The organism is Lysinibacillus sp. RC46 (assembly GCF_041262385.1).
Taxonomy (GTDB): Bacteria; Bacillota; Bacilli; order Bacillales_A; family Planococcaceae; genus Lysinibacillus.
In genome coordinates this window covers 57,672-115,342 of sequence record NZ_JBGCCF010000004.1, presented here as the reverse complement: position 1 = coordinate 115,342, position 57,671 = coordinate 57,672, and the positions used below count along the sequence as shown (strand labels likewise).

48 protein-coding genes and 4 pseudogenes (1 of these 52 only partly in view) are annotated in these 57,671 nt (G+C 35.2%); 17 read left to right on the top strand and 35 right to left on the bottom strand.

Annotated elements, in window-relative coordinates:
* Positions 1-105, top strand: partial view of a hypothetical protein gene (locus ABH966_RS05390; protein ID WP_370076461.1) — the 3' end only. The gene continues 771 nt to the left of window position 1, outside the view; only the last 105 of its 876 coding nucleotides appear in the window; its start codon lies off the left edge, out of view; its stop codon occupies positions 103-105.
* 552 nt (positions 106-657) lie between these two features.
* The gene (locus ABH966_RS05385) at positions 658-1,602 is read left to right on the top strand and encodes an alpha/beta hydrolase fold domain-containing protein (RefSeq protein ID WP_370076459.1); all 945 of its coding nucleotides are present in this window, start codon (positions 658-660) and stop codon (positions 1,600-1,602) included.
* A 125-nt stretch (positions 1,603-1,727) separates the two neighbouring features.
* On the opposite strand, the gene ABH966_RS05380 is transcribed toward ABH966_RS05385, so the two are convergent.
* The gene (locus ABH966_RS05380; RefSeq protein ID WP_370076457.1) at positions 1,728-2,207 is read right to left on the bottom strand and encodes a MarR family winged helix-turn-helix transcriptional regulator; all 480 of its coding nucleotides are present in this window, start codon (positions 2,205-2,207) and stop codon (positions 1,728-1,730) included.
* A 223-nt stretch (positions 2,208-2,430) separates the two neighbouring features.
* Here ABH966_RS05380 and ABH966_RS05375 point away from each other — a divergent pair, with 223 nt between their 5' ends.
* From ABH966_RS05375 to ABH966_RS05360, 4 genes and pseudogenes are all read left to right on the top strand, one after another.
* Positions 2,431-3,654, top strand: coding sequence for a MalY/PatB family protein (locus ABH966_RS05375; protein ID WP_370076455.1), 1,224 nt, complete (start codon positions 2,431-2,433; stop codon positions 3,652-3,654).
* A 74-nt stretch (positions 3,655-3,728) separates the two neighbouring features.
* On the top strand, positions 3,729-4,919 hold the full coding sequence (locus ABH966_RS05370; protein ID WP_370076673.1) for an amidohydrolase: 1,191 nt from the start codon (positions 3,729-3,731) through the stop codon (positions 4,917-4,919).
* Positions 4,920-4,934: 15 nt separating this feature from the next.
* The gene (locus ABH966_RS05365; protein ID WP_370076453.1) at positions 4,935-5,141 is read left to right on the top strand and encodes a DUF3311 domain-containing protein; all 207 of its coding nucleotides are present in this window, start codon (positions 4,935-4,937) and stop codon (positions 5,139-5,141) included.
* A 4-nt stretch (positions 5,142-5,145) separates the two neighbouring features.
* Positions 5,146-6,589, top strand: a pseudogene (locus ABH966_RS05360) (sodium:solute symporter family protein).
* 996 nt (positions 6,590-7,585) lie between these two features.
* Here the strand turns inward: ABH966_RS05360 and ABH966_RS05355 are convergent.
* The 7 genes from ABH966_RS05355 to ABH966_RS05325 all read right to left on the bottom strand — a co-directional run bounded on the left by ABH966_RS05355 (position 7,586) and on the right by ABH966_RS05325 (position 15,935).
* On the bottom strand, positions 7,586-9,148 hold the full coding sequence (locus ABH966_RS05355; protein ID WP_370076451.1) for a glycoside hydrolase family 10-like protein: 1,563 nt from the start codon (positions 9,146-9,148) through the stop codon (positions 7,586-7,588).
* A gap of 883 nt (positions 9,149-10,031) precedes the next feature.
* The gene (locus tag ABH966_RS05350) at positions 10,032-10,808 is read right to left on the bottom strand and encodes a GNAT family N-acetyltransferase (RefSeq protein ID WP_370076449.1); all 777 of its coding nucleotides are present in this window, start codon (positions 10,806-10,808) and stop codon (positions 10,032-10,034) included.
* A 265-nt stretch (positions 10,809-11,073) separates the two neighbouring features.
* On the bottom strand, positions 11,074-11,508 hold the full coding sequence (locus tag ABH966_RS05345; RefSeq protein ID WP_370076447.1) for a YxiJ family protein: 435 nt from the start codon (positions 11,506-11,508) through the stop codon (positions 11,074-11,076).
* 776 nt (positions 11,509-12,284) lie between these two features.
* Positions 12,285-12,629, bottom strand: coding sequence for a hypothetical protein (locus ABH966_RS05340; protein ID WP_370076445.1), 345 nt, complete (start codon positions 12,627-12,629; stop codon positions 12,285-12,287).
* 642 nt (positions 12,630-13,271) lie between these two features.
* On the bottom strand, positions 13,272-13,427 hold the full coding sequence (locus ABH966_RS05335; RefSeq protein WP_169786300.1) for a hypothetical protein: 156 nt from the start codon (positions 13,425-13,427) through the stop codon (positions 13,272-13,274).
* A 561-nt stretch (positions 13,428-13,988) separates the two neighbouring features.
* Positions 13,989-14,858 (bottom strand): PhzF family phenazine biosynthesis protein, encoded by an 870-nt coding sequence (locus ABH966_RS05330; RefSeq protein ID WP_370076443.1) that lies wholly within the window; start codon positions 14,856-14,858, stop codon positions 13,989-13,991.
* Positions 14,859-14,888: 30 nt separating this feature from the next.
* Positions 14,889-15,935, bottom strand: a complete 1,047-nt coding sequence (locus tag ABH966_RS05325) for an ornithine cyclodeaminase family protein (RefSeq protein WP_370076441.1) — start codon at positions 15,933-15,935, stop codon at positions 14,889-14,891.
* A 140-nt stretch (positions 15,936-16,075) separates the two neighbouring features.
* Between ABH966_RS05325 and ABH966_RS05320 the strand changes: the two genes are divergently transcribed.
* The gene (locus ABH966_RS05320; protein ID WP_370076439.1) at positions 16,076-17,527 is read left to right on the top strand and encodes an aminotransferase-like domain-containing protein; all 1,452 of its coding nucleotides are present in this window, start codon (positions 16,076-16,078) and stop codon (positions 17,525-17,527) included.
* Positions 17,528-17,854: 327 nt separating this feature from the next.
* On the opposite strand, the gene ABH966_RS05315 is transcribed toward ABH966_RS05320, so the two are convergent.
* From ABH966_RS05315 to ABH966_RS05295, 5 genes and pseudogenes are all read right to left on the bottom strand, one after another.
* Complete coding sequence (locus ABH966_RS05315) at positions 17,855-18,055, bottom strand: hypothetical protein (RefSeq protein WP_370076437.1); 201 nt, start codon at positions 18,053-18,055, stop codon at positions 17,855-17,857.
* 13 nt (positions 18,056-18,068) lie between these two features.
* A pseudogene (locus tag ABH966_RS05310) lies at positions 18,069-18,396 on the bottom strand (flavoprotein); the annotation flags it as partial.
* Between the two features lie 313 nt (positions 18,397-18,709).
* Positions 18,710-19,579: an NAD(P)/FAD-dependent oxidoreductase gene (locus ABH966_RS05305; protein WP_370076435.1), complete on the bottom strand. Its 870-nt coding sequence runs from the start codon at positions 19,577-19,579 to the stop codon at positions 18,710-18,712.
* Between the two features lie 872 nt (positions 19,580-20,451).
* The gene (locus tag ABH966_RS05300; protein WP_370076433.1) at positions 20,452-21,081 is read right to left on the bottom strand and encodes a DUF998 domain-containing protein; all 630 of its coding nucleotides are present in this window, start codon (positions 21,079-21,081) and stop codon (positions 20,452-20,454) included.
* A 146-nt stretch (positions 21,082-21,227) separates the two neighbouring features.
* Complete coding sequence (locus ABH966_RS05295) at positions 21,228-21,566, bottom strand: hypothetical protein (RefSeq protein WP_370076683.1); 339 nt, start codon at positions 21,564-21,566, stop codon at positions 21,228-21,230.
* On the opposite strand from ABH966_RS05295, the gene ABH966_RS05290 reads away from it, so the two are divergent.
* Both ABH966_RS05290 and ABH966_RS05285 read left to right on the top strand, forming a co-directional pair.
* Positions 21,527-21,661: a tyrosine-type recombinase/integrase gene (locus ABH966_RS05290; RefSeq protein WP_370076671.1), complete on the top strand. Its 135-nt coding sequence runs from the start codon at positions 21,527-21,529 to the stop codon at positions 21,659-21,661. The genes ABH966_RS05295 and ABH966_RS05290 overlap by 40 nt on opposite strands.
* 651 nt (positions 21,662-22,312) lie before the next feature.
* Positions 22,313-23,218, top strand: coding sequence for a DUF4261 domain-containing protein (locus ABH966_RS05285; RefSeq protein WP_370076431.1), 906 nt, complete (start codon positions 22,313-22,315; stop codon positions 23,216-23,218).
* A gap of 663 nt (positions 23,219-23,881) precedes the next feature.
* Here ABH966_RS05285 and ABH966_RS05280 read toward each other — a convergent pair.
* A complete protein-coding gene (locus ABH966_RS05280) occupies positions 23,882-24,937 on the bottom strand; it encodes an ankyrin repeat domain-containing protein (protein WP_370076429.1) in 1,056 nt (351 codons plus the stop codon).
* A 138-nt stretch (positions 24,938-25,075) separates the two neighbouring features.
* Between ABH966_RS05280 and ABH966_RS05275 the strand changes: the two genes are divergently transcribed.
* Complete coding sequence (locus ABH966_RS05275) at positions 25,076-25,228, top strand: hypothetical protein (RefSeq protein WP_370076427.1); 153 nt, start codon at positions 25,076-25,078, stop codon at positions 25,226-25,228.
* A 1,289-nt stretch (positions 25,229-26,517) separates the two neighbouring features.
* Here ABH966_RS05275 and ABH966_RS05270 read toward each other — a convergent pair.
* Positions 26,518-28,674, bottom strand: coding sequence for an ATP-dependent helicase (locus ABH966_RS05270; RefSeq protein ID WP_370076425.1), 2,157 nt, complete (start codon positions 28,672-28,674; stop codon positions 26,518-26,520).
* A gap of 237 nt (positions 28,675-28,911) precedes the next feature.
* Here ABH966_RS05270 and ABH966_RS05265 point away from each other — a divergent pair.
* Both ABH966_RS05265 and ABH966_RS05260 read left to right on the top strand, forming a co-directional pair.
* Positions 28,912-29,288: pseudogene (locus tag ABH966_RS05265) on the top strand (tyrosine-type recombinase/integrase).
* Positions 29,289-29,448: 160 nt separating this feature from the next.
* A pseudogene (locus ABH966_RS05260) lies at positions 29,449-29,682 on the top strand (IS4 family transposase); the annotation flags it as partial.
* Between the two features lie 22 nt (positions 29,683-29,704).
* Here ABH966_RS05260 and ABH966_RS05255 read toward each other — a convergent pair.
* The 13 genes from ABH966_RS05255 to ABH966_RS05195 all read right to left on the bottom strand — a co-directional run bounded on the left by ABH966_RS05255 (position 29,705) and on the right by ABH966_RS05195 (position 44,555).
* Complete coding sequence (locus tag ABH966_RS05255; protein ID WP_370076421.1) at positions 29,705-30,556, bottom strand: GNAT family N-acetyltransferase; 852 nt, start codon at positions 30,554-30,556, stop codon at positions 29,705-29,707.
* Between the two features lie 27 nt (positions 30,557-30,583).
* Entirely contained in the window at positions 30,584-31,720 is a 1,137-nt protein-coding gene (locus ABH966_RS05250; protein WP_370076419.1) for an amidohydrolase, read from the bottom strand.
* 57 nt (positions 31,721-31,777) lie between these two features.
* On the bottom strand, positions 31,778-32,896 hold the full coding sequence (locus tag ABH966_RS05245; RefSeq protein ID WP_370076417.1) for a mandelate racemase/muconate lactonizing enzyme family protein: 1,119 nt from the start codon (positions 32,894-32,896) through the stop codon (positions 31,778-31,780).
* Between the two features lie 385 nt (positions 32,897-33,281).
* Positions 33,282-34,706, bottom strand: coding sequence for an amino acid permease (locus tag ABH966_RS05240; protein WP_370076415.1), 1,425 nt, complete (start codon positions 34,704-34,706; stop codon positions 33,282-33,284).
* A gap of 87 nt (positions 34,707-34,793) precedes the next feature.
* Positions 34,794-35,969 (bottom strand): Glu/Leu/Phe/Val family dehydrogenase, encoded by a 1,176-nt coding sequence (locus ABH966_RS05235; RefSeq protein ID WP_370076413.1) that lies wholly within the window; start codon positions 35,967-35,969, stop codon positions 34,794-34,796.
* Between the two features lie 421 nt (positions 35,970-36,390).
* The gene (locus ABH966_RS05230; RefSeq protein WP_370076669.1) at positions 36,391-36,561 is read right to left on the bottom strand and encodes an aldehyde dehydrogenase family protein; all 171 of its coding nucleotides are present in this window, start codon (positions 36,559-36,561) and stop codon (positions 36,391-36,393) included.
* 134 nt (positions 36,562-36,695) lie between these two features.
* Complete coding sequence (locus ABH966_RS05225; RefSeq protein WP_370076411.1) at positions 36,696-38,402, bottom strand: thiamine pyrophosphate-binding protein; 1,707 nt, start codon at positions 38,400-38,402, stop codon at positions 36,696-36,698.
* A 77-nt stretch (positions 38,403-38,479) separates the two neighbouring features.
* Complete coding sequence (locus ABH966_RS05220; protein WP_370076409.1) at positions 38,480-39,961, bottom strand: sodium:solute symporter family protein; 1,482 nt, start codon at positions 39,959-39,961, stop codon at positions 38,480-38,482.
* Positions 39,958-40,161 (bottom strand): DUF3311 domain-containing protein, encoded by a 204-nt coding sequence (locus ABH966_RS05215; protein WP_323645934.1) that lies wholly within the window; start codon positions 40,159-40,161, stop codon positions 39,958-39,960. Before ABH966_RS05215 ends, ABH966_RS05220 begins: the two co-directional genes overlap by 4 nt.
* 146 nt (positions 40,162-40,307) lie before the next feature.
* A complete protein-coding gene (locus tag ABH966_RS05210; protein WP_370076406.1) occupies positions 40,308-41,780 on the bottom strand; it encodes an aldehyde dehydrogenase family protein in 1,473 nt (490 codons plus the stop codon).
* Positions 41,781-42,075: 295 nt separating this feature from the next.
* The gene (locus ABH966_RS05205; RefSeq protein WP_370076404.1) at positions 42,076-43,119 is read right to left on the bottom strand and encodes an aromatic ring-hydroxylating oxygenase subunit alpha; all 1,044 of its coding nucleotides are present in this window, start codon (positions 43,117-43,119) and stop codon (positions 42,076-42,078) included.
* Between the two features lie 150 nt (positions 43,120-43,269).
* Positions 43,270-43,512 carry a ferredoxin gene (locus ABH966_RS05200; protein WP_370076402.1) on the bottom strand — a complete coding sequence of 81 codons (243 nt, stop codon included), beginning with the start codon at positions 43,510-43,512 and terminating at the stop codon, positions 43,270-43,272.
* A 23-nt stretch (positions 43,513-43,535) separates the two neighbouring features.
* Positions 43,536-44,555: an NAD(P)/FAD-dependent oxidoreductase gene (locus tag ABH966_RS05195; RefSeq protein WP_370076400.1), complete on the bottom strand. Its 1,020-nt coding sequence runs from the start codon at positions 44,553-44,555 to the stop codon at positions 43,536-43,538.
* Positions 44,556-44,862: 307 nt separating this feature from the next.
* On the opposite strand from ABH966_RS05195, the gene ABH966_RS05190 reads away from it, so the two are divergent.
* Complete coding sequence (locus ABH966_RS05190; protein WP_370076398.1) at positions 44,863-46,215, top strand: sigma-54 interaction domain-containing protein; 1,353 nt, start codon at positions 44,863-44,865, stop codon at positions 46,213-46,215.
* Between the two features lie 661 nt (positions 46,216-46,876).
* Here the strand turns inward: ABH966_RS05190 and ABH966_RS05185 are convergent.
* The gene (locus tag ABH966_RS05185) at positions 46,877-47,440 is read right to left on the bottom strand and encodes a helix-turn-helix domain-containing protein (protein WP_370076396.1); all 564 of its coding nucleotides are present in this window, start codon (positions 47,438-47,440) and stop codon (positions 46,877-46,879) included.
* Positions 47,441-47,607: 167 nt separating this feature from the next.
* On the opposite strand from ABH966_RS05185, the gene ABH966_RS05180 reads away from it, so the two are divergent.
* Genes ABH966_RS05180 through ABH966_RS05170 form a run of 3 tightly spaced genes read left to right on the top strand, consistent with a single transcriptional unit; the run spans position 47,608 to position 51,359 of the window.
* Positions 47,608-47,745 (top strand): hypothetical protein, encoded by a 138-nt coding sequence (locus ABH966_RS05180; RefSeq protein ID WP_370076394.1) that lies wholly within the window; start codon positions 47,608-47,610, stop codon positions 47,743-47,745.
* A gap of 3 nt (positions 47,746-47,748) precedes the next feature.
* On the top strand, positions 47,749-49,347 hold the full coding sequence (locus ABH966_RS05175) for a sodium:solute symporter family protein (RefSeq protein WP_370076392.1): 1,599 nt from the start codon (positions 47,749-47,751) through the stop codon (positions 49,345-49,347).
* Positions 49,348-49,364: 17 nt separating this feature from the next.
* Positions 49,365-51,359: an oxidoreductase gene (locus ABH966_RS05170; RefSeq protein WP_370076390.1), complete on the top strand. Its 1,995-nt coding sequence runs from the start codon at positions 49,365-49,367 to the stop codon at positions 51,357-51,359.
* A gap of 98 nt (positions 51,360-51,457) precedes the next feature.
* Here ABH966_RS05170 and ABH966_RS05165 read toward each other — a convergent pair whose 3' ends face one another.
* A complete protein-coding gene (locus tag ABH966_RS05165; RefSeq protein ID WP_370076388.1) occupies positions 51,458-51,571 on the bottom strand; it encodes a glutamine amidotransferase-related protein in 114 nt (37 codons plus the stop codon).
* 655 nt (positions 51,572-52,226) lie between these two features.
* Between ABH966_RS05165 and ABH966_RS05160 the strand changes: the two genes are divergently transcribed.
* A complete protein-coding gene (locus ABH966_RS05160; protein ID WP_068984284.1) occupies positions 52,227-52,502 on the top strand; it encodes a YqhV family protein in 276 nt (91 codons plus the stop codon).
* A 934-nt stretch (positions 52,503-53,436) separates the two neighbouring features.
* Here the strand turns inward: ABH966_RS05160 and ABH966_RS05155 are convergent.
* The 5 genes from ABH966_RS05155 to ABH966_RS05135 all read right to left on the bottom strand — a co-directional run bounded on the left by ABH966_RS05155 (position 53,437) and on the right by ABH966_RS05135 (position 57,669).
* Positions 53,437-53,781, bottom strand: coding sequence for a hypothetical protein (locus ABH966_RS05155; RefSeq protein ID WP_370076385.1), 345 nt, complete (start codon positions 53,779-53,781; stop codon positions 53,437-53,439).
* A 214-nt stretch (positions 53,782-53,995) separates the two neighbouring features.
* A complete protein-coding gene (locus ABH966_RS05150; RefSeq protein ID WP_370076383.1) occupies positions 53,996-54,739 on the bottom strand; it encodes a GNAT family N-acetyltransferase in 744 nt (247 codons plus the stop codon).
* A 337-nt stretch (positions 54,740-55,076) separates the two neighbouring features.
* Positions 55,077-55,430 carry a GyrI-like domain-containing protein gene (locus ABH966_RS05145; protein ID WP_370076381.1) on the bottom strand — a complete coding sequence of 118 codons (354 nt, stop codon included), beginning with the start codon at positions 55,428-55,430 and terminating at the stop codon, positions 55,077-55,079.
* Between the two features lie 611 nt (positions 55,431-56,041).
* Positions 56,042-56,659: a DUF2306 domain-containing protein gene (locus tag ABH966_RS05140; protein WP_370076379.1), complete on the bottom strand. Its 618-nt coding sequence runs from the start codon at positions 56,657-56,659 to the stop codon at positions 56,042-56,044.
* Positions 56,660-57,012: 353 nt separating this feature from the next.
* Positions 57,013-57,669 (bottom strand): DJ-1/PfpI family protein, encoded by a 657-nt coding sequence (locus tag ABH966_RS05135; protein ID WP_370076377.1) that lies wholly within the window; start codon positions 57,667-57,669, stop codon positions 57,013-57,015.
* Between the last annotated feature and the right edge of the window lie 2 nt (positions 57,670-57,671).

The window sequence follows — 57,671 nt, the reverse complement described above, 5'->3', positions numbered from 1 at the left end:
TCTGTAAGGGACTCTAACCTAACAGGGTTACAAGTGACAAACGTAAATATAAAGAAACATATTTCGCAAGAAGAAAGCGAAAAACAATGCCGAACGTTTGATTAAATATAGTTCTTACGAAAAGGGGTGTTTCTTTCTGCGAAGGGAGCACGTTTTTTTATTTGAGTTAACAAAGTGATAATAAGTTTGTGAAAAATTGTACTTAAACGAACGGGGTGCTTTAGTTAATTATTCGATTTATGAAAAATCAAACAAAAAACAGAGTTGATTCTACACATTTTGTAGATTAACTCTGTTTTTATGTTATATCATCAATATTTTTTTAGAAAACAGCCTAAAAGAAATATGGCTATCAGGTGTCGAATGGAAAAATTCAGGGAATACATTTGTTATAATTATTGAAATGGAGGCCCATGCTCACTTTTTTTATGAGATGGAAAAGGGGATTTAAAATATTTTATTTTGAACTTGAAGCCTAGTTCAACCGTTTTACTGTAACCGATGTAGTATAGATATTAAACGCCTCCGTTCAGTTAAGACATTCTATCCAACTTGTTAAAGACTATTGATAAAGAGATACATGGCTATTTCGAATCATACCGTGTTATGAAACAACAAGATGAACAATAAAAATGTTTAAAGGAGAGAAAATAAAAAATGAGTGTAGAAATTTATAACGGAGAACGTTCTGAAGAAAGTGTTCAATTTGAAAAATTGTTAACTTCCGAAAGTAATAAAAACAGTTTTTCTTGTATTGAAAACACCAAACAGTTTGTTAATCAAATGGGAACTGAAAATAGAAAACCTTATGTTATTGGGGATGATGTTCAATTTTTAAGTGATGTTAAGGAGCGGGCATTCGAGGACATGCAAGTTTTCACACTAAATGACCAAGAGTCCCTACAGCAAAAAGTTATTTTATATATACATGGTGGTGCTTGGACAAATCAACCTTTAAATCTCCACTGGTTGTTCATGGATAAAATGGCGCAATCTTTAAATGCAAAAATCATTGCTCCTATTTATCCTAAAGTACCTCATTTTAACCATAAAGATACTTACACAAAAATCCTAAACCTTTATAAAGAAATTCTTGAAACGGTCGAAAGTTGCGAGCAATTAACCATCATGGGAGATTCGGCAGGCGGAAATATATCACTTGGTCTGGCTCATCTTTTAAAAATGAACCATTTACCTCAACCGAAAGATATTATTTTATTGTCTGCATGTGTTGATATGAGTTTTGAAAATCCTCATATACCTGAATATGAAGAAAAGGACCCGATGTTAGCTAGTGAAGGAATGGAAGTCATTACAAAGATTTGGGCAGCTGATAAAGATTTAAAAGACTCATTAATTAGTCCAATTTACGGTGATTTTAAAGGACTTGGGAAGATTACTCATTTTATTGGAACACACGAATGTTTATATCCAGATGCAATAAGACTGGATGAAAAACTAACAGAACAAGAAATTGAAATCAATACCTTTGTTTATCCTAAAATGAATCATGTGTTTGTTGTTATGCCAATCCCTGAAGCTCTAGATGCTCAACAGAAAATTATTGAAATAATTTGTTCGTTGAAGGAAATGGAGAGTTAACTGTACATGAAGCGGCCATCAGGGGGAAGAGATTCTAAAAATTGCTATGACCATAAAGGCGTGTCACAAAGTTCGTGACACGCCTTTTTTCCATATTATCCAATAGTGTAGGGTAGTAAAGATAATTAATACGCCTTTGATTTTTTGTCATTAAGCACGCTTTGAGTCCTTTGATTGATTAAGTTTAGGACTGTAATATACTTTTGAAAATCTTCAGCTGTAAATTGCTCGAGGTTCTTCAAATGACTCCGATATTCCTCTAAATCTAGATTTTTATGATATTCATAAACTATTTTGCCTTTTGGTGTTAATTCAATATGGAATTCTCGATAATTGTCCAGATTTCTATATTTAATTACTAGACCCTTTTTAATTAGTTTATCAACCATTTGAGAAACAGCACTTTTTGTGCAATTTTTAATTTCTGCAATTTCAGAAGTAGTGGTTTTTATTTGATCTCCAATTAAGTTGAGTGTATGAACTTCTATCATATACAATTCATCTTCTGTCCCATATTTTCTTGGAATATTTTCGTAGGAACTAATCAGTCTAGATGTCTCGTAAATCGTTTCCATTAGCTCATAAAAAATCTTCTCTTTATCCACAAAGCATCTCCTCCCCATAATTGGTAGCCAATTTAATTTAATTTTAACATATAGAAAATCTATATTTAACTTTCGTTTTGAATCTAATTAATTTTGTAAATATTCTGAAATTTAGGTTGACGATTTTACAGTTAAGGTGTTAAACTGAGAAAAATTTAATCTAAACGTGTCGAAAATTGCGATAAAGTAGAAAGTTGAATGCGACAAGAGGTGGGGAGAAGCATTGAAATATAATTTTGATGAAGTAGTTAATCGCAGAAATACTTATTCCTTAAAGTGGGATGGTAAAGATTTAATTAAAACAATTGGTTATACAGAAAGGTATGACTATGAGACCATTCCGCTATTTACTGCAGATATGGATTTACCCGTACCGCAACCATTGATAGATGCACTACATAAAACAGTTGATCATCGTATTTTTGGATATTCTGTTTTTCCAGATGAGTACTTTGAATCAATTCAGCATTGGTTTAAAAAGAGACATGACTGGACCATCAAAAGAGAAGAGATTGTATATAGCCCTGGAACTGTACACGCCTTGGATATAGCTATAAAAGCATTAACTAAACATGGTGAAGGTATCATTATTCAACGTCCTGTTTATCCGCCGTTCACAGCTGCGATAGAAGGAAATGGAAGAGTTGTTCGAAATAATGCATTGAAATGTGATGCTGAAGGGTATTACACAATTGATTTTGAGGATTTTGAAGCAAAAGCAAAAGAAGAAAATACTACAATGTTCATTCTCTGCAGTCCACACAATCCGACTGGTAGAGTTTTAACTTATGAGGAATTAAAAACGCTTTCAGATATCTGTGAGAATAATAATGTAATTATTGTAGCTGATGAAATTCATGGGGATCTCATTAGAAAAAAACAAAAATTTATACCCATCGCAAAAATTGCAAACAGCTCGGATCATATCATCACATGTACAGCCATTAATAAAACCTTTAATGTTGCGGGTCTGCACTGTACAAATGTTATTATTTCAAACCCTGAGATTAGGAAAATCTTTAGCGACACAATGGGAATGCAGTTACCATCACCGTTTACAATTGCAGCCCTTATAGCTGTCTATAACGAAGGAGAAGAATGGTTAGCGCAAATAACAGAATATATTGACGACACAATCGAGTATGTGAAAAATTTCATAGGTAAAAAAATGCCTACAGTCAAAGTTAGGATCCCTGAAGGAACATATGTGCTATGGATGGACTTTAGTGGATATGGCCTTTCAGCTCAAGAGATTCATGATCGTATCTATAACAAAGCCAATGTCATACTTGAAGATGGTCACTTGTTTGGAAATGAAGGTAAAGACTTTCAAAGAATTTGTATCCCTTCACCAAGACCACTTATAAAAGAAGCACTTGAAAGAATCGCTTTAGAATTCCAAGATATCGAATCCAATAATCAATCAGAAAGGGAGTATATAAAATGAAAACGATCGAATTTAAGCTTAATGCGTTAAAAGCTGCAAAAGAAATAGAAGACTATGTAATTTGACACCCTGAGATTGGATTACAGGAAGTACGGACAATGAGAGTAGTTACAGATGAGTTAACTAAATGGGGCATTCATTACGAAATTGTCCAAGATGGTGGAATTATTGGTTATATTCAAGGGAAACAACCGGGAAAAACTTTAATTCTTAGGGCAGATTTAGATGCACTGCCGATGAAGGAAGAGGAAAATAATTTAAAAAAGAAAAAAGTAGTATTTTCAGAGTATGATCAAGCTGCTCATACTTGTGGGCATGATGGACATACAGCGATGCTTTTGGGTGTCGCGAAAATCTTGGCTCAACACCAAGACAAAATTAAAGGAAGAGTGTTATTAGCTTTTGAACAAGGCGAAGAAATGGGTGGTGGGATTTATAATCTCTGTAAACGATTACACGAAATCGGAGGAGATGGAATTTGGGGTATCCATTTAAAAAATGATCTTCCGACTGGGAAAATATCTGTTGATCCAGGTCCAAGAATGGCTGCTTCTTTTGTTTTTGATGTCTTAATAAAAGGAAAAAGTGGACATGGTTCAAGACCAGATTTGTCAGTTGCTCCATTAGACTGTTTTACCGATTTTTATAACAATTTAAGAGCAATGAGGTTAAATACTTTAGACCCTTTTAAAACAATTACCTATTCAATTGGAACGATTAATTCAGGTTCCGCAGCAAATATAATTCCAGAAAGCTTACAGTTCTCAGGAACAGCTAGATATTTAGATTTTAACCAAGGAACCCATGTAGCAAAAGAATTTAAGAGAATCCTTGAAAAAGTCTGTGACCTCCATAATTGCACCTATGAATTTATTATTGAACCTAAAGAATCGTATTTAATTGTCTACAATCAAAAAGATTGTGCACAAATTGCGATCAATGCGATGAAAAATGCAATTGGTACAGATGCATTACAGTCAATCCCTGCTTGGATGGCATCAGAATCATTTGCGTTTTATGAAAAATACTTCCCAGGTGTGTTTGCATTCGTAGGAATACAAAACCTCGAAGAAGGGATTGGGGCCGAACACCATAATGTTTACTTTGACTTAGATGAAGATGCTTTAAAACTAGGAGTGGCGGCTACTGTACAATACACAATTGATTTTCTAGATAATGAAAAACAAGTTCATTTTACTCCTGATAAAAGAGATATAAATAGTCTATTTATTGATAACGGGTTTCAGCGATTAATTAATAAATAAAAAGGAGATAGAAAAATGACAAAAAAAAGGCTCTGCTATTTGCTCTCGTTCATTGCATATTTCGGAATGCCATTAGGAGTTCCTTTTATCAAAAGTGCCGAACCATATGTCCTAGGTCTTCCATTTTTATTATTTTGGATGGTTTTATGGATCTTTTTAGGAACAGGGTTAATGATTATCGTTCATCGTATAAATCCTAATGCAAAAGAGGAGACGGAATAATATGATAATTTCAGTTGGAATCATTGCAATTTTCTTAGGTATTGCTTTATTTTTAGGCATTATGGCTAGTAGAGGTAAAGATATGAGCCTTGAACAATGGAGTGTTGGAGGCCGTGGATTTGGTTCTATCTTCATCTTCTTATTAATGGCTGGTGAAATTTATACAACTAATGCATTTTTAGGGGTAAGTGGTTGGATGTACGGGAAGGGCGCCGCAGCATTTTTTAATATCGCGATGTTAAACTATGTAATTGCTTACTGGTTGACACCTAAAATATGGGCTTATGGAAAGAAACATAGTCTACTATCACAATCTGATTTTTTTGAAAAGGCATATAATAGTAAAATTCTCGGCACACTTGTAGCTATTGTAGGGTTAGCAGCTTTAATTCCTTATTTAGTCATTCAATTAAAAGGTCTTGGCATTATCGTTTCTGAAGCTTCGTATGGAGCGATTGATCCGAAATTAACAATTTGGATTGGCACAATTGCTATGATTGCGTATGTCATGGTTTCAGGAATTCATGGCTCGGCTTGGACAGCTGTTATTAAAGATATTCTTATTCTGGGTGTTGTGTTATTCCTTGGTATCTACTTACCTATACATTATTATGGCGGGATTCAACCAATGTGGGAGGCAATTGAAGCTGTTAAACCAGGTTTTTTAACGCTTCCAGACTCAGGTTTTAGTGCCTCATGGTATATTTCAACAATCATGTTAACATCATTAGGGTTTTATATGTGGCCACATACATTTATCGCTACTTTTTCAGCGAAAAGTGGTAATGCCTTAAGAAAAAATGCGATTATGCTTCCTATCTATGCGTTATTTTTATTATTTATTCTATTTACTGGAGCAGCTGCAATTTTACAAATTCCAGAGTTAGAAGGAGGCGCTGTAGATTTAGCATTATTTAAAATCTCCACACAAACATTTAATCCAGTCATCGTAGGCTTTATTGGAGCTGCAGGGTTATTAGCAATTGTTCCAGTTTCAATGATTTTAATGTCTGCAGCTACATTATTTGCAAAAAATGTTGTAAAACCAATTCGTCCTCAAATTAGCGATCAACAAATTGCTATCATTGCTCGTTATTCAGTTCCAGTGATCGCATTAATTGCACTGTACTTTACTTTTAGCGGTGGTGGAGCAATTACGTTATTATTTTTAGTACCAGCAGTTGTAAGTAAAAAATCCATTAACTGTACAAGGTGTGTCTGTTGGGATAATTGTCGGAGTTTCAATTTTAGGTTGGCAAGCAGCTACAGGAGCTCATCTAAGTAAGCTGTTCCCAAGCTGGCCATCTTACATACAAGATATCAACATTGGTTTCCTTGCATTGACTGTTAATATTTTAGTAAGTTTAATTGTTAGTGCGTTTACAAGGAAAGTAACTGTTAAAAATGATGGAATTACAAATGAGAAAACAGTAGAAAACACTCCATAATATCATTTATATTTTCGCAATATTCAGACTTTACGAAAAACGCAAATATCAATTGATTCAAAATTTAGTAGGAGATTTACTAATTTTTCTAGTCAAATTCCTGTTAATTCGTCATCAAATGAAGTCGTTGTGAACGAAATTATTATTCTGACCAATTGTTATGAAGAATATTGTGGCTATTTTAGAATCACAACAGATTCAAGTGAAATGTCATGAAAATAACGATTTTTTCTAAAAAACATGTCAATTTAAACTTATAAATAAGGATGATTATAACAAATATTTGGATGATCATGGCCAAGTCAGATTAATAAAAGATGTACACGTTGAAATTAAGTAATTGATATTGGATGTTTAACAATTTAAATCCAAATTTAATTAAAAAGAATCCGTTTTAATCTAACGTGTAAAATGGATTCTTTTTTATTCAACTATATGGGTGATAAGATTAACAATTTTTATTCAAGAAATCATCGAAGTCTAAAATATTTTGTCATTGAAATAATATTTAGTTATTTACGTCCATTTATATCCGTTTTGTCTCACTATTATTAGTATACTTTTCACTGATACATAACTTCCTATAATTTATATTATGTAAACTAAAATTATTTGGCATGGAGGAGAGCTTGGATACGTCAACTCCCCATAATATCTGTATATGGACAAGAACTTCCGGACACCCACTGACATATCTTAATTTATTTTCAATTCGGACAAGAACTTGCAGACACTCATATAAAATTAAGTGTAGTCTTTTAATAAAAATTCATTAAAATGTTGCTTTAAAATAAAGTTTGTTCAAAAATTCTTCATAAGCCAGCATTTTACGATAAATAAAAAGAATCCATTTTGTAAAAAGATTGATCAAAATGGATTCTTATCCCTCAAATTTAAGATTGGTTTTTATAAAAAAGATCGATTATTTTCTACCAACAGGCTTTGAATCTATAGGTTTTTCTGGTTGCTCTGGCCCTTCAGGTGTTGGCTATATTGCTACTGGTAAGGATTTCCGTCTTTTAGAACAAAAGCAGTTTTACTTTCCACACCTGTAGCAGATATAGACTTTATACCATATGTGTATACTTTACTATTATTTGCAATAGTATCTACATAAACAGTATTACCTTGTGTGTTATAAACCACGTCTACTATATTTTTAACGTCTTCATATGATCCTTCTTTTGTTCCATCAAATCGGTATATTACATATTTCCTTGGTTGAGTACTATTTTCATCTGTAATAGTAAGCTTCATGCCGAAAGACTCTTTACTCAATTTAACATCAGTTGGACATAAAGGTATTGCAGAGCCTTTCCAATAAATTGTAGGTGTTAAAGCTTTATAATTGTATAGTTGCTGATTTAGATAAGAAGCATATCCAAGAGCGTTATTGTTAATACTTCTTAGAGAAAAATGCATTTGCCCTTGAGCATTTTTATTTGCTCTGTTGGCGATTACTTGGCTGATAAGTTCCGTCTTATTATTCCATGCAGTATCAGAATCATTTCCAACTTTATAATCGGCCATGCCAATATATAAATTAACAGGATGGACTTTTGCGTATGTTTGAACTTCTCTTCCCCACCAATCTAATAAAACAGAGTAATTTGCTGCTTTATGATTTCTGGACCAATAGATTTGAGGCGCAATATAATCGATACTTCCATCTTTAATCCACTGTCTTGTATCAGCATAAAGATCATCGTAGTTACTCATTCCATTCGTGTTACTACCAGTAGAATCTTGCCCTTTGTTTCGCCAAATTCCAAACGGAGATATTCCATATTGAACATGAGGTTTAATTGCCTTAATGCTTGCATAAACCTTTTTTACTAATTGATTAACATTATTTCTGCGCCAGTCTTCAATATTATTGAATGAGCCACCATACTTTTTAAAAGTTTGTTGATCTTGAAAAGTCTCTCCTTTTATTTTATAAGGATAGAAGTAATCATCCATATGTACAGCGTCGATATCATAGTTGCTTACTAATTCTTCTATGGTTGATAATAAGTAATTTTGAACTTCCGGCAAACCAGGATCTAAATAGTATTGTTTACCGTATTTCACTACCCAATTAGAATTTTTACGGGCTACATTATCGGCAGCAAGATTAGTCAAAGTTTGCGAAGGCATAGTGACCCTATATGGGTTTACCCAAGCATGAAGTTCTAATCCTCGCTTATGTGCTTCGTCCAGCATTATTTGCAATGGATCAAAACCTGGATTGGTCCCTTGTGTCTTGCCTGTTATATACGATGACCATGGAGCAAGCTTTGACGGGTACAGTGCATCATTTAATGGCTTAACTTGAAAAATAACTGTATTAAAGTTATCAGCTTTTAATTTGTCTAATGTACTTTGAACCCATTGAGTATATTGGGTTTTACTCATACCTGCCTTCATATCAATATTAGATACTGTTGCAATCCAGGCTGCCCGCATTTCATTTTGAGGTAGTGAATTAGCTGTAGCCTTTTGATTTGTAAAAACAGGGATAAGTAAAAGTAAAACAAAAAAAGTTACTAAGCACTTTCCAAAAAAATTTTTAAACATAATTAATGAAATCTCTCCTTTTAATTCTCAGCTATTAAAACCTAGCTGTTACTATAACCTAAGTAAATACCATATCAGCCTATTCTATAAAAGTAGGAACTGATTTATCCTTCTAAATTTTGTCGGCAGGACCCCCTATTGGTAATTTCAATTGTTTGCGAAGCTCGTTGGAAAATTTTATTCTGTTTCTTCGCTCACTATATAATACCACAAATCCCCAATTATTCTCCCTTCACCGGTAATCTCCATTTATTTAAATTCTTGACGCCAATTTTATGATAGCGTTGAAAAGCAATCATTTGGTCAATTGTTAAGTTTGTTTGATAAAGTGGACCATACGGTGGAAGGATTGGAAGAAATTCTTCACAAGATAAACATCTAAATGTCCAATAAAAAAATCATCTCAAAGGATAAATGAAGAGATGATTTTTATAAAACTTTATTATTTGTTTATCTTAGGATAACGACATTCAAACATATGTAAATAAAGAGTTCAAACATATTATATATATCAAATATGTTCGAACTCTTTTGTTGTTGCTTTGTAAAAAATATTGATTAAGAAGGTGCTACAAACATTGACTTAATGACAGAAGAAAAACCATCATTTTGAAAAAACATTGATCAAAATGAGAGCTTTTTTAGTACATTTGAATATTATTTTGTAAAAAAGATTGATTATTTCGGAAAGCGAATCTTCAACTAACGCACCCCGGTAGCCATCCATGTAGCGCAAAAACCAGCGCTACACCACAGAAAATGAAAGATGATTAAGTTCTTTCATGGGAGTTGAATAAGAAAAGAAACGCTTATGCCACAATCGCACCCTTTAACGGAATAACACATGAGCTTCTATTAGCTAGTTTTTTAATAAGAGGCTCTACTACTTGGTAGAAGGTGACTGGCAGCCATAAGAGTATGCAAGACATAGAAAACCACTCTTTTCTAGGATAGGCCTACTCATTGAACTGGCGTCAACAGTAAGGAAAGGATGCCCATTTTCATATGCCTTTTTTGCACGAGTAGCTAAAAGTGCTGTATAATAACCTTTTCCTCGGAACAACGGTAGTGTTGAACCTCCCCATAAGCTGGCGAAGGAGGATTTTTCTTCCAAATACATCCAAGCTGCACTTACAAGCTGACCATCTTCATAAATTCCATAAAGGTATAGGGATTCAGGATTATTCTGTTTATCTCTCCAAAGTCTTTCTCCCAGCTCAGCATGCGGTACATTCCAGATGGCATCTTCTAGAACAATAATGTCTTGAATGCCTTGTTCATCTGTTATTTCCTTTAAATTGAAGTGTCGGTCATTATTAAGCAAGGGGTGCTGTTCATCTAACTTCATGACCATTAGTGCTTCAGGGTCATCTATTGTGAATCCTTCTTGTTCAAGAATATCTTTCAAACTAGCAGGCTTGTCGTAGTTATACACCTTCCACTCAAAATCCTGCTCAAGGTTACTAAAATAGTTTAACTCGTTCTTAATAATTTCTCTTACATCGCCTTCGTTTACATTAGATGAGACAATGAACCCTTTTTCACCAAACTGTGAAATGTGACGCACGACATGTTCTGTTTCCTCTCTTATGTAACCTTTTACTTGAGCCTCTTGTCGAAGTTCTTTGTGGAATAGTGAGATTAATTCATTTTTATCCATGGGCGACCCTCCTATATTTTAAAAATTCTTTTTCTAATGAATCTTAATCCATTAATTAACATATTGATTAGTACCAATTATTTCAAAAGAAGACGTTCGACTCAATCTTTTTTTTCGTAAAGTAAAAAAGACGCTTTTCCTTGTTCCATAATCGCGCCCTTTAATTGAATAACGATTAACCTTCTATTAGCTGGTTTAGTTCAATAAAGAAAAAAGGGCTGTCTTGCAACTCATTTTATTGAATTTTGTTGTATAAATTTCAAGTTCATTTCTCAAAAGTCAGATTTATTTTTGTGTAAAGACTCTGTCGTTTTAATGGATAATGGTTATTTGACAACAGCTGTAATAATAATTTTCTTGCTTGTTCAAAGGTTTTATATTCCTGAAAGAAATGATTATAGTTTGCAATCCGGTCTTCAAGAAATTCATGTTGATTATAGTATTCAAAAAAAGACTTATAAAGCATGTCAATTTGTCCTTGTGGAATTTGATTTGTCATATCTTCTAAAACATAACTTAGCGTTCCAGATATGTTCACACAGTAATAACGAAAATCTTCATAGAAATCCACCTCATCCTCATCGGATAATTTCAAAAATTCTGATCGAAAATCTTCACATATTTTATTAATATCACTAGTAGGAAATGGCTTTCTTAATTCGGTTTTAATTTCAGCTAGTTGTTTTAAAATATCATCCATATTTTCACCTCTATAAGTGTGTCATTTATCTATTTTATCAAATTAGTTTATTAGACAAAGCACAAACCTTTCCAAAGCGTCGTTTTGGGAACCTTTCATTAAAGAATTTTATTCAATAATATGGCCCGATTGTTGAACATTTGTTAGATAACACTATTCAACTAAACTGCCGTTAGTTGAATAACAGTACTCCAATGAATCTGTTTAAAAAGCATCTGGTAAATGGTGCTCTTTATCTTTTCTTAATGCTTCAACTGATGTAATTTACTAATTTTCAAAATAATGATAGCGCTATGAGACGTATGGAGATTCAGTAACGCGTACCGTTGCCCATCTCGATTACTCTCCCAGCGCATAATAAAAGTCTTTATCCTTTGTTAAGATAAGGTATCAACCAGCTTAGTTTGTTCACACTTATGAATAATTTTCATAAATATTGGACAAATCTACATTAAACGATAATTAGCATTATTTAAACGAATAATCCCCTTTTGAACGATAAATTATGTGATACATCCGATAATTAGAAAGTTGTGACCAAGGTATTTATATTATGTAAACTAAAATTATTTGGCGTGGAGGAGGGTTTGGATACGTCAATTCCCCATAATATCTGTTGTACATTTACAAGAACTTCAGGTCTTTTGGGATAAGAACTTCGGGTCTTTTCTTGTTGTAAAAGGACCCGACAGCATAGATATTTTTTAACAAAATAAACCAGGTACTTAATAATTTTGAGCCTGGTCTATTTTTTTATTCATGTCTTATATACCAGTTTACTTCTTTTTGTTTGCATGCCTTTTCGCAAATGTAGAAGGGGAAAATGAAACTTTGTATTTCCCTTCAAGTTCCTTCCTTACTTTTTCCGTTAGCTTTAATCCTTGTTGATTATGTATTTCTTCAAGTTCAATCCCATTAGGAACTATTCCATCATTAGCCCAATCAATCCACTCACCATATTTTAATATCCATTTTGTTAATTCCGATTGCAGTTCGATGGAAATTGGAACATATGATATTTCAAAGTTACAGAGGCATTTATTACACCATATAGCATCAGCTCCGATATCTGCTTCTACTCTTAAATCATATGTTTCATCACATATACATTGTTCAATCATTGCTTTTTATCTCCTCTTATCTTTTCTCTACTATTTTTTGAGTAAAGAGATGATTTCTTTGTTTTGTTCAATTTGGATTTTAATATTTACCCAAATGATCTGAACCCATCTTAATAGTAACGCTATTAACAATATAGGTATTAACGGAAACAACAATCCAACCATATCTACCGTATCTCCAGAAAAATTCATGCAACCCCTTCTCTATAACATAATTTTACCATATATAGAATTCGGTTTAACAATTAAACAATATGGCCCTTTTCATGAAGAAAGATGCTTTCCTCATTACAAAAAGCGCCCGGTTGTTCAAGATCGTTTTCAACTAAAGCCCCTGTAATTGAAGTATAGGACGATTAAATAATGCAGGTTTAAAGCGTCAAATTTACTGATTTTTATTCAGCTAACACACTCTGAATAATTTTGAAAAGCACTATAGTAGACATGTTTCTATATTTGCATAAAAGGCTGCATAGACAATATTCAAAGGAAAATCCAAGAAATGTTGGTTTTACAGCATTTCTTGGATTTCGGTTTCTTTCCAAACTTTTATTTGGGAACGTTTATTATATTTATTTTGTATGCTTTATAAATATTGTTGCAATAAAACACAGGTTAATTTATTGACTCTAATTTTTATGTCTATTCTTTACAAAAATCTACAAATTTTTTTGCCTGTATTAAGGACATACCTGTTTGCTCTCTCAAAAACTTCACCGCTTTAATTTCACCGACTGACTTTATTTTCTCTTTTACTAAGGCAATCAGTTCCTCATTATAGATTTTAGTATAATCCATTTTTTCGCCCCCTCGTGTAATTAAAGTTTAACATTCCCAAAGCGAGATTTGGGGACTTTTTGCTCTTAACGTTGTAAATCCAAATGAACAACAATAAGTAATTATTTTTTATTTTGGCTCTGTTAAATTATTATGTTGATAATCGAATAATAAATTAAGGAAGCCCTAACGAGTTTCCTTGATTTTGATTCTCTATGGTCCAGAAATTCCATTTGCCAACAGTAACAGAAATATAAATATTGATAACGGTATCATAAATGTAATGTTTGAAAGAATACTGAACACCTTTACAGTTATATTTTTAGACTTGACCCCTAAAATTAACGACACAATAAACCCAATGTCTATCAAAACATATAAGAAAATTGGAATCCATAGATTTATATTCGGAGACCTAAATACAAAGAAAATAAATAATGCAACTAAGAACATTGGCTATAATAATAGCCAACATATTACCAAGGATATTTAATTAAGAAAAAAACAGCCATAATAGATGTAACATAACACCTAATCCGGCTATCTTTTTATTTCAATTTATTAGAAATTTATATTCTGCAATTATATTTCAACCTCTGTTTCAGACAAATTCAATGCTTTTCCGCCCACCTTTACCTCAATAATTTCTTTCCCTTGAGTGGTTAACGCTATAACTATTTCTGAAGGTTTTTTCATAGAGTAACCTTGCTCAACAGATATATTAATAACATGTTCAGGTTTGATTTTACCATATTTATATAGATAACATGAAAGGGCACCATTGGATGTACCAGTTGCAGATTCTTCTGGAATTCCATATAAAGGTGCCAAATTTCTACAGTGAGCATTTGAACCCTTTAATGATTCAAGGGTAAAAATATGATAACCAATGGTATTATATTTACTGCTGATATTTGTTACTTTTTCAAAATCTGGCTTTATAGAATTTAATATATCTAAGTTTCTAATCGGTACAAGTATATCCCTAAGGCCAGTAGATACAATTTGCACTGGTAGATCCCCCAACATTTCATCTATAGTAATATTTAAGGAATCTGCAATTTCCTCCTTGTCTATTATTTCATAATAGCTTGGAGCATTTTGATCCATCATAATTGATAGGTCTTCCATTACTTCTACATTTAAAATTCCGGCCTTTGTTTCTTGAGAATATTTTCCTGGTTTAATATATCCTTGGCTTGAAAGTGTATAGAACGCTGCTATCGTTGCATGGCCACAAAGATCAACCTCTTCATTAGGTGTAAAGAATCTAACCTTGAAGTCAGCAAAGTCTGACTTCATGACAAAAGCAGTCTCACTAAAACCGATGATACCTGCTATTTTTTTCATGTCCTCATCTGATAGATAATCAGCGCTAAGTACCACTCCGGCAGGGTTCCCTCCCTCAATGGATTTTGCAAATGAATTTAATGTATAAACTTTTAACTTCATAATATGATCCCTCCAAATTGTATATCGATTTTATATTTGCACGATTGTCCCAACATTCATTTCTTCTGCTTTTGATACAATATATTTTGCAACTGCAAGATCCTGCAATGCTATGCCAGTACTATCAAAAATCGTAATTTCTTCATCACTTGTACGTCCTTTCGCATTTCCAAGTATGTATTGTCCGATTTCAGTCAAATTGTTTTTGCCTAATATACCAGCCCTTATAGCACTTTGTGTTTCTCCGACTGTCGATGCTTGTGTAATATCATCTACATATACAGAAGCTACCTCAAAGATCTTTTCATCTATTTCCTGTTTTCCAGTCATGTCTGCCCCCACACAGCTGAAATGTATGCCTGGCTTAATCCACTCCTTAAAAATCAGTGGTTTTCGCGAAGGCGTTATCGTAATTACTGCATCGGTTTCTTCCAAAGCTTTCACTGGATTTTCTACAGCTACAAACTGAACTGACTCAATTCTTTGTTTCCAGCTCTTATTATAAGTATCGTTGATATCATTTATGATTTTATCTAGTTCCGTCTTTATTGAATACTGGAATTTTGATGCATTTTCATATTTTACGGGGTCATATATATATACCTTGTTGATTGTCTGAACTTGAGATAGAGTGGCTGCTATTTGAAAAATCGCCTGAACTCCTGTACCTACAATCATTAGTGTTTTTGAATCTTGTTTTGACAGGTGTTTCACGCCTATTGAACCTGCTGCTCCAGTACGCATTCCTGTCAAATAACTTGCGTTGATCATTGCCTTAGGAAACCCATTCTTCAAATCAAATAACATAGTCAGCCCAGTTATAGCTGGAAGCCCTTGATTTTTATTTTCACCAAACCATGAAACGAGTTTTAATCCAAACACATCTTCTTCATTAAGCATCCCTGATTTAATATCCATTTCTGCCCTACCCTCAAAAATCACCTCAGATACCATGGAGAATAGTCTCACCTGATTGTTGGCTTTAAGCGCATAGGCTTTTTCTACACATGCTACTGTATTCTTGATATCTAGAATGTTCTTAACATCATTATCACTTAGAATTCTTATTGGTACCATAGTTATCATTCTCCTTTAAAATTTTAATATCTGTTAATGTAATTGTATTTGAACAACAACAAAAAGTATCCAACCATTCTTGGTTGTTATTTAACCAACCAAATGATAGAGTAAAAATACTATGATTTTGGAGGAATTTTATGTTGGATATCAACTGGAGACCTGATAGAAATAGTCCTATTCGATTGGATATACAGATTGTTAACTTCATAAAAGATAAAATAGCAACTGGAGAATGGCCAGTTGGTTTCAAATTGCCAAGTCAGCGGACACTTTCTGAAATTTTCTGTGTAAACAGAAGTACCGTAGTATCTGCCCTTGAAGAGCTGGCAGCTGAAGGCCTTATTAGCGGTAATGCTGGTGGAGGTACAAAAGTAATAAACAATACATGGACATTAATGTCCAGTAATCATTCACATAATTGGCTTCCCTATATATCTTCGGGATTACATCAAACAAATCAAAATATAATGCAGCAGATCAATCAGGCTGAATTCCAACCTGATATCATCAGAATGGGGTCCTGCGAACCTTCCCCTGAATTAATACCTAACAAAATGATTCAGGGCGTACTAAAAAAACTGTCTAAGTCTATGGCATCGCTGGGTTATGAAGAACCAAAAGGAAATATCCATCTAAGAAGAGAGGTATGCACATACCTTAAAACAATAGGAATAGTAGCTGATCCATCTTCAGTTTTGATTACCTCTGGTGTTTTGCAGGCACTGCAGCTTATTTCCCTTGGCCTTTTGCACACGAACTCAGTAGTATATGTTGAAAAGCCATCCTACCTATACTCTCTTAGAACCTTTCAATCGTTCGGAATGCAGCCTTCGGGAATTAAGCTGGATGAAGAAGGTATAGAAATAAAAGAATTGGTTGATCGACATAGGCGGAGAAAAGGAGCAATGCTTTTTACAATACCTACTTTTCAAAATCCTACCGGGAGTGTCATGTCACTTGAAAGAAGAAAAACGCTTGTTGATGCGTGTGATAGGGAACGTTTGCCTATTATCGAGGATGATGTATATAGGGAGCTTTGGTTTGATGAACAACCTCCACAGCCAATAAAGGCATTTGATAACAATGGACTTGTATTATATATTGGTGGAATATCGAAGAATTTAAGTCCTGGTCTCAGGATTGGATGGATTGTTGGATCAGAAAAAGTCATTGAAAGATTGGCAGATATAAAAATGCAAACTGATTATGGAACCAGCTCACTCTCCCAGAATGTAACCACAGAACTATTCTCTAGTGGTCTTTATTATCAGCATAACGATATAATGAGGAAAAATGTTAAGATCCGAAGAGATGTTGCTCTTGAAGCATTAAAGAAATATTTTACCGGCATCGGTACATGGAATATCCCAAGGGGCGGATATTTCATCTGGCTTAAGTTAAATGAAGGTATATCCATGTACCAGCTTTTTACTAAAGCCTTAAGTCGGAAAATACTTGTTCACCCTGGAGATTTGTATGAGTTTCACTCTGATCAATATTTAAGAATTTCTTATTCTTATGCATCCTTAAATGAAATTGACTATGGAATTAAAACTCTTTCAGAATTGGTAGCAGAACAAATTTTTTAAGTTTCATATAGAGGTTTAAATATGGCAGATAATTATAAAAATGAGTATTGAATAACCACTGTATGAGATTCGAAAGCATCATCAACTCCTCTAGTTCCTGAAGTTTTGAATCATTAATCTATCTAATTTTCTAAAAAACCAATTGTCTTATAACTCAAATAACCTATGCGTAGAACCCGAACTTTAACACAAATATCCATAGTCCTGCGTATTTGTTCGGCCCCCTAAAGCAAATTACGGCATACTATCCCCTTTTCTTAGCCGTTAAGTGCTTAGAAAAGGGGATAGTATTGTTCATAAAAATGCTTATTGGATTCGTTAAATATGTTAGCGTTTATATTCGGGCTGTTCTAGAATAATCGGATTCGGATTGCTAAGTACCCATTGCACTGCCAACTCGCATAGTCTCGCAGGTTCCTCATCTCCATCGCCATTGTGAAGTTCTTTCGCTAAAGTGATAGACTCCTGAAGTGCAGCGGGATGTAATGGCGTACCAAAGCTAATGTAATGGTTAAAACTTTTGAGCATTTTACGAAAATCATTATCCCAGTTGATCAGGTAACTCTAATTCCACACGTTTCGGAGCTTCTTCATCATCTGATAAATATGCTGTTATTGAACACTTGTTCATAACCCGTTGCAATTATAAATGTTGGTGCACGTCCATAGCTTTTAGCTCCGACTATATAGAAGTCCTTTTCTGGTTGGCCTAATATTTCTTCTCCATGTGCTCTTACTGTGCCACAACTATGCACATTTGGATCAATTAGTGTCGCTAAAGCATGCACACATTCTGCTGCTGAATCAATTGAAAAGCGTAGTTAGCAATTAATCGTAAGATCCGGTCGATTTCCTGCATTGAACACAAGTCCCATTCTTATTGAACTATAGCACCCTGTTCGTTGAAGTAGAATAAAGAGCTTATTCAATAATTGCGCCCGATTGTTGAATAAGTCTATAAACTAAGTTGTGCCGTTAGTTCAATAACTTCAACAAAAATACTTTAATCCTTTTTAAACAACAAGAAAAAACGAATTCTAAAATCAAAATCCGTTCTTCGTAAATTCTTATACTAACTCTAAAACAATGTTTGGAGTATATGTGGCAACACATTGGCGCTGATGAGTTTAATTATATTAGCTAAGCTCCTATTTAGTTAAAGCAAAAGGTGTTATGACGTAATCAAAAGCGTTCCATCGTTAGATCAGTATTTACTGAAACCGCAGCTTTATTACCTTTAGCAGCTGAAATCATTAAAGAGGATGGTTTAGATCTTTCTGTTTCCCCTGCGATATATATGTTTTTTTGGGTTGTTCTACCAACACCATCTGTTATAACTTTTCCATTTTCATGAATTTCACAGCCAAGCTTCTCAGCAAACTGATTTGGGCGATAATAAGATGGGGCAACAAATCCACCCGATCTTATAATTGTTGCTCCTGTTTCAAACTCTATTTTTTGTAAGTAACCGTCATTACCTATTAAGTCTTTTATTTTTTTCGATATAACTTTGATATTGTGTTTTTGTAACTCTATTTTACCTTCTTTAGATAATTGAACTCCATTCGTTAAGACAACCAAATCCTGCGACCAATTATAAATTAACTTAGTCAAATGCAGTACATGCTTTTGCTCCCAGCCATCACAATATGGACAACTAAATAGACTTTTCCCATAAAACTTTCTTATACTTGATATAGTAAATATTTCTTGAATACCGGTGGCGAGTATTATTTTTTCTGAAACAAATTCCTCACTAGTAGATGTTTTGACAGTAAATCGCTCATTACCTATATCCTTTATGATTTCAGTAACTGTTGCAGTAAAATATGATACGGACGGGTAATTCTCCAACTCTTTTAACGCTATTTCTTTAAACGCTTGTGGTTTTATCCCATCTCGAGTAATAAATCCATGTGACGATTGTGTCACTCTATTCCTATTCATTCCATCGTCAAATAATGCAATGTTTCTCCTAGCCCTTCCTAAAGTTAAGCAAGCACTTAACCCAGAAGGACCTCCACCTATAATGATACAATCAAGGACATTCATTTTTTTACCTCCGTATTGATTTTGTTTTATTTTGAATTGTTATTTGCAATAGAGAACTACATTATTTCCCCCATCATGGATTTCCATTCTTTACACACTAATATTAAATATGAAAAGAACTGACGGTGTGTTTAGCGACAACAGGAGATATTGCTTTTATTTTTATTCCTAAATCTGAACATCAATAGTATAGTGAGACTACAAAATCATTCATGAATAATAAGTTGTCAAATCAAAAAGATCAAATTATCGTTATTGATAAAATGACCCTATTTTATATCGAATTATTCAGTTTAATTCCAATTAAGCAACCTCTTCACAATGTGCGGAGTGTATGTGGCAACAAATAGGTGCTAGTGAGTTATATAGGCTTAGTTCCTATTTTAGTGGAATCGAGTCTATTTTTCTTATACATATTCAACTTTAGCTTCCTCAACTGAAATACTCTATAGTTAAAGAAGGAATCAGACGCTTATTCCACAAACCTGGCCCGATTGTTGAACACATGTAAAACACCACTCTTCAACTAAACTACCCCGTTCTTTGAGAAAACAACCTATATCTTTTATTACCTAGAAGTTTAAGAATTAGGCTTTAATGTACAATTAATAATTGATACAAGCTCCTTAATGTAACATTGGAGTTGATTTAATTGTTGTAGTAAATAAGGGCATCTTTGGTAAAAAAGAGGATAGAAAGAGCGAATTTGTTTAAGCTCTTCTATCCTTTTAATTTTTATACATATAATGTGTGACATTAAATAAGAACTCACTATTTATAATAGTTTCAGCTTATAATTTGACTTTAAATAAAAGCAACAATCACGCGTGTTTGTTTAATTGTTAAAAACCTCCTACCAATACATTCATTTATCAAAGAATGTAAACGAACCAGATGCTTACGACAATAAACCAAATGTTTATTGTCAACAGGAACACTCGCTCACAAATCCCAAAGATAAATCGCAAAGGCTTGAACATAGTTACAATAACAGCCCCAAGCGAGATAGAAGAAACTATGGTTACGATGTTAAAAAATTGATTTAGATTTTTAAAGCCTTCCAGTAATTTTAAATGACTTCCTCCACGATCAATGACCATATAGGAAAAAGCGAACGCAAGAATAGCAAATAAGTAATGGAGTTTTCCTTGAACCGTAAGTTTTTCTCCTTCTAGGTCAGTTGGAAAGAATAACATGAGGATACGGGAGATGACCATTAGAATGATTAAAATCGGAATGGACGCGGATATGGAGAAGCGATCTTTTATATTCAACAACACGATAGAAAGTGACAATGCCCCTAAATTGCTGAACCAAGCGTAAATTAAAAATAAATTTTTTGTAGCACCTACACCGTAGTCACTTACAGCATGTCGAATAGGATGATAGCCTGTTTTCTTAAAGTGAAGTATGAGAAAAAAATGAAATAACTCAAAAAGAACAATACGGCCACAATCGATAGGATTTTCTCGATGGACAAATTCAGACCTCCCAAAGTTCATCGATTCAGTTCCGCAACAGTTCCTTCCCCGTTTGTTGAAGAGCATAATCGACAATTTAATTTTAAATGACTTTATTATTTTTTAAAATATGATTTAAACGACTTTATTATCATCATCCAAAAAAATTTTTCAAAGGTTCTTTCTTTTTATACAACTGGATTCATTAACATGGGAACAAGCTGATTTGGTAAATGAAACGATTCGAATTGATGGAAAAGGGAAAAAAGAACGGATATTGCCCCTTCATCCACACTAAATGCCGCTTCTGGCATCCTATAAAGCTTCTTTAAGAGCATATCAAATTTATCCAACAGAACCTGTTTTTCTAAATAAAAATCGTAAGGATTAGATCCGCGGGGTTTGCATGTCATTTTTAAAAATGTATTGAAAAAGCAGGCCTCCCACCTACCCGCTACATCACTTACGGCATACTTTTGCAACGTTGATGTTACAGCAAAATAAAGAAAACGTTGATTTACGAACATTTCAAGAACTACTGGGTCATGAAAGTATTACATCAACTCAAGTCTATACACACGTTGAATTTGAACAGAAAAAGAAAGCAATTGATTCTTTTTGAATATTTCGATTTCTTATTCTTTAAGTGGAAGCAACTAGCCGTAATTGGGTAGTTATTTTTTATTAGAAAAATCGTAACCGTTCAAATGATTTGGATAGAAGTCAATTAAAAATGGCGGTTTTCCCATTGATTGTTGTTTTTACAGTCCTTTGAATAATAAATAATGTTTATTCTACAAACACTTGTGAAAGAAGCTTTATATATAATATTCGTGTTTTATTTAATCAATAAAGTGTTTAGCCGATGGACGAGTAGCAATTTTATCATCTTAATACGAATGTTTTGGATTGTTTAATGCAAAATAGTTCGTTAATTATCTTTTGTAAGGATTAATTACGAACAATCATATCTAATAATTTTTTTGTTGCTTCAATCCCCTTCTTTTCAATTACTTTCTTTCAAGGATACTACCTTTTGTTTAATGATCTTTTTAGATAGTTGAGAATGCTTTACTTACAGCGACGCGTATTCCACAATCGCGCCCGATTGCATAATACCAATTATTTCAAAACCATATGTTAAACTCATAATTGGCAATGATAGGGAAAAAGTATGATAGGCGCTTGGTAATCTTTCGTGTATTCTTGATGAAGTTGATGAACACATCAATATATGATTAAGAAATCAATACAGAATGAAGGAGAGTGCCTTATGAATGAAATCATAGAGCAAGAGAAAGACTTCGGATTTGCTAGAGTTTATGCTATTGAACTGCTGTTTAAAGAAAAGCCAGTTGTGGACCGCGAACTACTCTACAGCAAGATAGAACAATACATGGGGAAAACAGATCGACCACAAAATGAAAAGAGTGGGTCGCTGGCAGTATGGGAGCCCTATGAGCAACATGAGAAAGGCGAAATGCTTCATTTCTTTCATTTGAATTATATGGTGAAATATGCAGAAGGAGAAATGCCTGCGCAAACAACGCTTACTGGCATGAATGTAGGTCCGATATCTGATTATGAAGCCGCTTTACAGCAAAGTTGGCATTGGAATGAAGCAGGCCAAACGTTGCAAGAGTGTAGTTACGCATTGTTACTTGTCGATATGATGGCATCTGGACTTGAGCCCCAAAAAAGATTGGAACTACATACGAATGTTCTTCGTGCAATAGTGGAAACGGTCCCTTGCGCTGCGATTTATTTTAGAGAAAGCAATAAGTTGGTCGAGCCATCCGTGTTTTTGGCTGCTATTGATGAGGGCGAAATGTTGTATGGAGCATTGAACATTCGGTTCTACAATGTTGAGGGTACTGGCAGTGAACGCCAGGAAGGTCTCATGGATTCCATTGGGCTTGCTGCACTAGGCATTCCTGATGTGCAATGCCACTTCTATGATATGGATACCAATGAGGTTGCAGACTGCTTGACTAACTTTGCTTATTATTTGTTTAATCAAGGTGATATTATTACAGATGGAGAAACGATTGGTTTTACAGAGGAGATGCGTTGGCGCTGCGAGCATCAATATGCATTGGCTGTTCCGCACCGCATAGTCATTGATCTTGATCCCGGTGAGGGCAACTATGCAGGTCACCAGGGTGGGTCTGAAGAATAGTTGCTCCTTTGGGTATATTGGTGTAGGTCCTTTTAATACAACCAAAAGTGCGGAGCCTAATTTCAATGGTTTTAATCCTTGAGTACTAGTTTTATCAAAATTTGTTTCTAATGCTTAGACTTTATTAATGGGGCGCCTTAGATAATCGTGGTTATCATACTTTATCAAGGTCTAAATCGTAAAAAAATCAGGGATGTTACATATTATACATGGCTAATATGTAACATCCCATTTTTTTTATGTTTCACAATTGCGCCCGATTATTGTATATGGCTGGCATTAAATGTATGCATTTACAACGATAAGCACAAAGAAGTTCCATAATGTAAGTTTGGACACGTTACAAAAAACACAAATGCTCGTGAAAACGTTTGTGTTTTTCATTTTTTATATTTCTAGAAGCTAAAGTTTTAGCAATCTTTTTCTCTTGCAAGGTTTAATCGACATACCTTCTTATGCACTATAAATTATAAGGAATTGAAATAACTAATACATCTCAACTATTAGTCTTTCCTTACCAACAGTGAGTAACACATAAGGCAGGTCTCCCACCTACCAGCTTCACGTTGCATCACTTACGGCATCCCCTTTTCTGAGCCTTTAAGTGCTTAGAAAAGGGGATAGTAATGTTTATAAAAATGATTATTGGATTCGTTAAATATGTTAGCGCTTATATTCGGGCTGTTCTAAAATAATCGGATTCGGATTGCTAAGTACCCATTGCACTGCCAACTCGCATAGTCTCGCAGGTTCCTCATCTCCATCGCCATTGTGAAGTTCTTTCGCTAAAGTGATAGACTCCTGAAGTACAGCGGGATGTAATGGCGTACCTAAGCTAAAGTAATGGTTCAAACTTTTGAGCATTTTACGAAAATCATTATCCCAGTTGATGCCGCCGTTATCTAAAATTTCGTATGAGACTTTACCAGTAATACGAATAACCTCTCCTTGTACAGTTTGCGCATGTCCTTGCGAAGGAATTAGTAAATTCCAAAGTTCATTATGTTGCGCCTGCCAGCCCTTTGTAGATACTGTTATTGGAGACGTACCATCATGCGTTTTTCGCTTCTCTACTGGTGGAACATCAAATAGCTCATAAAGACGGGAAAGTGCCTCATCCGTTTCGTTCAAATATTCTTTATTAAAACCTTCTCTGTGAAATTCAAAGTCTTTTCCAATTCGCTTAATAGAATTTTTCATTTCCGGCGTTACAGCTATACCCGCGCTCAGAAAGATCTCAGAAACTTCCACTAGATCAACAATATTTATATTTCTACATACTGCTAAAGCTTTGTCCAAAGGCGTCTCATTCATCATATTTACCGCGCTAATATTTGCGCCTTTAGAAACCAATGTGCGCACCGCATTTGGTTTAAAAAAAGCAGCCGCAGCAAATAAAGGTGTTTCGTTTTGATAATCCAAGGCTTCTATATCTGCACCTAACTCAAGAAGCAATTCAATATTCCCCCGCCAACTTATTGCCTGATTATGTAAAGCCGAACTTTTGTAATTGTCTCTCGCATTTATATTTGCCCCCTGTTCCACGAGCCAGCGAACCAATTCATCCGGTACATTGAAAAAACTTAAGGCTGTTGTTTTACTATAACCACCATATGCATCTAGCTCGCACTTTGTAAATACCTCTTGTAATGCCGCAATATCACCTGCTTCAATTAGTTCATTAAAATTTTTCGGTAACGTTTTTCTCTTCCTCGCCATATGTATTTTCGCTCCTTACATTAGATTTTTGAATATAGTTCATTACGTCATTTACCATATATATCGATCTATATTTTACCATGTTATAATTTCTTTGCTAAGAGAGTTTACAGTTAATTATGAAAAGAGGTTATACTTATGCAACCGTTTTGGGGAAATGACTATAAAGAAGATGGGTATTACGCTTTTGGTAATCCAAGCATTGAAGTGATCGAGCAAACAAAAAATTTACTTCCCAACTGTTGGCATTCTTTTTATAATTATTTGGATTATATTTGCTGCTTGGATTAGTAAAATTATTATTCATCATATTTAAAGTTTTGTTCAGCAAGAGTTATCCTTCCTTGCTGAACAATTTCTTTCAGAGAAATATCCTTCAGAAGCATCATTTGGAAAGTAAGAGGATTAAAGTGATATATATTGTTAGAGACGATTGTTTGCAAAAATACTGACAGAGGACTATTGACGAACTATTATAATTGAAAATACTTTAAATGTTCGTGTTTTGATAATGAAAGTGCTTTTCATCCATCAGCTGGATACTTCATAAATTGAGTAAAACACGAATATTATATGTAAAATCAACTATCTAGTAAAGGCTGTTTATCTTTTTGTTTTAATGATCTATCTTAGGTTTAAGACGTTTAATTTTTCAGTATTCGTATTGCTAATTGTAATAGAAAAGCTGCAGCCAAAATAATTACATTTTCAATAAGCGGAATTTCCAAGTATAGCAACAATCTGTGCGAAAAGAGCATTTCTCAAAGAAGGAAAAACTGCTTCATATTTTCAGAAAGTTAACATAATGTTTGCTACTTACGTAAGTATTACTTATATGAATATTTTTTAATATTTGGCAAATATACTGTAAACGATTATTAGGACAATTTGTATGAATAATCCCCTTTTGAACGATAAATTATAGGAAACATCCGATAAAAAATTTAAGAATAAGGTATTTATATTATGTAAACTAAACCAATAGAATTGTATAAATAATTAGACATTTACTTTTAAAAATAACGCTATGAGGCGTATCGAGATTCCGTTACACGTACCATTGCCCATCTCGATCGCTCTCACAGCGCACAATAAAAGCTACGGAAGACACTTAATAAAGATAGTAATTTTCAGCAACAGGTGTTTTTGTAATCTTTAATTTACATATAGTTCGGTATTTTAGAACAATTCAAAAAGTCCCGCTATATAACATACTAAAGAGAAATATTACTGAGGCTCCCTATTAAAACAAAATGCTTCAAATCTTAAACAATTGAGCATTGTATATAGTATCCTCTATTTATAGCTATGCCAACTTATTAGTCCCGATATTTATGGCTTGTTGAATTAAGTTCGTTACGGTTTTAATTCCTCCAGGTACTAAATGAACGCCATCAGGTTCAAAATTTTCCGGATGATTAATCGCTGCGTAATGCCAATCAATTAATGTGGTATAAACTAATATTTTCATTTGGCGGGAAGAACATGATGAGCAAAGGTGTTTATTTTTCCATCAAGGAACCCCTATAAAATAGCACTACTATAAAAGCGTATCCGAAAATTTCTCGAATACGCTTCATTTAATCTTCCATCGTTTCTAAATAGCCTTGTTGTAAACATGTATCCGTCAAAAACTTCTTAAGCCCCGTAGCAAATGACAATTCTATCGTGCTACTCGTAACGGCTAATATTTCCCCTTCTCCAAAGATCACATGATTTACTTTTGAGCCAACGATTAACGCTGACTCGGTTGTAATCGTCCGTTCATTACGGTATCGCTTCTGTGCTTTACTCGGACTTTTTGGCGCTTTAATTGGTAATTCCTGCGGTGTGACGATTTGTTTTAACGCCTTCATGAAAATCGATGGCACCACACTTGTTTTAAAGCGCTTATTATACGAAATTAATTCCAAATGGCGAATAGCACGCGTGATACCGACATAAAAGAGTCGCGTTTCTTCCTCAATTTCTTCTTCTGCCTCGCTAGGTAAAATCCCCTCAATCAAGTCAATTAAATACACACGGTCAAATTCCAAGCCTTTTGAGCTGTGTAATGTTGTCAGTGTAATTGCATTCAATTCATTTTTTATATGAGACGATCGTGCTAAATTTTCAAGCTGCTTCAAACGACCCGCAAAATCGGTCATCGTTGGCGTATGACGAGCAATTATACCAAGTACATCCACAATATCTAGTAAATTTTCATAATTAAAACCGAGTTTCTCACTCATTTTCTTTAAGGTACGCTCATAACCAAAGTCATAACGGATATGCTCTAGCATGGCTGATGGCGTTGTTTTATCAAATTGAATGCTATCATACGTTTTGCGAATTCGCTTAATATATTCAGGCTGATAATCCTTTAACTCAACATGCTCTAACAACTGTGTGAATACACAGCCATCCTTCTGCACTTTCTGTAGCGCCTTCAATTGCGTTGGTGTAATATAAGCATTCATTTTTCTGTAAACTTTTTCAAATACCGTAATATTTTTTGTATTGTACGCTAAACGCATGAAGTTCAAAATATCGTCCACGACCCAATGTGTGAAAAAGCGAATCGTGGAATCTTTCATATAGAAAGGCAAACCTGCTCTGTCAAACGCGTCCATAAGCGGAATGGCTGACATATTATTTCGATATAAAATAGCCGTTGTGCCGCGCTTAGACAGTTTTTTCAACTGGTCCACTAAATATTTGGCCTGTAAATGGTAATTCTCTAGGATTTTAAACGAGATTGGCTCTGCTGCAGGATTTTCCGTAAACATTTGTTTGTTATAACGCTTTTTATTTCGCTGAATGAATAGATTGGCTGGCTCTACAATCGTTGCAGATGAACGATAGTTTTGCGTCATAAGTAAAACATGCGCCTCCGGATATATCTTTTGGAAATTCAACAAATAATCAGGTTCTGCACCGCGCCAGCTATAAATGGCCTGATCCTCATCTGCAACGACGCATAAGTTTTGATGGACTGCGACGAGCTTCGCGATGATCGCATGTTGAACTGGCGATGTATCCTGACTTTCATCCGTTAAATAATAATCGTAGCGGCGTTGGTATTGCGCCAACACCTCTCGATTTTTTGTGAAAATATCATTCGCCATTAATAGCATATCGTCAAAATCAATTAACAAACGGTCACTACCAGTGCGTTTATATTCCTCATAACGCTGTAAAATCTCGACTTTTCTTGGCACCTTTACTTCTGCAATTGCCCATTCCTGTTCTGGCAGCATTTTATTTTTGATAAACGTTATGTACGTCAGTAGCTCGTCTAACTGATCTTCGGTAATTTTTGAGCCATTTAATTGTTCAAAAATCTCGCGAAGCACTCGTTTTTTTGAAACAACTCCAGGCTTGTCCGATTCTTCAATGATGGCGTACGTAATGCCCTGACGTTCAAGTGTCTGCCGCACAACTTGAAATGCTAAACTATGAATCGTCGAAAAATCAACTTGTGGCAAATGCGGAAAAAACTTTGCAAAACGTGCCTTCATATCATTTGCCGATGCCTTACTAAACGTGACAGCCTTTATGCGAGAAGGATTCACACCAAGCGCCTCAATCATATAGCCAATACGCATAATAATCGTCGTCGTTTTTCCTGAACCGGGAGATGCCAATAGTAACAGCGGGCCATTCGTTTGCAACACCGCCTGCGTCTGCACATCATTTAGACGAACGCCAAGTGAACGCTCCTTTTCCTCAAAAAACGCTTTTTGTGCTCCATTCATATCAATTGCTCCGTTCTAAAAAATCTATCCTTTATTATACCAAATGATGAGGATTCATCCGAGGAAAGCAGCACAATATTAAAGCAAAGAAAGAATAAATGTAAGCGTCAAATAGCGCCTACCTGTTGTTTAGGGGCGCTACTGTTATCATAATTTAAATCATTATTTTTTCGACACGTTAAAGTTAGTCAGAATCTTCTCTGATCTGAGCATGAGCGTATCTACCGCTGCGTGTTAATGTTTAAATTGTTAGCCACAACATGTCTGAGACGCTCTGAACTTGTTTCATTAACATGGGAACAAATTGATTTGGTAAATGAAACGATTCGAATTGATGGAAAAGGAAAAAAGAACGGATACTGCCCCTTCATCCTCACTTAAAGCCGCTTCTAGCATCCTATAAAGCTTCTTTAAGTGAGGATCAAGTGTATCCAACAGAATCTGTTTTCCTGAATAAAAATCATAAAGCATTGGATCCGTGCGGTTTGCATGTCATCTCTGTAGATGTGTTGAAAAAGGCAGGCCTTCCACCTACCCGCTTCACGTTGCATCACTTGCGTCATACATTTGCAACACTGATGTTGCAACAAAATAAAGAAAACGTTGACTTATGATCAAGAACTCCTTGGCCATGAAAGTATTACATCGACTCAAGTCTATACCCATGTTGAGTTTGATTAGATTTACCGTAGATTCTTAACATTTCTTTATGGAAATCCTTGAATAACTGATTATTTTCTACTTCCCTAAATCCTTCAGGAAATCGCTGCTCTATTGTTAGATCACTCCTTAAACAAAGGAATCATTGCCGATTATGTCTTAATGGATTCTTGGTTTACACAAGCACCTTTGATTAAAAGTATTCATGACAAAGGTCTATTTGTCATTGTTATGGTGAAACAGTTGAAACAACGTTATCAATATCAAGGACAACGGTTAACACTGCTAGAGTTATACCGTAAAGCCAAGCCATCGATAGGCAATAAAGATATTCTTTGTTCCATCCATGTCCAATTTGGCTAGTTTTGTCCTAGTCTCTTTTTGTTAAAACATAATAGTAAACAGGACTAAAAATTTCTTCGCGTTCACTTCTAATAAAATCACTTACTTGCCAGCCAGCTTTAAAGTAATGAGTAAACACTTTCCGTGTTTGCAAACGCCACTCTAAAGCAAGATCAAAGTCTTCCTCTTTAATTTTCTGGAATTCACCAGGTACTGGAACAAATAATATTTCATAATCAACAGTTAAATTTGTATTCACTTCTTCAGGAACTGGATATTCATTCTCCCTTTCTTTCACTCTGATAACTGCCATATCTTCTTGATATTTAGGGAGCTTCCCATAAACTCTATCAACTTTATCTTTTACGTGATCACTTTGAATCCACCAGTCAACATAAAAGCGATCAGACGGAATATCAGAATTAAGACTATCTTCCATTTCCCCATAATAGTTCTCTTTATAAGTAGAGCAAACTCCACCAAGCTTTTTAATATTTAAATTGGCATTCACTGTTTCTAATGGATCATACGTCCAAGTAACTAAATCATAACCAATTTTTAAAGCTTCTTTACACTGAGCAAGTTTTAATTGTTCACCAATTCCACTGATGCGGTATTCTGGATGCACCCCAAGTAAATAGGAACATAAATAAGTATTGATTCCATTAAAGCCAGCAAATCTATATTGAAATCCAATAATTTTATCGTCTAAAAATGCTCCAATTACCATTCCACCATTATCTACCGATGTAACTGCATGGGCAACGGGAACCGGATCATCTGATTGCCAAATGATTTTTTCTAATTCACTTACCTCAACAAACTCCTTCACATCATGGATAGGGCGAATTGTAAGTGAAAGGTTTTCGAGCTGACCCATATACTAGTTTTCCTTTCTCTTTTCAATTTATATTTTTGCAGCATTTAATAAACATACTGTTAAAATTTTTGTACCGTAATTGAGTGCATCAATTTGAAAAGACATTTGTGGATGATGTAAGCCTGGCTCTAAACCACACCCTAATCCAATCATCGTTGCAGCAATATGCGGATGCTTCATTGTATAGAAGTGGAAATCCTCTCCTCCACGTGTAATACAAGGTTCTACGAGATGTTCAGGTCCACATATATCCGCAATGGATTTTTTTGCTATTTCAATCATCTTCTCATTGAGTGCAGCTGCGGGTACAAACCCTTGAAATTCATAATTAATTTGAGTATTCGTTAAATTCCCTACTGATTCAAGGACTTTCGCTGTTTTCTCTTGCAACTCAGTCATACCTTCATTTGATTGAGCACGTAAATCTAACGTAAATGAAGCTTTTCCTGGAATAGTGTTTGCACTTTCCCCTGAATGAAGCTGTGTCATTTTAACAGAAAAAGAACAACCTACTTGAAGTCTAATCCCTTGCAACACTTGGATTAATAAAGACGCAGCCTCAATCACATTACTTCCATTCTCTGGACGCGCTGCATGCGCCTGCAAGCCATAAATAACACCAACCGTAGTTACAGAGGCACCATGGACAATAGCTGGTGCAGCTTTTCCATAAGGAACTTCGAAAGTTGGACGTAAATGGATGCCAAATAACATCTCAATATCATTCAAAATCCCAGCTTCCATAAACCGCTTAGCACCTTCTCCAGTTTCCTCCGCTGGTTGAAAAATGAATCGAATCGTTTTTTCTGGACGAATACTAGCTTGTTTTAATGCTAACGCTGTATGTAACACCATTGTGCTGTGAGCATCATGTCCGCAAGAATGGTTTGCACGAACAACATGATCAACTTCTTGAACAAGAGCGTCCATATCTGCCCTTAGTCCAACAACATTACTTGTTTTACCTTCAATTTCTGCAATGAATCCGTAATGTCCTGAAAAAGTTTGTACAGTAAATCCAGCCGCTTGAAGCTTTGCAATCAAATAAGCTGAAGTTTCCTTTTCTCCCCAACTAGGTTCTGCAAGAGCGTGTAAGTCACGATATGTCTGGATAATATTCCTTTGATTGTCACTAATAAAATCGATTGGGTTTAAATTGCTCATTATTAGCTCCTTAATTAATCAATAATATACATTTATTTAAGTAGATGTATGTCTAAATTAACTTTTTCTCCTAAGGCTTTTAGAATATACTGTTAGCTCTTGTAAAATATCTTCATTTACATCAATGCCTAATCCAGGTCGTTCATTAAGCTTAATAATCGGAATGTCGTATTGTAAATTACCAACATCTTTTTCAAATTTTAATGGCCCTGTTAGTTCGGCACTTGTTATGATCTTCTTTGAAAATGCAACATGAAATCCTGCTGCAGATCCAATTGATGACTCTACCATTGATCCAATTTGACATTCGATTCCTGCCAATTCTGCCATATGAGCTAATTTTACTGCAGGATATATACCACCACATTTCATTAATTTGATATTCACTTTATCAGCTGCTCGCTTCGAAATGATTTGGCGCATCTCTACACTACTATGCAGACCTTCATCTATCATCATTGGTATAGTCGATTTGCTTTTAATTTCAACCATTCCATCGATATCAATTGCTGTTACAGGTTGCTCAATCCAATCGATGGAGAGACCTGCTAATTTATCAAGGATTTGCAGGGCTATCGCACTATTTTTCCAACCTTGATTCACATCAACTCGAATGGCAATGTCTTCCGCAACTCGCTCACGAACTGCTTTGATTTTTTTAACATCTTCTAATGGCTCTGTACCAACTTTTAACTTTAAAGAACGATATCCAGCTTCTACACATTGTGCTGCCTCATCCGCCATATTTTCTGGTGTATCAATACTTAAAACATGGGTAATTGGCATACTTTCACGATAACGACCACCAATTAACATATACACTGGTAAACCTGCACTTTTTCCTGCCACATCATAACAAGCAATATCAATTGCAGCTTTTGCGGTTGAAACACCAAAAATTGTCTCGTCCATAAGGTCGTGAATCCGCTCAATATTAAGCGGATTCTCATCAATAATAATGGGCGCTAACGTATGAGCTAGAATATTATACGTACTTTCTAATGTTTCCCCAGTTACATAACTATCAGGTACTGCTTCACCATAACCAACAAATCCATTATCAGTTGTAATTTTAACAATGATAGATTGAATACTATTATATCCGCCATAGCTAATTACAAACGGATTATTAAGCTGTAATTCAATTGCAAATAAATCTACTTGTTTAATCTTCATCGTTCTATTCGCATCCTTTTCATTCGTTATTTATAACTTTTTTTATTTGAATCAATTTCATAATTACTTATTCTAGTTATAAAAACGAGCGATTCGTATATTGAATTATTTCATTGTTCGTCAGTATAGTGTAATACTCACGTTGATTGGAGCGTAAGGCGGCGACTCCTGCGGGAACAGCGCGAGCTGAAAGCCCCGCAGGAACGCAGTAACGAGGAATTGAAGCCGTGCCCACGGAAAGCGTCCGCCTGGAGCGGAAATCAACCTTGTTCTGATTTTAATGTTGATTGTTCAATTATGAAATCGACTTATTGACAGTACGATTGCAGTCGCTTTTGGAACTTTAGCAATCACCTTTTGCTTCGCTGAATGAAGAAAAAATGAATTATCTTGCTAATCTACCGTCATTTTCAGCTAATGAAACTGGCACTTCTTTTTTTCGCGTAAATTTAAAGTAATAGAAGATATAGCAAAGTACTACAAAACCAAATCCAATAAATAACGAAATACGTTGCGTAGGATCGAATGCTGTCATGGCTACTAAAACCAAACACATAGATATACATACAATTGGAATTAATGGAAAAAGTGGGACGCGATATTTTAAGTCTTCAACTTTACCGCCAGTAGCGACATATTGCCTACGGAATCTTATTTGCGAATAAGCAATCACCATCCAAGTGACAATTCCACCAACACCACTAATCGCTAATAATAATACGAATAATGTTTCTTCAGCCATAACACTTGTCAATAGAGATACGTAAGCAAAGATTAATGTAAAAGTAAGCGCATTCATTGGTAATCCACGCTTGTTCACTTTTCCAAACATCGGTGGAGCTTGACCACTCTGTGATAAAGAGAACAAAATTCTAGCACAAGCAAACATACCCGTGTTACCTACAGAAAGAATTGCTGTTAAAATAACAAAGTTCATAATATCAGCTGCATATGGAATACCTACCATATCAAACACTGTGACGAACGGACTCTCAAGAATTCCTGCTTCTTTCCAAGGAACAATTGCAGATAATACAAAGTTTGCAAGTACATAGAAAAGTAAAATACGTATAATAATTGTGCGAATCGCTACTGGGATATTTCTCTCCGGGTTTTCGGTTTCTCCAGCTGCTACTCCAACAATTTCCGACCCCATGAAAGCGTATACAACTGTCATCATCGAAACAAATACTCCGATAAATCCAGCCGGTAATAAGCCAGCACTTGTAAAGTTCGATAAGAATGGTGCTTCTTGACCTTGAATTGGTACAATACCAAAAATAGCGGCTCCACCGATTATAATAAATGCGATTACTGCAAGTACTTTAATCGCTGTAAACCAATACTCCATTTCAGCAAATGCCCTAGTTGTTAATGCGTTAATTCCGAACAATAATGTCGAGAAGACAAGACACCAAATCCATATTGGAACATCTGGGAACCATCTAGCCATCAATAGTCCAGCTGCTACGAACTCCAAACCTAAATATATCGCCCAGCTGAGCCAATATATCCAACCAATCATAAATCCAGTGGCCGGTCCAATAAATTTTTCCGCATGGGCTTGGAACGAACCAGACACTGGCATAATTACTGACAATTCACCAAGGCAAACCATAACAAGATACATAATAAGTCCACCAAATAAGTAAGCTGCAATAGCTCCGAATGGACCGGCTTCTCCAATAGCATAACCTGAACCTAGAAAGAAACCAGTACCCATAACTCCACCTACGGAAATCATAAATAAGTGTCTACTTTTCATCGACCGTTGTAATTCTTTCGGCCGGCTATCAAGCTCGTTTTTCATAATGTTCACCCTTTTCAGTTAATTTAACTCGTAGTACTATAATGAAAACGGACGGAAGATGCGTTTTGCATCTCCTGTCTATCAAATTTAATATACTACTGTTAGATTTGGTGAAACATATTCCATTGAATCACTTTTCGCCGGTTTAAAAATTTCATATGCAACATCTCTTTGATATCTGCTTTGCATTTTAGCCTCCGTAAAGAGAGTGCGAACATTTTTACGGCAAAGCTTTTCAATATCATCAATTACTGCTTGTGGATTTGGTTCTACTAATCCAAAAATAACAGCATCGTAAGATCTAATTGCACCAAGGTTTGCTACGAAATCAATTACAATATCAATAGCTTTCTCCTTGATGATTTCGTCTCCTTCAGCAGAAATCGGGATGTTTGCTGCTTCAACAACTAGGCTTGCTTTTACTTGATTAGCATTAGATTTATTAATAACATCTTCTAGCGCACATGGAATTAAAATATCACAATCTACATCAAGCCATTCTGAGTTTGGACGTACTACATAGTCATTTTCAAAATAATTTTGATCCATTTCACCGAACTCATTCTTATGATCAATTAACTTTTGAACATCTAATCCATCTTCGCTAGCGACAAATAGATTCGCATCAGAAATTCCTACAACTTTATACCCTAGTTGAGAAAGTTTTAACGCACAACTTGCACCAACGCAGCCGAATCCTTGAATAACAACTCTTGCACCTTCTCCACCATCTTTATATTTCCAAGCTTCGTCAGCAGAGAAGGCAACGCCATAACCTGTTACTACATCATTCATATACAATCCATCGATTTTTTGAAGTAATAAATCATCGTAATCTTTTATCCCTTTTAAAACAGCTGGATCACTTTTCATAGATTGTGTAAGAGGAATTTCAATCCCAAATTCACGGAAGATTTTCAGTACATCATTATATTTCGTACCAAGGTCACTTCCTAAAGAAACTCCGTTGTCAATATACGGTAGCATAGCAATTATATATCTCCTCAATACTTCAAAAGCATCTGGAGCTTTATAATCATAGGCAATACCACCTTTACAACCTCCAGTAGTTTCTGATTCACTTGCTACATATTTATACGCCATCGCTTCTGCAAGACGCTCAACTTCCTCTCTTGTAACGGATGGGTGCATTCTTGTACCGCCACCTGTGTAACCCTTTACAAAGTTGTGTACAACCATCCATCCTTTTGCATCTGTTTCTGTGTCGTTCCATTCAACAATTAAATATGGTTTTGTAGACATGTATTCTCCTCCTAAGTCGAAATATAGAATAGATTCTGCATTTTAACAAAGTTAATTTCCACAACAAATAGAGCTTTGGAACTTTCAAAATCACGCTTTGGCGGACGATTTCCAACGTCCAAGATGTCCTATTGTCGATAACCCGGGCGTAGCGTTTGTATCCACAATACAAATAAACTCACTAGTTTTTATTTTTTACAATTCCATAGAGTTATTTCAGGCGTATATTTAACTACTTTCTATCGATGAATCAAAGGGAATCATAAATAGAAAATCTCATTGGTTTGATTATTTCTCCCCTCCAATTTGCTAATATTGTCTTTGTATCACTCAAACCAATGGAGTGGTTGTGGGATTAAATTCATATTAATTTGTTTTGTTTCTTGGTACTCATCCAGTCCATATGTGTAAATATTACGACCTATTCCACTTTGTTTATAGCCGCCCATGGTGCCTGAATGTTTGTGAGGTGATAAGCATTCATCCATGTAATTCCTGAACGAACTTTCTGAATGACACGTAATACTTTATTACTGTTGCTAGAGAAGACCGCACCAGCTAAACCATAATCATTGTCGTTTGCAAGACGAATAGAGTTTATATCGCTGCGTAATTTGGGATCCCATTGATTATCTCATTACTTTTGGTCACATAGTGTTCAATTCTTTGCAAAAGGAGACAGCCATATATAGAAAACGATCTCTTTATGCCCATCATTTTGTTTGCTTATTTGTGTGGACGGAAAGAGCGGATATATTCATTGGAATCTTTATAATTAAGAATTCCAACTGCCTCAACATCAACAACAACCATGTAAGATTTTTTGCTAGCTAAAGCATTCGCTAATTCCTTTTCAAACTCTTCCACAGAAGTTACTTTTTCCGCTTCATACCCCATAGATTTTGCCATCATAACAAAGTCCGGGTTTTTCAAATCAACAGCAGTTTTTCTACCATAAGCAGCCTCTTGATAATACTTCAAGATACCGTACCCTCCATCATCAAATAACAGAACAATTATTGGCGCATCTTCATGTACAGCTGTAATCATCTCACCAGCATTTACCATAAACCCGCCATCGCCAGCTACAAGTACTACCGGTTTGTCTGGTTGACCCACTTTAGCACCGATCGCCATTGGTAAACCTTGACCAATTCCTCCACCTGTCATGTAGAGGTAATTTCTTGGTTCATGTACATCAACTAATTTGTTCGCCCAAGTATAACCAGGAATTGTAACATCCGTTACTAAAATTGTGTCATGTGGAAGTTGCTCGTTCATAATTTCAGCAATTTCACCGTAAGGCTCGATTGTACTTCGAAGATCTTCACGAACTCCCTCACGAACTTCTTTTATCTCTTCTGTATAAGTTAGATCTCGAGTGATTTCTACATCCGCTATACCTTTATTAATTGCTGCTAATACAGCTTTTGCATCACCAATTAAAAAGTCTTGTGTATCAAAATTACGGTTAAATGCTTCTGGATTCAAGTCAATGTTAATATGATTTTCCGGAACAGGTGTAGACCAACCATTTGTTTCAGTGCCACGGAAACGAACGCCAACACTAATAAGTAAGTCTGCTTTGCTTACATGCTCCTCAACACGTGGGAACCATGCAAAATTTCCAATACATAGTGGGTGATCTTCAGGAATAGCACCTTTACCTGATTCACTTGTAATGACACCTGCTTTAATTTTGTTCACTAGCGTTACTAACTCTTCTGATGCGCCAGCGTGAATAATTCCATCTCCCACCCAAATCACTGGGCGTTTTGCTGCAGCGATTTTTTCAATGATTCCTTCCGGTAATGTAACTTGTACTTCTGGATCTTTAACATTTTCTACATTAACTAGATTATTTTCTGGAATAATCATTGCCTGAAAATTCGTGGGAATTTGGACAGTGACTGGCCCAGTCGGAACAGTTACTGCATCTTTAATTGCTTTTCTCATGAATGGTTTAATTAGTTTTGGACGTTTCAATAAAAAAGCAGATTTATTCACACCTTCCATCATTTTCAATTGATCTTTACATTCATGGATATAACGTTGATCCGTTCCAATATAGTTTGAATCCGCTTCGCCTGTAATGTGAAGAAGAGGTGTACCAGAGTTCCAAGTTTCTGTTAGTGAACCAGCACCATTTCCAGCTCCAGCACCCGTGCTTGTTAATACAACTCCTAGTTTTCCAGTTGCGCGCGAATAAGCATCTGCCATATTGACAGCTCCGCTTTCACCACGCGATGTCGCCATACGGATTTTCCCATCTCTGAGTATCGCATCATAAATCGGCATATTATGAATACTCACAATCCCAAATAGTACTTCAACACCAGCGTCAACTAATTCTTCTACAATTGCATCAGCTACAGTGTATTCTTGGTAGTTTTTGCTTTTCTCTACAGCTACTTTCTCTAATAGTTTCATCATTGTGTTCCTCCCAATAATACATATTTTTTTATTATTGATATGGCAAGTTGCAAGTTAATTGCGACTGTCAATTTTAATTAGCCTTTAACTTGTTGATATTTTTCTAAATTACCATCTGTTTCTTTATTAAAATTCTTCTCTGTACTAACGCCAACTACATATGTGACAACAAAGTTTATTATCATAATTAATAGTCCCATATCAAAGTCTTTGATCATACTTGGAAGATTTGGATATAACGTCGCCAATGTAGTATCGGTTACTGTCGAATAAATAACTAGAATGACTCCAACAATCATCCCTGCGAAAGCACCTATTTTGGTAATCGGATTCTTTTTCAGAAGACTAAAGAAAAGTGCTGGGAACAGCTGGACAATAATGCTGTAGACCATAATGTAAATTAAACCAATCAACTTCGATTCATTCAAAGCGAAAAATATAGCAATGACGACTAAGATGGGTACCAATAGACGACTTAATCTTCCAAGTTGCTGGTCGGTTGTTTTAGGTCTCCACACTTTAAAAATGTTTTTCGATAAAAGTGTAGCGGATGACAGTAATACAATTGAGCTTGGAACAAGTGCCGCCAGTGCTCCTGCCCCTCCAACTAATCCGACAAACCAAGGTGGAAATGCACCCTGTGCAAGCTTAAATATAGACATGTCTGGGTCGTTTAAACCCGGCACTTGTAAAACCGCAGCAAACCCAATAAAAACAGAAAATACGATAATAAGTTGATATATAGGCATACTTGCAGCATTCCAACGAAGGGCCTTCGCGCTTTTGGAAGAGAAAACACCCGTTTGCATATGTGGAAAAAGATAAAATGCTAACGCTATCATAATCGACGTTGTAACAAACCATGTAATACTCAATCCTTCAGCAGGAAACAAGAGCATTTCTGGATGTACGCTCTCAATCGCTTGGAACATCGGTTTGAATCCACCATAGTAGTGGAATGGAAAATAAACGCCCATAAATATGATAACTCCAAGAATTAAAATATCTTTGAATATCGCTGTCCAGGCAGATCCGTGCATCCCTGAAATTGTTACATATACGGTGACTAATAAACCACTAAGCACAACAGCAAGTCCTGATGAAATCGACCCATACGATGATGCCGAAACAATAATTCCTAAACCAACAAATTGCATGACTAAATAGGATACAGATGCAATCACACCAATAATCGCAACAACAACTCCAAGACCTACACTCTTATATTTTTTCTCATAAAAATCTGCTTGCGACATAACATTATGTTTCTTTGCATACTTCCAAATCGGTGGTAACATCCAATATGCAACAATAAAATAGAAACAGTTAAATGCATATACTGCAGGCATCCCAACACCATAAGCCATCCCACTTGCGCCTAGGAAAGTGAATGTGGTAAACATTTCCCCCGCTAAGATAAAGAATATAGTTAATGAGCCAAAGCTTCGTCCCCCAACAGCCCATTGCTCCATATTCATTTCTTTACCTTTCCTTGCGCTAACGCCTAAATAACAAGCGAATATTAAAATTGCAAATGTAATAAAAAGTGATATATTCAAATGTCCTCTTCTCCTTCATGGTTAGCAGGATCTAGAATGTTTACGATGTATAAGAAAAGTGATGTTAAGATGACCCACAATAAAAGCCAGAACAAAACGAAAGGCATGCCAAGAACATATGGTTCTATCTTATTTATTACACTTAAACTCCCGATAGCAGGAATTAAACTGAAAAAGTATAACCAAATTCTCCTATTCATCCTTCGTTCCCCCCTTATTCCAATTTTCGACGAAAGATTTTGGCTCTTTACCATACATCTTCATCTGTGTAAACGCTTACCAAAACCTTTAGTTCTCATTGGTTTGATTATTTCTATCTTTCCAATTAGCTAATATTGTCTTTGTATCACTCAAACCAATGGAGTGGTTGTGGGTTTAAATTCATATTAATTTGTTTTGTTTCTTGATACTCATCCAGTCCATAAGTGCCAATGCTACGACCTATTCCACTATGTTTGTAGCCGCCCCATGGTGCCTGAATGTTTGTGAGGTGATAAGCATTCACCCATGTAATTCCAGAGCGAACTTTCTGAATGACACGTAATGCTTTATTACTGTCGGTAGAAAAGACCGCACCAGCTAATCCATAATCAGAGTCGTTTGCAAGACGAATAGCCTCTTCTTCATCTTTGAACTTTTGAATCACAACAACTGGTCCAAAAATTTCTTCCTTAACAATTCGCATATCGCTCGTTACATTGGTAAACACCGTTGGTTCAATGAAGAAACCTTTCTCCATCCCATCTCGCTCAATACGATTACCACCGCAGGCCAATGTAGCCCCTTCTTCTTGACCGATACGGATATATTCAAGAATGCTGTTCATATGATTCTCGCTAACTATTGCACCCGCTTTTGAGCTTTCATCATGTCCGGGGCCAACTTTAATTTGTTGTGCGCGTTTTACGTATTCTTCAACAAACTTATCGTAAATTCCCTCTTGCACTAACACTCGACTTCCAGATGAACACACTTGTCCACTACCATAAAAGATTCCAAATAAAGCATAGTCAACAGCTGTTTCGAAATCAGCATCATCAAAAATAATATTAGGGGATTTCCCGCCAAGTTCTAATGATACTTTCTTCAAGTTTCCAGTCGCCGCATGCATGATACTACGCCCAACTCCTGTGCTTCCTGTAAAGGAGACAACATCCACATCGTCACTTTCAGCAATCGTCTGGCCAACGACGGTTCCACCACCCAGTATTAATTGCGCAACACCTTTCGGTAAATCTGTTTCATCGATTAACTGAAACAGTTTGACAGCTGTTATCGGTGTAATTTCAGCCGGCTTTAATATAATTGAATTTCCTGCCGCAAGTGCTGGAGCTACTTTCCAAACCGCCATTAACAATGGATAGTTCCATGGAACTATTAACCCCGCTACTCCCATTGGTTCTTTCACAATCATCGTTTGTAAATCTTCCATTGCTTCATATATTACACCTGTTTGATTTTGAATAAGGCCTGCATAATAACGAAAAGCGCTAATTGAGTCGGCAACATCACCCTCTGCTTCCCTTAACACTTTTCCGTTATTTTGTGTTTCTAACTGAGCAATTTCAGCTGCATGTTCTTCCATTTTGTCAGCAATTTGTAGTAATATCGCAGCTCTTTCTTGTGGATTTTTTGAAGACCAAACGCCACTTTCAAAAGTTGCTTTTGCAATTTTAATCGCTTGTTCCACCTCTTCTTTAGTTGCTTTCGGGGCTTTAGCAATCACTTCTTGATTTGCAGGATTAATTACATCAAATAGTTGAGGATTACTTGAATCAATCCATTCTCCATTTATATAAAGCTTTAACTGTTCTGTCATCTGCTTTCCTCCCTAACTGTTTATAAAATTATTTATGTTTATTAGTACTAAAGAATGCAGGTATTGCATAATTCTTAAAAACTGCATAACTTCAACGTTTTGTTTATAACTTATTCAAAGATTTATAGTATTCGAACAGATAAGAACTCAAGTGAGTTTTTTATACTCACATCTATGTGTTTTCTCCTGTTACATTACATTTTCTCTTTACAATTATTTAGGAATGATTAAAAGAGTCTGTTATTTATAACATTTTTTTAAATGTACTTTCCTTTTTATTAGCAAGTTTAAATTATTATTCAGGAATGCCCATTGCTTCCTTGTACTGCTTGTGGAAATGCTTTATGCCATGCTCAGTTGGTGAATAAATCCCATGATCAAAAGCCTTTGTATGAAGCCCAGTTTGCAATAATTCAACGAGATCAAAGTCTTCTTTACGAACTTGATCGACAAATTTAATAAGTTCTACTTGTTTATCCGTAATTTTATCGGAACTAAAATAGTAGCTGTAAATTGCCAAAGATTGGTTTGGTGAGATAGGTAGTATTTGGCTTGTCGTTATGTTTCCTTCTTCACCAGGATAAATGCTAATCATTAAGTTAGGCCATACCCAATAGAAAAATGCTGGATCTGCTTCTTCTCCTTGTTTCATTTCAGAATATTGACAAGTGTATGTGTTAAACGTGTCGATATTGTAGTTTTCCAAATCAAATGTTTTTGCAAATGCTGGGTGCGCTAATTTACAATGATCACACTCTAAATAATTGTCAACGACTGCTTTCCAATTTGCTTCGATTACCCTTTGAGTCGTTCGGATTCTCTTCAAAGCATTTAAAAACTTATATTGATCAAGACTTTCAACTAGATCGCTATATTCGGATTGAAACGATTTAGCGTTTGGATCTAAGTTTACAAAAATGAGAGATTGGTAAATTTCTAGCTTAACAGGTGTCATGCAATTGTGGTCACCTAAACTATCTTTATCAAAATTTGGTGCACGATTTACTTTTCCGTCTAGTTTGAAAGACCAACCATGGTATGAACAGAGAAATACTTTTTTGTTTCCGGAAGCGCTTTTTTCAACACGTGTACCGCGGTGTGGGCAAATGTTATAAAAGGCATTTACTTTTCCATCGTTGTTTTTGCTAACAATAATGGATTCTCCAGCAATTTCGAAAGTGAAAAAATCGCCTACTTTTTCTAATTGACTCATATGGCAAACGAAGACCCACTTTTTAGAAAAGATATTTTCTTTTTCTTCATCAAAGTATTGTTGTTCCACATAGTTTTTGTAAGACAAAGTCGCATTTGCTTTGTTGCTAAACGTATTGATTGTCATTGTTCTTTCATCCTCCCTATAAAAAAAGCATTTTGATATCTATAGCTCTATATCGCAATTATTGTACCAACTTCGAAAAGACGATAGCATCAAGGCAGAGAAGTTTTTTTACGCTTAGAAATGGGGAAAGTGAGTTTTTCCTAACTCAAATTACGTCTTATTTTTTATAGTAAACGGTTCAGTCGCGATTTTAATCGAATTTGTTGGACATTCCTCTACTGCAATTTCTAATTCTTCTATAAAATCTTCGTGGATCTCGGTATTACCAGCATTTAGATCAAGTACTGAAAAGGAAAGACCTTCTTCATCATGGTCAAATAAATGAGGAGCGTTTTCAGAACATGCGCCGCATGCTATACATGTTTCGCGGTCCACCATCGTATATACTGTCATATCTTTTCCTCCTCATATGATTTTTAGTTTGTTACTTTCTCTTTAAATGTTGTCTCCATCAGGCTTGTGCTATGAAGTGTTTGTTTTTTTGCTTGTGGATCAACGTACATTTTCGCCTCATTGACTGCAATCGGCGCCTCTCCAAATCCTGTTACAATTAGCTTTACTTTTCCTTCGTACGTACAAATATCCCCTACTGCGTAGATCCCTTCAATATTTGTTTCCATCTTCGAGTTTACAACGATTGAATTTTTTTCGATCTCCAATCCCCAGTTTTTTATCGGACCTAGCGAAGAAACGAAACCGTAGTTTACAAGAACATCATCTACCGTTAATTCGATTGTTTCTTCACTTTTGTTGTTTTGAATGATGACTTTCTCTATTTGTACGTCTCCGATTAATTTTGTTGGGACATATGGTGTTAGGATTTCCACACGTGATTTTTTTAACAGATCAACACTATACTCATGTGCCTTAAACGAATCTCTTCTATGAACTAATGTTACTTTTTTTGCAATTGGTTCTAACATAAGCGCCCAATCAACAGCAGAGTCACCGCCGCCGAATATTACAACTTCTTTATTAGCAAACTTCTCAATCGTGTCAACGAAATAATGCAAGTTCTTTCCAACGAAAGTTTCTTCATTTTCCAACTTCATTGTTTTTGGTTGGAACGCACCATTTCCAGCAGTAATAATAATCGTTTTTGAGTAATGCGTTTGTTCATTTGTCGTAAGTTCAAAAACACCATCGTCGCGTCTATAAATCGTTTGGACTGTTTGGCCAAGACAATGATCCACTTTAAACTGATTCATCTGTTCGATGAGGTTATTCACAAGGTTTTGCGCACTTACTTTAGGAAATCCTGCTACATCATAAATAAACTTTTCCGGATAAAGTGCCGATAACTGTCCGCCAAGTTGCGGTAAACTTTCAATAATATTGATGGAGGCTTGTCGCATTCCAGCATAAAATGCGGTGAATAAACCAATGGGACCTCCACCAATTATAGTAATATCATATATTTTGGAATATCCATTCATTAAAAAAACCTCCGTTTTTTGCAATTAGAGTAATTATAAATATCAGACATTTACATTACTTCCTATATCCTATAGAGTAAACTTAGGCACATCATTTATTCATTCACATCAACATCCTCTCTTCACTTAAAAGTCCTTGATGAACGATTCATAAACTTATAAAGCAATTTTCATGCCACTTTTAAGTAAGCTTGATGTTTAGCTAGTTTCGTTATCAAAATGCGTGAACTCTTGATGATTGAACGAACTTAAATTGACTCAATTTGAATTTTATTAGACTCAATTTTAATGAGGGGGAGGTTTTTAAATGTTCGCTAGTTTATCTACTGATCTTGAAATGGAGGCATTGCTCCAAATTTTAGATTATTCGTCGGATGAGATCTTTGTTCTTGATGAAAATAGACGAATTATTTTTGTGAATAATGCATGTGAGCGGCATTACGGATTGAAGAAGTCTGATGTAATCGGAAGATTTAGCGATGAATTATTTAACGAGGGGTATTGGACACCGTCTGTACTTCCTGAAGTATACGAAAAGAAAAGACCCATCTTCATAAAACAAACTACTATCTTAGGTGCTGAATTGCTAACATCTGCTATACCTATAATAAATAAGGATAATGAAATTAAATTAATTGTGACGACAGCCCGAGAATTGCAAAACTATAAAATGCTAAAATTGACGCAGCAAAATAAGATGGATCCTAATCGAGAACCCAATATAATCGAATCGGAGATGATGACAAATAATAAAAAGGTAAAGAAATTGCTTCTATTAGCACAGAGAGTTGCAAAAACCGAATCGACGATCTTAATACAAGGGGAATCAGGAACTGGGAAGGGAGTGCTTGCGCAGCATATTCATAATGCTAGCAATCGTAAATCTCATCCATTCTTAACCATTAATTGTGCGGCGATTCCGGCAGATTTGTTAGAAGCCGAATTATTTGGGTATAGTGCTGGATCTTTCACGGGTGCAAATAAGGGCGGTAAAATCGGATTAATTGAATCAGCAGAAGAAGGCACATTATTTTTAGATGAGATAGGAGAGTTGTCTTTACCCCTTCAAGCAAAATTGCTTCGAGTAATTCAAGATAAGATATTCATTCCGATTGGTAGTGCTAAAGAGAAAAAAGTGAATGTCCGTATTATCGCAGCAACGAATCAAAAGCTTATTGAAATGGTAGAAAAAAAACAGTTCCGCGAAGATTTGTTTTATCGTTTAAATGTGATCGATATTCAATTGCCGTTACTTAGAGAGAGAAAAGAGGATATCATTCCGTTAACGTATAAATTTTTGTATAAATTTAATGTCATGTACGAAACGAATAAAGTTATTTCAGAAAAATGCTTAAAGTTGTTTACGGAGTACTCTTGGCCAGGAAATATTCGACAACTCGAAAATGTCATGGAAAGATTAGTCATTATAAGCGATGACGTCATTGATGTGGAGGACTTACCAGAGTTAATGTACCGTCAAATCGAACAAGTGCATCAAGATTCACCTGCTACGTTGAGAGAAGCGATCGATTTTGTGAAAGAAAAAATGGTGAAAAAGTCATATGAAAAGTATGGTAGTTCTAGAAGAGTGGCAAGTGATTTACAAATTAGTCAAACACAAGCATCGAAACTAATAAGGAAATATTGTGATAAAAATTGATAGCAAGTCAAATCAGAAACAATATATTTAGCTTTTCGATACTCGTCATATCTATTCAATAAAAAACTCGATCACTTACAAAAGCGTACCGTACTAACCTAATTATAGGAGACAAATAAAAACACCTTTCATTGAATAGCGGGTATTTAAACCTGAAATACTCAATCTGGAGGTGTTTTTTCTATGGGGACAAGGGTTCAAAAAATATTATTTAGTTTAAATGGGGTATAGAATGGGACTCCCCCCTTTTAGCATTGAAAGAAGTGTATGAAATATTTATACAATTAAATTTATCTTACTGTTATAAAAATCTAAGGTTGTCCACAACTTCTTTAGCAACTATCCCTACCAACTAATCATTTTAGACCTGTAGAACCAAACTCTTCTTCTCCTCTATCTGATACATTTAGCTCCAAATTAGTTTCAATTAGTTCAACCTCAGGAAGTTTTTTAGCATATTATCCCTTCCGTTAAGAAGGTATGTTCTACAGCTACCGAAAACACATTTCTTAAAGTAACTTGCTCTGCATTAATCCATGAAGTTATACTGCGCAAAGATGTTGAACTTTAAATGTGCAACATCATATTTAATTGGTTTTTATTTAATTATTTGTAGATTGAGTGAAAATTATTGGTAGTGGTGTTTATATCGTCTGCCCTCCTAGAAACCAGTAGGCGTGATTATCCATATTACCTTCAAAGTTTCTTTTCCAATATTGCGCCAAGCATGGTGTCTATGACTTGGAAAATTAATTGTATCTCCAATATTTAAGATATAAGTATTTGTATCTACGGTAATTTCCATCTGCCCTTCTATAATTATAATACATTCCTCATCACCTGCATGATTATACTGAGAACCACTGCATCCTCCCGGCTCTACTTCACATAAAAGAACCTGTAGTTTTCCCTCTCCTGTTGTCAGCATGTAGTCCGTTAACTTTCCATTTGGATATGGCATTTTTTTTCGTCTATCTTTACGAACGATCGAGACATCCTCAATTATATGTGGATCCACTTCATTGTCACTAAATAGTGCAGAAACAGGTAGATCTAAAGCATCTGCTATTTTTTTTATAGTTGCAACTGAGCCATCCGTCAAACCACGCTCAAATTGGCTGATAAAGCTTGCTGTTAATCCAGTTTTCTTTGCGATTATTTCAATGGTATAGTGTTTTTCTTTACGAATTCTTCTAATATTCTCTCCTAATGATTGGTTATTCATAAAAAACCCTCCTTGACTGAATATTTCGAATATTGTATATTTTAAGCGACACTTAAATTTTAATATTTTTGTAAGTGTTGCTTAAATTATACCATGAATTGGAAACAATCGTTATTTCACTTTTTCTTATCTAAGGGGTTTATTTATTATCTAAAGGAGGGGTTATAATGGGAGAATTTATTTTTACAATAGCTTATGGAGGTTCACTTATTGTTTTGGGCTTTATTACAAGGAGTTATTTAAAAAAAATGGAACAGCTAGCTTCTCAACCAACTATACCTAAAAAAGTTGATAAGGCGGTGTAGTCGATGGTATTTATCATAGGGATCATTGTATCGTTTATTTTATATATTGCTATTGGTGCAATACTATCAAAAAACGTCAAAAATACGGAAGACTTTTATATATCTGGTCGAAGTGGATCAACGTTAATGGTTACAGGGACGTTAGTGGCATCCTTTTTAAGTACTGTATCTTTTATGGGGGAAGCCGGGTTTTCTTATGAAGGTTATCCGATTCCATTATTAATTCTAGTAATTTTTAATGGAAGTGGTTATATATTTGGAGTTTTTCTTTTTGGACGTTATTTAAGAAGAAGTAAATCTCTTACTGTTCCTGAGTACTTCGGGAATCGCTTTAATTCAAGAAAAGTTCGCTTAATTGCTGCGATTACAACAGTTATTGGTATTGCTGCATACTTAGTGGCAGTTACTCAAGGCTCATCTCTTCTATTGTCCGAAATATTCAATATCCCTTATGCCATAGCTATTGTGATTATGTGTATTGTCTTCGCCTCCTTTACGGTAATGTCAGGTGCAAAAGGTGTAATGGTTAATGACACGATCATGTTCTTTATTTTCTCGTTAGCAGCTTATGTGTCTTTTCCATTCATCATCAAAGCTACTGGCGGTTTCCCTGCTGCAATTATGAAAGCTGCTAATAATGTAGAAAAACCCAATATCTTTAGCTGGCACGGTGTTACCGGATCAGGCGCCTATATGGGGTCGCCAACTGATGTATTAATATGGGCAGTTATAATGGGACTCGTATGGGGTTCTGTAGTAGCGATTAGTCCATGGCAAAGCAGTCGATACTTAATGGCCAAAAATGAGCATGTAGCCATTCGTTCAGGTGTTTGGGCAACTATTTCGATTTTTACGATTTATATATTCTTACATTCTAGTATGGCGATGATCAACAATGTGAATTCCTCTATTCACCCTACGGAAAAAGTATTTATTTGGGCAGCAATGCATCTTGTCCCTTCTTGGCTTGGAGTAATCATTGTAAGCGGCATTATGGCAGCAGCTCTTTCATCATGTGCAACATTTTTACAACTTATCGGTAGTAGTATCGCTAATGATATCATTCAACCATTTAGTAAGAAGAAATATAGTGATCAGAAACTACTGAGTTTTAGTCGAATTTCAATGATTATGGTGACGCTTATCATTCTAATAATTGGTATATGGCAACCTCCTGCTGTCATGTGGATTGGCTATTTTGCAGCAACTCTTTTTGCAGCATCATGGGGACCTGTTGCTTTTTCAAGTGTATTTTCAAAAACTGTAACAAGTCTTGGTGCTTTCTGGAGCATTATTGCAGGTTTTTTAGGAGTAATTGCTGGAGAAGCGATCGGTACATTAATTAAGTTACCTATTTACCTCCATCCAGTAATTATAGGATTTATCCTTAGCTCTATTACTCTGTATGTAGTTTCTAAATTTGGTGTTATTACCGAGGAAGAAGTTTCATATCAACGAATGCTTCATCAACAACCAATGGAAGAAAATGAGAAACGAGAAATGGCAATTACAAAACGATACCCTACTTATTTAATCATAAGTGGAATCGCTGTCGTAATTATCACATTTGTTTTCTATTATTGGCCTATCTCACATGCTTAAAAGAAGGAGGATTTGCTATGTCAGTATTTAAATATTTATTTACACCTGTTGAAATTGGAAATACGACAATCAAAAATCGTATTTTATCAACAGCACATCAAACAAATCACGTATTGGACGGTATTCCTACAGATGATTTAATTGCTTATCATGTTACTCGTGCAAGAGGTGGTCTTGGTTTGATTATTTTAGAAGCTGGTGCAGTGCATTCGTCTGGTCTTTTAACGACACATACAATTGCTGCTTTTGATCCTAGTATTAAAGAAATCTATCGTAAGTTGATAGAGAAAGTTTCTCCATATGATACGAAAGTGTTTGCACAACTTTTTCACGGTGGACGTGAAATTGTGTCCAGTAATTATCGATCTGCTGCACTAGCTCCCTCTTCTATCCCAAGTCTGCGTTTTGGCACAATGCCACGGCCAATGTCAGTCTCAGAAATTCAAGAGGTGATCACAGGTTTTGCTAAGTCAGCGCGCAATGCAAAGGATGGCGGACTACACGGTGTTGAGGTTTGTTGTTCCCATGGGTATTTACCTGCACAATTTTGGAGTGAACAAACCAATAAACGCAACGATGAATATGGTGGAAGCTTTGAAAATCGTATGCGTTTTATAGTAGAAACAATACAAGCAATATGGGAAGAAGTTGGCGAAGATTTTACTGTAGGAATTCGAATGAGTTCTGATGAGATGACAATGGATGGATTAACTATTAAAGACTCCATTAAAATTGCAGAGTATTTGACGGATAAAGTTCGTGTTGATTTTATTAATATTACTGCTGGCGATTCCAGTACTTATGCAGGTTCTACTCACATTGTTCCGCCGGCTCCGATGAAACAGGCTTACTTGGCCCCTGATAGCTTTAAAATACGTCTAGAAGCAGCAGTCCCTGTGTTCGTTGGTTCACGAATTGTCGATCCGATTCAAGGTGAAAAAATTATTAGTAGTGGTCGAGCGGATATGGTTGGAATGACACGTGCTACTATTGTCGATCCTGATATGCCAAATAAGGCAAATAATGGTGAACATCAAATGATAAATGCTTGCATTGGTTGTCTACAAGCATGCATTGGACATTATCATAAAGATTTACCAATTGGTTGTGTTCAAAATCCACAAGTAGGTAACGAAGTATTCTTTGAGCGCGTTCTTCAGCAAAATAACCCTTCTAGAAAAGTACTAATTATTGGCGCTGGACCTGGTGGACTTGAGGCAGCCATAACTGCGGATACTATGGGTTATGATGTAACAGTGGTGGATCAATCGGATCGTATTGGTGGGTCGCTTAATTTGATGCTACTTGCCCCACAACGAAATGAAATGGCTTCAGCGATGCTCGATAATTTTTCACGCCAACTGGCATTGACTAATATCCAACTAAAGCTTAATACAAAGTTGTCTCCAAAGGAAATTGAAGATTTTAAGGCGGATGCAATTATTTGTGCAGTTGGTTCACGACCTTATATTCCTAATGTCGAAGGAGTAATGGATGAGAGAGTGATATTAATTGATGATGTATTTAAGAAAAACATTTTTAAAAAGAACGAAAAGGCAGTAGTATTTGATTTTAAAGGAGATTGGGCTGCGCTAGAGGCAAGCCTTTATTTAGCAGAAAAGGGTTGTCAAGTAACACTTGTTACTGCGCGTTTATATATTGCAGAAGATGTACATCAGTATTTACGAAATGAATATATGAAATACTTATACGAGGCAAATATCGAAATGATTACACATCACGATTTTGGTGGAATCTCGAAAGATGGAATTTACATGCGTAATCTATTTACACATGAGAAAAGATTAATAAATGCTGATCATGTTATTTTAGCTGTTGGAAGAATACCAAACACAGAACTGTTTGAGACAATAAAGAACATGGCTCCTTATGTAGCTCAAATTGGTGATTGTCTCGCACCAAGAACGATTGAAGAAGCAACGTTGGAAGGTTTAACAACTGTTACTCAAATTGAAGAACAAATAACTAATGCTTTGAATTTAAATAAATAGTTTAAACCTTGGTATCTTACAAACGTAAAACACTCTTATCTAAATATAGATAAGGGTGTTTTACATCTATTATTAAACTCCTTCTTTACAATAAGAATCTAAAATATTTGAATCATTAAGTCTCCCTCTTTTGTACCGATTGATTCGGGATGAAATTGCAAGCCAAATACCGGGATATTTCGTATGCTGAATGGCCATAATCTCTTGATCATCTTCAGCAATTGCTGCAATTTGTAGTTCAACCGTTAAAAAATTATGAATAAACTATTTATTTTATGTAAACTAAAACAAAAGAAGTGGAGGCTTTCCTATTGTTTGTGTATGGACAAGAACTTCTAGTTTTTTTAAATTATTGAGCCAAGAAATTTTAGACATGTACATTAAAAATAACGCTATGAGACGAATCGAGATTCAGTATCACGTACAGTTACCCATCTCGATCACTCTCACAGCGCACAATAAAAGCCTTCCATGTTTCACGATTTGACATAATTTAGGGTGAATACCTCCTTGATTTTCTACAACTATAGACTAAAGCTTTTCCTAATTTCTTCAATATTTAATACTAAGCGTATTTTTCGGTTTCACTTTAGTCTTCTATTAGATTTTGCAAGATCATAAACAATGCACCTATACTATTTCCTTTCAAAAACAAAAATTGGACTTATGAAACTGATTCAATTAATAAATTATTTGAACTTTTAACTAGAAAGTCACCTATTAAATAAACACTATATAGCATAATATAACAAGAATATTTGATACGAATCATACATATATTGATTTTAGTATTTCATTAAAACAGAAGTCTATTATTATCCTAATGATGGGATTATATTATAAGCGGAAATTTTCTATAAAGATAGGATGATGACAATTATTGAAAAATCGGTTCTTGCTATGGTTATTTTACGTGTATTGTCTGGAAGTATTGAAGTAAGTGCTGGATTGTTGATGCTAAAGTTGAATAATTTAGAAAAAGCATTCTATATTAATACAATGCTTGCTTTGGTTGGTCCAACAGTTTTAATCGTAACGACAGCAATTGCATTATTTGGACTAGCTGATAAAATTCCAGTGGCGAGAATCATTTGCCTATTTACAGGAATTACACTTATTCTTATTAGCTCACATATTAAGTAATAACGAAGTATTCCCGAAAAAAGTAATAAATCAAGTAGTTCAAAAAAATAAAATTCTCCAAAGAGTTTGTTTTACAATGGATGTTAATTAAATCCTAATAATGTTCAATAGTTTGCTGTAGCGTGTGACGACGCTACGTTTTTATGTATAAGTAATCTCTACTTGGACAAAGTGTATCGCACGTACTGATTCGGTTGTGGCGTTGGTTGACCGTCACATCCTCCCTCATTCAGGGTCAACTTAACTCAGTGATTTATAATTTCTTTTCTCGTATTGTTTAGTAACATTACACTGCATCAGGTAGTTTTCTACTTGAATAAAGAATGAATCTTTAAAGCAACTTCTTTCGGCTTAACATCGATCGTCAACATTTTTTCGACCTCTACCTATATTGGTAAATAAGTTCCTCTATCTTTGTTTTTGTCAGTGTCCTCTTCATCTTGCCCAGTTCCAAAATCACCTCCAATTATTTCCGATAAGAAAAAATATTGATTGCCATTAAATTTTACTTCTGCGATACAATCCTTGATCCTTACCTTTATACCTAACTCTTCTAGCGTTCTTGCTGCATCTGCTGGCTTAGGTTACATTTTTGTCTAACAATTGGAAGTGCAATTAATTGTTACGGTGAATATTTTATTCGTCTTAAGGAGAATCTAGATTAAACGATAATTAGTATTATTTAAACGAATAATTCCCTTTTGAACGATAAATTATAGGAAGCTTTCGATAATTAGGTATCTATATTATGTAAACTAAAATTATTTGGCGTGAAGGAGGGCTTAAATACGTCAATTCCCCATAATATCTGTACTTTTGTATATGGCCAAGAATGTCCAGACAACTAAAATTACTATTGAGGAGAGGATAAAAGAAATCAATAAATATCAAAAAGCATAAGCTTTTTACGCCTACGCTTTTTCAAAAATTAATGTTAAGACAACATCGTTATTCTTTTACAAGCTATTTTTGCTGCTGGAATTTCAACACCAGCACCAAGTGCTGTATCTACTGATTCTCCCCAAGAACCACTGCTAGCCTTTATTTCTTTCCCTGCTGTCAAAACTCCCTCTGCTACAATTTCAACACAATCATAATAGTCTGGATTAGGATTACTTTCAAGATACTGTGCAGCTAATTCGTCTGCTTTCTTTTGTATTGAAAGTCGACCTTGTTCAGCCAATGAACTAAAAATACTCTCAGCTTGCCCACCAAAATGTACTATTTCGTCGTTAATGTCTTGACCAGTACGATGTATTTCTCCCATTTCAGATGACATATATAGTCCTCCCAATCCTTGAAATTTGAACTTTTTAAGTTCACAAATATTTTATCCAACTGAGATTGATCTTATCCATCAACAACTATTTCTTTTTGGTAAGGCTTGAATAATAGCTGAGAAATATAATTTTTAATCATAATTAGGTTCCCATTCACGGATAAATTCTTTTGAATCATCTTCATCCCAATTTTTAACAATTTATATTTCAATCCTACTCGGACTCTCCGACAGTGCAGTCAGGGGAAATCACATCCCACTTTCCAAGCAGCGTCAAACCAGCTGCTTTAGCTAGGAATGTAGAGGCTTCGTTATCGAGCTGGCATCTATACTGTGGTTCGTACCCCTGCTCAAAGGCGTACTTGCAGATTGAACGTACCACTTTGCGAGCATGACCTTTTCCTCTAAAATGTGTCAGAGTCAGTACGCCGAGATCCGCAATTTGCACATCTTCTTCCCAAGGATACATGCTGGCAGCGCATACTAGGCGATTTTGCTCAAAAGAGCCGAATACCGCCCAGTGATCCAACTCGACATAAGCATCATCTAAGTCTTGTTCAGTAGCGGAAGACTCGAACTCTGAGAAAATCGCACCATCTTGCTCTTTTAATTGACGCAATGTACCTCCTAGGCTTTCTTGCAGCAAGACATTCTTTTCTCCTTCTGAAAAATAAAAAAGATAATCTGCGCCATGCAATGTGACTCCTGCTTCATTTAATTTCTGGCGGAAGATCAGCTCAGACAGTTCTTGTCCTTTAGTAAGGTCTAACTTTTCGGCCATCTCAGGCGACAAGACTGCCAAAATCCGGCCGTCAGTAGTTTCCAGCACCATGATCCGACTGTCTTCGCTCAGATCAGGGTTAATGGTGACCGTAAAGATTTCATCATTGTAGATAACGTCTCCGTTTAAAAATTGCGACTTCCAATAGTCAGTTATCGTTTGTGAAAATAAAGACATGCATATTGCCCCCTATAGTTAAAATTTTATTCAAAATACCATATTTTCTCTATTGCTTTCTAATCCTTTTTTCTAACTTCTTTTCATAGGTCCTTCACCTAATTCTAGTAAACATTTGCATCAAAATTGTAATTATTTAATCATGCACTCCAATTCTTTGAATTTTATCAACTAAGCATTTTTTCTGGAATTCACTCTAAAAAGACACCTAGAACGAATCAGTATTAATATAAAGCTTCACACAATGTGAAGCTCAAGTCTTTTCTGGATAAAAAATATGGACAGCCAATACAAGACGGTCGTGATGTTACGCCAACAAACTTCTTCACCACGTCTATCATAAGCAACAACTATCCTTCAAATTAGCAATTTTTATAGCTATACCTACTTCAGTGACATATTTATCGCTATCTAATGTAATAAACTCATCTGTATAATATTTTTCTATAAAAGGACCCTCTAAAAGATATCCATTTGAATGAGCCCAGTCATATAAGGCATTATAGGCATAATTAATATTGTCATAATTACCTATATGTATTGTATAGATATAATTTGTTTCCTCAAAAAATTTTATTCTAGTATCTTTTAATTCCTCTTCTACTATTATTGGTTGACATACTTCTATATCATATCGAGAATAATCCCCATCCTTCATTGAATGAAAAATCGCAAAATGTTTGCCGTTCAAAATTGGATCTCAATAAAATGGTGACTACTATTCTTTGTCTCACTAATTTCATTTATGAAAAATGGACAATTCTATATAATAGATGAGGATACAAGACAAAAATCTATTTAAATGTGGGGTGTATAAATAATAAATTGTTCCATTTTAAATTTATATGTTTATCCTCAAAATGGAATTTTTTTAATTATGCAACTAATGCACCCTTTAAACTAATAAAGATATCCTAATAAATCGATCTTGCCATTTTATTTTGCCTACTTCTTTAATTCTCATCTCCTTATGTGGTGCCCTTCACTATTCTAAAATTTAGCCTTTTTTTGAATAAGCATTTACTTAAACAGTATATCCCTTGAATGTATACAGTTTTTCAAATAACTTTAGTCCTTTTAAAAAAGCGTTCCTGTTTATTACAGAAACGCTCTTTAGTTTAAGATGCCGACCACAAGTTAACATTCTATTAAGATATGTAAATAACTCGAAAAAACAATTAGAGGATATTCCTCTGAGCTTTTTGATTCTTTCCTTCTTAAACTAGTTCACAATTTTCATTAATACTAGAATAAAGCACTTACAATTAGAGAGATGCACTCTAATAACAAGTAATGGACGACTTAGATGCTCGATTTTCTTATGACTAGCTCTGCCAATAATAAATTAAGAATAAAGGCCGACCAAACTGCAAACGTATAAGACAAACCATATTGAAGACCAACACCATAATGAAAAATCGCCATAATTAAGTAAATCGTTAAATTAGCAAACGTTAAAAAGAAGCTTCTTAGTACCCAATTTCGATGTTGTCTCACTTGCCCTTTTCGTATAAAACGATAACCATTTATCGTCGTAAGCAACCAGAGTGTATTTAAGATTAAAAAGCCAATGACACTCCACACTCCCCCATTTGCATAAAACGATACATAATAACCTGGAATTATATTGAATACAATTGCTACTACATAGATGCGGCCATTCCACCGGTGTAGCACAGGCCTCTTCTTTCTAATACTTTCCGAAAGACCTAATGGACCGGTAATCAAAGTAATAATTGCTAAGACAATATGCAGTTGAATCGTAACGGCCCATAAATCTACATTTGGAAGTTCTACTTCCTTGTTCAAAAGCAATGTCGAGAAGGTCGGGTCGACCATAAAATTCTTAGATGCTGTATGCAAAATCCACATCACAGCAATAACAGATAGACTAATGACTAAACCTTGTCTACTTCTCATTTGTTACTTCCTCTCCATTTGTAAGAGCGACCGTAAAAATCATACCTTCACTAGGTTGAGAAAGATATTTTCCCATGGTAATTCTACGATTTTTTGGACAATAGACTGTCCTAGCTGTTACCTTTTTTCTGTCGATTACTTGAGCGGTCACTTTTATAAAATTGTTCAAAGATCCGATTTGTACTTCTTCGGTCATACCAATTCCGGTATACTTAATCTTTAAAACTATAGCAAAAATTAATAATATTGAAGACTTAACTCACATTAATACTTGAAAGTGGTCATGATCAGATACCTTTTACCTCAATCCCCCCCTCATACTACTATTTAGAAGGTACTGATTTATCTGTGATTTATACATCGGGCTCCCGTTTTGCAAACTCTTGTAACATTCCTCTTATTTGTTCTACCAATAAAGTAGGTGCTTTCTTTGGTGAACCCGCGTCAAACGGAGGTTGAGGATCGTATTCCAAAATTAGTTGAACACCTTTACTCATATCTTCTCCTAACTCCCAAGCTATTAATTGGAGTGCCATATCAATACCAGAGGAGACACCAGCTGCTGTAACGATTTTGCCCTGACGAACCACTCTCTCATCGGTTGGAATGGTTCCAAGTGATTTGAGCAGGTCGAAGGATCCCCAATGACCAGTTGCTTTGGTTCCATTTAACAAGCCTGCGGCGCTCAAAATCAAAGATCCGTTACAAACTGACGTAGTCCATTTTGAAGTTTCATGTATTTGGCGAATCCAATTTAACGTTTCTTTGTCATTCATTGGAGCTCTATAATTTGGCGGACTGCAACCTGGAACAACAAGAATATCAGTTGAAGTAACTTCAGAAAAACTGTAATCTGCATGCAAATAACCCATATTTGAGTCCAGTTTAATTAACCCTTTTTTCTTAGCGACAAACTTCACTTCATAGTTCATTGAAGCAGCAAATACCTCGTATGGACCAATTGCATCTAATGCTGTGATTCCATCGAAAAGCATAATTGCGATTTTCATAA

Bases quoted from the DNA above. Each gene is read 5' to 3' on its own strand.
- ABH966_RS05385 (WP_370076459.1), top strand. From the start codon at position 658: ATGAGTGTAGAAATTTATAACGGAGAACGTTCTGAAGAAAGTGTTCAA.
- ABH966_RS05365 (WP_370076453.1), top strand. From the start codon at position 4,935: ATGACAAAAAAAAGGCTCTGCTATTTGCTCTCGTTCATTGCATATTTC.
- ABH966_RS05355 (WP_370076451.1), bottom strand. From the start codon at position 9,148: ATGTTTAAAAATTTTTTTGGAAAGTGCTTAGTAACTTTTTTTGTTTTA.
- ABH966_RS05350 (WP_370076449.1), bottom strand. From the start codon at position 10,808: ATGGATAAAAATGAATTAATCTCACTATTCCACAAAGAACTTCGACAA.
- ABH966_RS05345 (WP_370076447.1), bottom strand. From the start codon at position 11,508: ATGGATGATATTTTAAAACAACTAGCTGAAATTAAAACCGAATTAAGA.
- ABH966_RS05340 (WP_370076445.1), bottom strand. From the start codon at position 12,629: ATGATTGAACAATGTATATGTGATGAAACATATGATTTAAGAGTAGAA.
- ABH966_RS05335 (WP_169786300.1), bottom strand. From the start codon at position 13,427: ATGGATTATACTAAAATCTATAATGAGGAACTGATTGCCTTAGTAAAA.
- ABH966_RS05330 (WP_370076443.1), bottom strand. From the start codon at position 14,858: ATGAAGTTAAAAGTTTATACATTAAATTCATTTGCAAAATCCATTGAG.
- ABH966_RS05325 (WP_370076441.1), bottom strand. From the start codon at position 15,935: ATGGTACCAATAAGAATTCTAAGTGATAATGATGTTAAGAACATTCTA.
- ABH966_RS05320 (WP_370076439.1), top strand. From the start codon at position 16,076: ATGTTGGATATCAACTGGAGACCTGATAGAAATAGTCCTATTCGATTG.
- ABH966_RS05315 (WP_370076437.1), bottom strand. From the start codon at position 18,055: ATGCTCAAAAGTTTTAACCATTACATTAGCTTTGGTACGCCATTACAT.
- ABH966_RS05305 (WP_370076435.1), bottom strand. From the start codon at position 19,579: ATGAATGTCCTTGATTGTATCATTATAGGTGGAGGTCCTTCTGGGTTA.
- ABH966_RS05300 (WP_370076433.1), bottom strand. From the start codon at position 21,081: ATGAACTTTGGGAGGTCTGAATTTGTCCATCGAGAAAATCCTATCGAT.
- ABH966_RS05290 (WP_370076671.1), top strand. From the start codon at position 21,527: ATGTTACAGCAAAATAAAGAAAACGTTGATTTACGAACATTTCAAGAA.
- ABH966_RS05295 (WP_370076683.1), bottom strand. From the start codon at position 21,566: ATGTTCGTAAATCAACGTTTTCTTTATTTTGCTGTAACATCAACGTTG.
- ABH966_RS05285 (WP_370076431.1), top strand. From the start codon at position 22,313: ATGAATGAAATCATAGAGCAAGAGAAAGACTTCGGATTTGCTAGAGTT.
- ABH966_RS05280 (WP_370076429.1), bottom strand. From the start codon at position 24,937: ATGGCGAGGAAGAGAAAAACGTTACCGAAAAATTTTAATGAACTAATT.
- ABH966_RS05275 (WP_370076427.1), top strand. From the start codon at position 25,076: ATGCAACCGTTTTGGGGAAATGACTATAAAGAAGATGGGTATTACGCT.
- ABH966_RS05270 (WP_370076425.1), bottom strand. From the start codon at position 28,674: ATGAATGGAGCACAAAAAGCGTTTTTTGAGGAAAAGGAGCGTTCACTT.
- ABH966_RS05255 (WP_370076421.1), bottom strand. From the start codon at position 30,556: ATGGGTCAGCTCGAAAACCTTTCACTTACAATTCGCCCTATCCATGAT.
- ABH966_RS05250 (WP_370076419.1), bottom strand. From the start codon at position 31,720: ATGAGCAATTTAAACCCAATCGATTTTATTAGTGACAATCAAAGGAAT.
- ABH966_RS05245 (WP_370076417.1), bottom strand. From the start codon at position 32,896: ATGAAGATTAAACAAGTAGATTTATTTGCAATTGAATTACAGCTTAAT.
- ABH966_RS05240 (WP_370076415.1), bottom strand. From the start codon at position 34,706: ATGAAAAACGAGCTTGATAGCCGGCCGAAAGAATTACAACGGTCGATG.
- ABH966_RS05235 (WP_370076413.1), bottom strand. From the start codon at position 35,969: ATGTCTACAAAACCATATTTAATTGTTGAATGGAACGACACAGAAACA.
- ABH966_RS05225 (WP_370076411.1), bottom strand. From the start codon at position 38,402: ATGATGAAACTATTAGAGAAAGTAGCTGTAGAGAAAAGCAAAAACTAC.
- ABH966_RS05215 (WP_323645934.1), bottom strand. From the start codon at position 40,161: ATGAATAGGAGAATTTGGTTATACTTTTTCAGTTTAATTCCTGCTATC.
- ABH966_RS05210 (WP_370076406.1), bottom strand. From the start codon at position 41,780: ATGACAGAACAGTTAAAGCTTTATATAAATGGAGAATGGATTGATTCA.
- ABH966_RS05205 (WP_370076404.1), bottom strand. From the start codon at position 43,119: ATGACAATCAATACGTTTAGCAACAAAGCAAATGCGACTTTGTCTTAC.
- ABH966_RS05200 (WP_370076402.1), bottom strand. From the start codon at position 43,512: ATGACAGTATATACGATGGTGGACCGCGAAACATGTATAGCATGCGGC.
- ABH966_RS05195 (WP_370076400.1), bottom strand. From the start codon at position 44,555: ATGAATGGATATTCCAAAATATATGATATTACTATAATTGGTGGAGGT.
- ABH966_RS05190 (WP_370076398.1), top strand. From the start codon at position 44,863: ATGTTCGCTAGTTTATCTACTGATCTTGAAATGGAGGCATTGCTCCAA.
- ABH966_RS05185 (WP_370076396.1), bottom strand. From the start codon at position 47,440: ATGAATAACCAATCATTAGGAGAGAATATTAGAAGAATTCGTAAAGAA.
- ABH966_RS05180 (WP_370076394.1), top strand. From the start codon at position 47,608: ATGGGAGAATTTATTTTTACAATAGCTTATGGAGGTTCACTTATTGTT.
- ABH966_RS05175 (WP_370076392.1), top strand. From the start codon at position 47,749: ATGGTATTTATCATAGGGATCATTGTATCGTTTATTTTATATATTGCT.
- ABH966_RS05170 (WP_370076390.1), top strand. From the start codon at position 49,365: ATGTCAGTATTTAAATATTTATTTACACCTGTTGAAATTGGAAATACG.
- ABH966_RS05165 (WP_370076388.1), bottom strand. From the start codon at position 51,571: ATGATCAAGAGATTATGGCCATTCAGCATACGAAATATCCCGGTATTT.
- ABH966_RS05160 (WP_068984284.1), top strand. From the start codon at position 52,227: ATGATGACAATTATTGAAAAATCGGTTCTTGCTATGGTTATTTTACGT.
- ABH966_RS05155 (WP_370076385.1), bottom strand. From the start codon at position 53,781: ATGTCATCTGAAATGGGAGAAATACATCGTACTGGTCAAGACATTAAC.
- ABH966_RS05150 (WP_370076383.1), bottom strand. From the start codon at position 54,739: ATGTCTTTATTTTCACAAACGATAACTGACTATTGGAAGTCGCAATTT.
- ABH966_RS05140 (WP_370076379.1), bottom strand. From the start codon at position 56,659: ATGAGAAGTAGACAAGGTTTAGTCATTAGTCTATCTGTTATTGCTGTG.
- ABH966_RS05135 (WP_370076377.1), bottom strand. From the start codon at position 57,669: ATGAAAATCGCAATTATGCTTTTCGATGGAATCACAGCATTAGATGCA.